Genomic DNA, 56,107 nt, shown 5'->3' with positions numbered 1-56,107 from the left:
TCATCCAATGGGTTCGGGGTGATCCAACAGCTGTTAGACAAGTTACCAAATCCACTCCAGACAAGCTCTTTACGTAGTTCATCTCTTAACCCACGTTTATTTTCTGGAATGTTATAGACAAGCATTCTCCAATAACCATCCCACTTAGGAGACTCAGATTTATAAATACGCTTTGATGCCTCTTCCATACGGGCTTGACCTTGTTCCGTAAGAGAATAATAGCTTCGGTTCCCGCGTTTCTCAGACTGAACCCAGCCTTGTTTACTCATGCGCGAAATAGCCGCGCGAACAGCTTGTTCATTATGACCGAACTCTTTTAGTAATTTTATTAAACTACCGATCCAAATGACACTCCCGTAATGACGGACATAGTCACCATATAACGTAAAAATCATAGACCGTGTATTAAAATGTTTATCCATATTTGATGACCCTTTCTATCTCTCGTTAACTCTGAATGAGACTAGTTTACTATATTTTTTAAAAATGTTCACGCACTTATTTTAAAGAAATGCACGAATGACAAAGGTTATGACGTCATAAAATTAAGAAACAAGAAAATTAAATGTTTGAAAATTAAAAAATCTTGTTGAACATTGTATAACGTTTTGATACGATAACGTTAAATAAACGTATGATAAGAGGTGGCTATATGTATCATTACATTGAGTATGGTCCAACAGATAGTCCGCGTGATGATCATGAGAAGTACGAGCGCTTCATGGAACGAATTGAAGCTGGGGAGAAGATCGAGGCGGATGATTGGATGCCAGAAGAGTATCGTGTGGCATTGATCAAGCTGATTTCCATGCATGGCATTAGCGAAATTATGGGAGCGCTTCCAGAAAAGGAGTGGACGCCAAAAGCGCCTACGATGAAGCGGAAGTTAGGGATCATGGCCAAGGTTCAAGATGAAATGGGGCATGGGCAGTTACTGCTTCGTGTCGCAGAGGACTTGATGAAGCCTTATGGCAAGACACGTAAAGACCTTATGGAAGATTTATTATCAGGAGATTTAAAGTTTCATAATGTTTTCCACATGCCGACGAAAACCTGGGCAGATGCGGGGATGGTCGGTTGGCTCGTAGATGGAGCAGCGATTATTTCACAAACGAATATGCTAGATGCTTCTTACGGCCCTTATCAACGCGCGTTACAACGAATCTGTCAGGAAGAGGTGTTTCACGCTCAACATGGTGAGGCGATCATCATGGCACTAGCAGAAGGGACCGATCATCAACGTGCTATTTTACAAGAATCATTGAATCGTTGGTGGCCATCATTACTTATGTTCTTTGGGCCGGCGTCTGCAGAAACGACAGGGTCATCGAAGCAAGATGTGATGATTAAATACAAGATTCGTAAAAGTAACAATGAAGAATTGCGTCAAGCTTTTCTAGATAAATACTTACCTCGTGTGTTCTCGCTTGGGCTGACGGTTCCAGACGATACCGTTCATTACGATGAGGAACAAGGTCGCTGGATTTACCAACAACCTGATTGGAATGAGTTTAAGCAGATTATTAAAAATAAAGGCCCTCGATCTAAGGAGCGTCTGCGTTTGAGAGAAATAGCTTATGAAAATAATCGCTGGGTACGCCAAGCGTTATCGAAAGAAGTAATCGGTTCTTAAGGAGGAGAGAGTGCGGTGGAAGAGACGAACGAAACAAGTTTTTACCAAGAATATGAAGTATTTAGTAAGAAGAGTGTCAAAGCACCGATCCAACATCAATTTAGCCTACTTGCGCCAAATGAAGAAATGGCTCTTTCTATGGCGCTGGAAAACTTTATGCGTCGTGAAGATGTCCTAGATGTTTGGGTTGTAAAACGTGAAAATATTCGCGGTATGACCAGTGAAGAGCGCATGAACTGGACGAAGCGTTTGGATAATAAAGATTATCGTCGAACAAAAGGATACGGTTATTTAAGGCAAAAGTGGAAGGAAAAAGAACAAGGCATGTTAGATGAGAAGGAAATTATGTCTTGGAAAGAGGTGAAGAAGAAATGATGGAATCAGCAGAAGCAGCCAAACAAGACCAAACCTATTTAAATGCTTTAAAAGATTTACTTTTCCAACTAGCTGATGACGACTTTTTAATCTCTTTTCGCGGCTCAGAATGGTTAGGGTTAGCTCCTCATATTGAAGAAGACGTCGCCTATTCTTCAATTACACAAAACACGATGGGGCATGCACTAATGTTTTACAACTTATTAGAAGAGCTAGGCGAGCCTGAGGCGGATGTGCTAGCACACGAACGTAAGCCTGTCGAGCGGAAGAACGCGATCTACTTTGAAAAGAAAAATGGAGAAGGACACTACACCGAAGAGCCTTATTATGATTGGGCTTTAACTGTTGTTCGTAACTTTCTCTATGAATCTTTTAAAAAGGTTAAGTTGGAAGCGATTACAAAAGGTTCTTATAAGCCACTCGCCAATGTGGCTGGAAAAGTTTTAATGGAACAACCATACCACTTAGCGCATTGGAGAATTTGGTTTAATCAACTCTATAATTCTACTGATGATGCTAGAAATAGATTACAAGCAAGGCTTGAGGAAGCTTGGGAGCAGTGCGGTGATGTCTTTGAATTAGGACCGCACGCAACAGAAATGGAACACTTAGGTTTAATCGTGAGTGAAGACAGCTTAAGAGAGCGCTGGACACAAGAGTTGTTAAAGACAATTCCAGAATTACCTGAAGCGAGTATTGGGAAGAAATTCGGTAGCGGAAGGGATGGTGATCACACACCTGACCTAGACCAAGCTCTGGATATTCTAGCTGAAGTGTATGAGAGTGATAAGGATGCCGTTTGGTAGGAGGTGAGATGGAGTGGAGGAACAACGATTGAAGGATATTCAACAAGTGTTAAAAACTGTGGATGATCCAGAATTACCGTCTGTCAGTGTGTATGACCTTGGGATGGTACATGAGGTGAAAGTAATTGGAAGTCGCGTGTTTATTACGATGGTCCCAACATTCGCGGGCTGTCCAGCGTTAGATTTTATTAAACGAGATGTTCAGAAGGCAGTCGGCGACTTGGCGTGGGTGTCAGAGTGTGACGTTCACTTTTCATTTGAAGAAAAATGGTCAACAGACGCCATTACGGATGAAGGAAAAACCCAGTTAAAAAAACATGGAGTCGCTCCACCACCAGAGGACTACCACCCCGGTGAAGAATGGACGGTCGATTGCCCGTATTGCGGTTCGGACTACACGTCGATGGAGAACGTCTTCGGCCCAACCGCGTGCCGCAGTATCCTGTACTGCACCAACTGCCGCAACCCATTCGAAGCCATGAAACCAGTCGTTGATTATGTGTATTGATTGTAAGTGACATCGCTGTCGGTGAACGCTTGCCGCGGGCACGGCCTCAACTTCCCAAAACTCACTTGCGTTCGTTTTGCGTGATTTTCGGCTCGTGCTGTTCCCGCAGGCGTCGTCACCTTTCGCTCGTCACAATTACAATTAATCACAGCTTTTAATGGCTAGTAAAGTTAAAAAACACGAGACTCTAGTGGGAACAGCGTCAGCTGAAGACCCCGCAGAGCGAAGGTTGAGCTCGAGGAGGCTGAAGCGACGCCCACGGAAAGCGAGTGTTTTTTAACAAATAATGAAAACATAAAAAGGAGTTTTGCAAATGGTTAAATTAATCGCGATTTACAAACAACCGGAAGATCCGGAACAATTCGATGAGCACTACTTCAACACGCACACACCACTCACTCAAAAAATCCCAGGCCTACGCGACATGAAAGTCACTAAAATCGTCGGCTCACCAATGGGAAAAACCGATTACTACTTACTATGTGAAATGTTCTACGACGACCACGAATCCCTACAAGCAGCGATGAAAACAGACGAAGGAAAAGCATCAGGTAAAGACGTTATGCAATTTGCCGGCGATCTTGTCACTCTAGTCATAGGTGAAGAAGTCCATGTCGAAAAAGTACATTAATGCGTACATTGAAGATTCAATAGGGGTGGTTCAGCTCAACCGCCCCGACGTGTTAAACGCATTAAACCGGCAAATGGTGGATGAAATCGTTGAAACGCTTGAGATGTACGACCGTGATGATAAGATTAACGTCATCGTGGTGAAAGGGAACGAAAAAGTTTTTGCTGCAGGAGCGGACATTGAAGAGATGATGGATGAGTCACCTCTGTCATTAGAACTAGCCGATCCATTTGCAGTATGGGACAGGATTCAACTTATTAACAAACCAATTTTGGCATCGGTGAACGGCTTCGCGTTAGGTGGCGGATTTGAGCTCGCACTACATTGCGACTTAATCATCGCCGCTGAAAATGCACAGTTCGGTTTCCCTGAAGTAAAGTTAGGAGTCATGCCTGGTGCTGGCGGCACACAGCTTTTATCCAAAGCAATTGGGTCGAGAAAAGCGCTAGAGCTAATTTGGTTAGGTGAATCGTTCAGTGCTAAACAGGCTCGAGACTTTGGCGTGGTTAATCGAGTGGTTGCGCCTGAGTTAGTAGAAGAAGAGACAATGCGCTTAGCGTATCAGCTCGCAAATCAAGCGCCGATTTCACTCAGGTTAATTAAAGAGTCTGTGAAGGCGTCAGAGGATTTATCGCTCATGGACGGTATGAAGCTTGAGCGAAAGAATTTTTACTTAACGTTTGATTCTCAAGATCAAACAGAGGGGATGAAAGCTTTTACTGAAAAACGACCTCCTCACTTTAAGGGGGTGTAGCGGTTGGGATTTGAAACGATTAAGTATAGCGAAAAAAAAGGTGTGGCCACGATTACGCTGAACCGACCGAAAGCGTACAACGCCATTACTGAGGTTATGAATAAAGAAATTACGAAAGCGCTGAAGGTCGCAAACAAGAATAACGATGTTAGGTGCATTGTATTGACGGGGGAAGGAAAGGCCTTTTGTTCGGGTCAAGACTTGCAAGATGTAGATGATAACACGAATCATGCAGAGTTTTTGCGTACGAGATATCATCCGATGATGCAGGCCATTAAATATACGCCAAAACCAATTGTGGCTGCGGTGAACGGAACAGCTGCAGGAGCAGGGATGAGTCTCGCGTTGGCAGCAGACTTTAGATTAGTTCAGCCAAACGTTAAATTTGTCAGTGCGTTTGTTGGCATTGGATTAGTGCCTGATTCAGGATTTCTGTACCAATTACCAAGGTTAATTGGCTATGCCAAGGCCATGGAAGTGACGGTCTTAGGTAAGCCTTTAACTGGAGATGAGGCTTACAACCTAGGCTTAGCCACAGAATTGATTGATTCAGAAGAATGGGATGAAAAGGTAGATGCTTTTTCGCAACATTTAGCAAGTCTACCAACCAAATCTATTGAACTAGTTAAGCGTTACATGATCGATAGTATGAATGAGTCGTTCGAGGAGTTTTTGGATAAAGAAGCGTATGCCCAACGAGTGGCAGGTCTATCTCAAGATCACCAAGAAGGGGTTAACGCATTTAAGGAAAAACGAAAACCTAGCTTTATTGGAAAGTAGAAAAGGAGTGAATCGCACATGGAAATGACAAAAGAAACGATTACACAAGTCGGAGAAATGAAGCGTAGCCATTACTCAATGATTATTAACGGTGAACGTGTAGATAGTAGTTCAGGTGAGACATTTGATACGTATAACCCTGCAAAAGGTGAAGCGATCGCAACAATTGCGAAGGCAAATGAAGAGGATGCGGAGAAGGCTGTTCAAGCAGCGCGCAACGCATTCGACAATGGTAAGTGGCGCAAATACCCAGTCGGCAAGCGTGCACGTGTATTAAATAAAATTGCGGAAATTATGCGCTCTCGTTTCAATGAGTTAGTTGAAATGGAAGTTTTAAATAGTGGTAAATCAGTTGGAGCAGCTCAGGTTCAGATCAACCAATCAATCGAGGACTTTGAGTTTTATGCAGGCGCAATTGTTGGTCACCGAGGTGAAGTCAACAACATGCCATATGGCTTTTTTAACTACACGCATAAGGAACCTGTTGGGGTATGCGCGCAAATCATCCCTTGGAACTATCCAATGATGATGGCGGCATGGAAAATTGCGCCAGCGATAGCAGCAGGTTGTTCAGTGGTCATCAAGCCAGCGTCACTTACACCAATTACGGCCATTATTTTAAATGAAATTTGCCATGAAGCAGGTGTGCCTGAGGGCGTTGTAAACACGGTTCCAGGTTCTGGTTCAGTTGTTGGGGATTACTTAGTAAAGCATGAAGACATCAATAAGGTAGCTTTCACTGGTTCCACACCAACTGGTAAAGACATTATGGAAAAAGCGTCTCAGACGTTGAAACGCATTACGCTTGAGCTTGGTGGTAAGTCGCCTAACATCGTGTTTGAAGATGCAGACATGGATGCTGCTGTTGCAGGTTCATTATTCGGTATTTTCTTCAACACAGGTCAATCGTGTGAAGCGCGTTCTCGCATGTTTGTCCATGAAGATATTTACGATGAGTTTATGGAGCAGTTTATTGAAAAGACGAAAAAGCTACAGACTGGCAATCCGTTCAATAAAGGTACACATCTTGGCTCGATCATTAGCCGCGAGCAACTAGAAGTGATTGATGGCTATGTTCAGTCAGCAATTGATGAGGGAGCTACTATTGCAACGGGTGGTAAACCGATGTACCCTGAAGGCTTCGAAAATGGACATTGGTATGAGCCAACTGTTATTACGGATGTTACGCCTGATATGAAAGCAGTTAAAGAAGAAATCTTCGGACCAGTGGTGGTCGTTGAGAAGTTTACGGATGAAAAAGACGTGATTAAGCGCGCGAACGACACGAAATATGGTTTAGGATCTGCAATCTGGACGACAAACCAAGGTCGAGCAACACGCGTCGCTCACCAAATTCAAGCGGGGATCGTGATGGTCAACAGCCCATTCTCAGCATTCCCAGGCACTCCATTTGGTGGCTATAAACAATCAGGTTTCGGTCGTGAGCTAACCGTCGAAACACTTGATTTATATATGGAAGATAAGAGCGTGTTATCTTACTATGGTCCAAAACCATTAAACCCATTTGGAGTTTAATGATTAAAAAAGGTCGAGGCATGTAACATGTCTCGGCCATTTATTGATGAAAAGTGTGGGCGAACGACTCGAGAATTAGGTTTAACGCTCATAGGATCGATATTAACACCCATAGAATCGAGGTTAACACCATAGGATTGGGATTAACGCCCATAGGACATCAAATAACACCCATAGAAATTCACATTCAATAATTCGAAAAGGTTGCGTGAATACGATGAAAGACGTTGTCATTGTCGATGCAGTTAGAACACCGATTGGCCGGTATAAAGGAGCACTTAAAAACATCCGTCCTGATGATTTAGGTGCGGTTGTCATTAAAGCGTTGCTAGAACGAAACGAACAAGTTCCAGCCCATGAGATCGAAGAAGTGATTTTAGGCAATGCGAACCAGGCTGGAGAAGATAATCGTAATGTGGCAAGGATGTCGACGCTTCTGGCAGGACTTCCAGTTGATGTAGCGGGCGTCACGGTGAACCGTTTATGTGGATCTGGGATGGAAGCGGTTATGCAAGCGGCGCGCGCCATTGCGGTTGGTGATGGTGATATTTACATAGCGGGTGGGACTGAGAGTATGACTCGGGCGCCATTAGTCATGGCCAAACCTGAGCAAGAGTTCGCTCGTGGCAATAGAGAACTTTTTGATACAACGATTGGTTGGCGATTTACGAATCGTAAGCTTGAGGAGATGTATGGTTCAGACTCAATGCCTCAAACGGCGGAAAACGTCGCCGAGCGGTACAATATAAGTAGGGAAGAACAAGATGCGTTTGCGTACGAAAGTCAAATGCGTGCTAAACAAGCGATGGAGTTTGGAAGGTTAAAAGATGAGATTGTTCCTGTGATTGATCGCGACAGAAAAGGGAATGAAATCGTGATTGATACAGATGAGCACCCTAGACCAAACTCGTCATTAGAAAAGCTATCAAGTTTACGGCCAATATTTGAAGGTGGAACGATCACAGCCGGAAATGCCTCTGGTGTGAACGACGGGGCATCAGCCTTACTCGTCATGAGTGCCGAGAAAGCTCAAGAATTAAACCTTAAACCGATGGCAAGATACATTTCCGGAGCAACAGTTGGTCTAGAGCCAGCCGTGATGGGATTAGGTCCGATTAACGCGACGGCCAAAGCACTAAAACGCGCAAAATTAAACGTGAACGACTTAGGCTTAGTCGAGTTAAATGAAGCCTTTGCTTCCCAATCACTTGAATGCATAAATCAAATTGGATTGAACCCAGAGATTGTGAATGTGAATGGTGGCTCCATCGCATATGGCCATCCACTTGGCGCAAGCGGAGCACGAATTTTAACCACGCTCGTTCATGAAATGCAAAAGCGTAACACCCAGTACGGCCTAGCCACGATGTGTGTTGGGGTCGGGCAGGGAATAGCAACGATCATCGAGAATGTGAACGATTAAGTGACTAGCGATGAAACAAGAGGAGGACAAAAGATGAACCCAGTATGCGACTTACTTAATATAAAATATCCAATTGTCCAAGGAGGCATGGGAAATATCAGCAATGCCCCTTTGACGGCGGCTGTCTCCAACGCTGGGGGCCTCGGTACGCTTGGGTGTGGCACGATGACACCTGAAGAGGTAGAACAGAAGATTTTAGAAACGAAAAAATTAACCGACCAACCATTTGCAATCAACATAGCACTAAGTGTCTCGCCATATGTAAAAGATTTAATAAACTTAATCTTAGACCATGACATTCCAGTTGTATCGTTGTCTGCAGGAAACCCAGCTCCGTACATTCCAATTTTTCATGAACACGGAGTCAAAGTCATGACGCTAGTGGCGTCGGTGAAACATGCTAAAAAGGCTGAGGAAGCTGGAGCAGACATATTAGTAGCTGAAGGATACGAAGCGGCTGGGATCAATTCGAATCTAGAGCTAACGACTTTCACGCTCGTGCCACAGATCGCAGGGAATGTAAATGTACCAGTTATAGCAGCTGGTGGGATTGGTGACGGGAAAGGACTAGCGGCGAGTTTAATGTTGGGTGCAAGTGGTGTACAAATGGGAACGCGACTAATCGCGACTCAAGAAGCGCCATTTCACATTCATTATAAACAAAAGCTACTCGATGATAACGGCACAGGAACAGTGATTGTTGGCCGTTCATATGGGCAAGTGAGAAGAATCTTGAAAACACCTTATGCGGAGAGGTTGACGACTTTAGAAAAAGCAGGCATGACACAAGATGAATATAGGGAGATGACATCCGAGGATCATCATTGCAAAGGTGCTATGGAAGGGGATTTAGACCAGGGATTTCTAAATAGCGGCCAAGTTTGCGGATTAATTCAAGATGTCCCGACTGTTCGACAGCTATTAGATGGCATGATGAGTGAAGCGACGATTCGCATGTCGCAAGCACAATCGTTACTAAGTTTTAATTCCGAAAATAGTATCTGAAAATTCTAAAATCAAATTGACCACATTATAACGCGATGATAAAATAACGTTATAAGAACGTTATATAAAAAATTTTGTCGAATGATGTAAGCGCTTTAATTTTCTATAAACGGGCTTTGTTAAAGCTTAGTTCTGATAATGGTGCAATAGTCGTTGTTCTAAGAGAGGAGCGGAGGTGGCGACTCCGGCGGGAACAGCACGAGCTGAAAATCACTCTGAACGAATGTATATGAGTTCAGAGAAGTTGAAGCCGTGCCCGCGGAAAGCGTCCACCGAAAGCGAACCTTAATAATCTTTAACTTAGCTAATAAATAAGCCTAAAACTTTTCAAAAAGAGGCGATCGTATGAAACAAGGAATGGATATTGGGAGACAAGAAACCATTGAAATTAAGGTTACCGATGATATGTTTGCGAGCTTTGAAGGTAAAGTGGTTCATCCCGTTTACTCGACGGTGGCCATGGTTTATCACATGGAATGGGTCTCGCGAAAAATCATCTTACCATTTTTAGAAGAACATGAAGAAGGAATGGGAGCAGCGGTTGAAGTCAAACATGTCGACGCAGCTCCAGCAAATTCAAAAGTAACTTTAACAGCAACACTCACCAAGTATGAACACCCACAAGTCATCACATCAGTTGAAGCCTACAATAACCAACAATTAATCGGTAAAGGCGTGGTTAAACAAGTCATTTTATCGAAAGAAGTCATTCATAAAAAAATCTTACCACAAACAAGTTAAGTCATCCTGAAAAATTATCTGGAAAATGAAATCCGATTGAGGAGGGTGGTTATGAGTTTTTTAACAACATCGTCAAAGAACGATCGAAATGAAAGTTACGATTTGTTAAGTAAGATGGCTGAGCATGAACAAGTGATTTTCTGTAATGATCCGGCAACAGGACTCCAAGCCATTATTGCGATACATAGTACTAAGCTTGGTCCAGCCATTGGTGGTTGTCGAATGCATCCTTATGCATCATTTGATGATGCATTAGAAGATGTTCTTAGATTATCTAAAGGTATGAGCTACAAATGTGCAGCGGCAGACCTTGATTTTGGCGGAGGAAAATCCGTCATTATTGGTGATCCTAAGACAGATAAATCGCCAGAGCTTTTCCGTGCATTTGGCCAGTTTGTTGACTCGCTGAACGGCCGTTTTTACACAGGAACGGATATGGGCACGACGTTAGAAGATTTTGTTCATGCGTATAAAGAAACGAAAAACATCGCAGGCATTCCTGAAGCTTATGGTGGTGGCGGTGATTCGTCGATTCCAACCGCTCAAGGTGTCATCTACGGGTTAAAAGCGACGTGTCATATGTTGTTTGACCACGAAGACTTGAGTGCTGTTTCGTATGCGATTCAAGGGCTTGGAAAAGTTGGTTTTAAAGTCGGAAAAAGACTACTCGAAGAAGGCGCGACGGTTTATGTATCAGATATTAATGTTGATAATATCGACGCACTTCAGTTAGAGGCGAGTAGCTTGCCAGGTGAACTGCATGTTGTAGAGGCCAATGACATCTATTCAGTTGATGCGGATATTTTTATTCCGTGCGCATTTGGTGGAATCATTAACGAAACAACGATTGAACAATTTAAATTCAAAGCGATTGCAGGTGCTGCTAACAATCAGCTATTAGAAGAAAAGCATGGACATGAATTGGCAGATCGCGGCATTTTATACGCACCGGACTACATTATTAATGCAGGTGGCCTCATTCAAGTCGCAGATGAACTTTATGGACCTAACAAAGAACGCGTATTAATGAAGACGAAAGAAATTTATAACACGATGATGGAAGTTTATAAAACAGCTAAAACACACAATATCTCAACGGTTGAAGCGGCGAACCATTATTGTGAAAACGTGATGGCAAAGCGCGAGAAACGTAATAGCTTCTTTACGCGATCAGATAAACCGAAGTGGAACATACGCTAAGGGGGGAACATGATGGAAGAGCAATTTCCAATTATAAAGGTAATGGATGACCAGGGGAATTTAGTAGATGAAAGTGTGGAAAACATTGATGAAAAACTGGTGAAGCAAGCCTATCGACACATGTTACGCATTCGTTTGTTTGACCGAAAAGCGATCAGTCTTCAGCGACAAGGTCGAATTGGAACGTACCCACCGTTTGAAGGTCAAGAAGCCTCACAGGTTGGAAGTGTGATGGCACTGGGCGATCACGACTGGGTATTCCCAACCTACCGCGACCACGGTGCAACGTTAACGTTTGGTGCTGATATGGTGCGCACATTTTTATATTGGAACGGCCGTGCAGAAGGTTGTGTACCGCCTGAAGGGAAAAATATTTTCCCAGCTGCTGTACCAATCGCGACACAAGTGCCACATGCAGTTGGAGCGGCTTGGGCAGAAAAACGCAAAGGGACAGACCATGTAGCACTTTGTTTCTTTGGCGATGGCGCAACGTCAGAAGGTGATTTCCATGAGGGACTCAACTTCGCGAGTGTGTTCCAAACGCCAACGATCTTTTTTAACCAAAATAATCGATATGCGATTTCCGTACCGGTTGAAAAACAAATGAATTCGAAAACCATTGCACAAAAAGGGTTAGCTTATGATATTCCAAGTGTTCGTGTCGATGGTAATGATGTATTTGCGGTTTATTTTGAAACGAAAAAAGCTGTTGAGCGAGCTCGGAATGGTGGCGGCCCAACGCTAATTGAAGCGGTCACTTGGCGAACGGGTGCTCATACGACAGCGGATGACCCAACGAAGTATCGCCCAGACGGTCAAGGCGAAGATGTGGTCAATCCAGTTGAGCGATTAGAGCATTTTATGAAAAATAATGATTTCTGGGATGAGGCGTGGGTTGAACAGTTAAAGAGCGAGCTAACAGAAGAAGTGGAATCAGCAGTCGAGGCAATGGAGCAGTATTCGAAGCCAAATCCTGAAGACTTGTTTGATCATGTGTACGCGAACACACCTGAACAATTATCAGAACAGAAACAATCCTATCTAGCACTTCTAGGGAGGGATTCATAATGGATGTCAAAATGGAGCAAAAAGTAACCCAAACGAGTCAAACGCAATCTTTAACGATGGTTCAGGCCGTTAATGATGCTCTCAAAACGATGCTTGAAGAAGACGAGCGCACGATTTTGCTCGGTGAAGATATCGGAAAAAACGGAGGGGTATTCCGCGCGACAGAAGGCCTTCAAGAGAAGTTCGGTGAAGACCGCGTTGTCGATACGCCATTATCGGAGTCTGGAATTGTTGGGACGTCAGTTGGCCTTGCCGTTAACGGGTTTAAGCCAGTTGCTGAAATGCAGTTCATGGGCTTTATTTATCCGGCTTACGATCAAATCATGACGCATGTGTCGAGAATTCGCATGAAAACGATGGGTCATTTCTCCGTGCCAATGGTAATTCGTGCCCCATATGGAGCTGGAATTCGCGCACCAGAAGTTCACTCAGATAGTGTTGAGGCGCTGTTTACCCACATGCCAGGGGTGAAAGTGGTCTGTCCAGCAACGCCTTATGATGCTAAAGGGCTTTTAATTTCAGCAATTGAGGACCCTGACCCGGTTATTTTTATGGAACCGATGAGAAGCTATCGCGCTCATCGTGAGGATGTTCCTGAAGGCAAGTATACCGTTGAAATTGGCAAAGGCGAAAAGTTGCAAGAGGGCGATGACATTACGATCATAGCTTGGGGTGCGATGGTGCCAGTTGCTAAGCAGGCAGCGAAACAAGCTGAGCAACAAGGTATCACGTGTGAGGTGTTAGACCTAAAGACATTGTATCCACTTGATCGTGACGTCATTGCGGAATCTGTACAGAAAACAGGTCGTTGTGTCATTGTGCATGAAGCTCACTCAACAGGTGGCTTGGGCAATGACATCGTATCTGTCATTAACGATACATCGTTCTTATATATGCGAGCACCGATTGAGCGCGTAACAGGTTTTGATGTGCCAGTTCCGTTCTTTGCATTAGAAGACCATTACATGCCAACGCCTAAGCGCGTTTTACAAAGTATTGAGAAAGCAGTCCAGTTCTAAAGGGGGGATGCTAGAATGCTAGAAGTAAAATTACACGATATCGGAGAAGGCATGACGGAAGGCGAAATCGTCCATTATCTCGTCAAAGAAGGCGATACGGTTAAGACCGACCAGCCTTTAGTTGAAGTCCAAACCGATAAAATGGTGGCCGAACTCCCATCACCTGGGGAAGGAACGATTAAAGAAATCGTCGTGTCTGAAGGTAAAACGGTTCAAGTCGGGACCACTCTATTATTAATAGAAGGTGAAGGCGGTTCGAGTCAGGAGGAAGAAAGTGTGCAAGAGGAGACACCATCACCTACTGCCACAAAGGAACTTACGAGGAAACGAATGACGACGACCATTAATAGAGTCCTAGCTACACCTTATACAAGAAAAATTGCACGTGAGAACGGCATCGATATCGAACAGGTTCCGGCATCCGATCCGTCAGGGCGCGTCACAGAAGAAGACGTGTACCAATTTATGAATCAAGACCAAGAACCTGTGGTAGAGGAGACGACGAAGGTACCCGTAAAAGAGACGCAGCCTGATGAAATTCCATTTAGAGGCGTCCGTAAACAAATCGCCACTAAAATGACGAAATCACTCTATACGATTCCACATGTCACACACTTTGATGAAGTTGATCTTACACGCTTAATGGAACTTCGTGAAGAGTTAAAAGCTGACGGCATCTCAGTATCGGTCCCGCCCTTTTTCGTCAAAGCGTTAGTTTTCGCATTAAAAGACTTCCCAGTATTTAACGCCGAACTAGATGAAGAAAACGAAACCATTAAATTGAAAAAAGACTATCATATCGGGCTTGCAACTGATGTGGAAGATGGGCTCATTGTACCAGTCGTGCACGATGCGGATCAAAAATCGATTCATGAACTACATGATCACATAAAAGAGCTGAACCAAAAGGCGAAAGAAGGCAAGCTAGCGCCGAAACAATTAAAAGGTAGTACGTTCACGATGAGTAACGTCGGCCCACTTGGAAGCACAGGAGCAACACCAATTATAAATTACCCAGAGACTGCACTAATCGCGTTTCATAAAACGAAAAAGCGTCCAGTTGTAAATGACCAAGATGAGATCGTCATTCGCCAAATGATGAACGTATCAATGTCGTTTGACCACCGAGTGGCAGATGGCGCAACAGCCGTTGCCTTTACAAATCGCTTTATGAGTTTAATAGAAAACCCGAGTAAACTTATGCTGGAGATGATATAAATGGTAGTCGGAGAAATGATTGAAGAACGCGACCTCGTCATTATCGGGGGCGGACCAGGTGGTTACACAGCCGCGATCCGCGCTGCACAATTAGGACTGAACGTAACCTTAATCGAAGAACACCAGCTTGGGGGCATCTGCCTAAATCGAGGCTGCATCCCATCAAAGATTTGGGCTTACTCTGCTCGTAAAAAATCGGAGCTCCCTCACATGGAGGAGTTAGGTTTTAAGATTGATGAACCCCAATTGAACTTAAGTCAGCTATTAAACTATAAAGATAAGATTACGAGCCAACTTCGAAAGGGGGTTGAAGCCTTGTGTAGCGGCAATCAAGTCGAAGTCATACAAGGCAAAGCAACCTTTACAAGCGAAAATAAAATCGGCGTCGAAAACGGCCACCAATTTGATATCTATCAATTTAGGAAAGCGATTATCGCTACGGGCAGTACCGCAATATTACCGGGGGAATTATCTCAATTAAAAGAGCGAGTCATTTTATCAGATGAACTCTATCGTTTAGGAGATTTACCTGAACGGTTAGTCGTTTACGGAAGTGACGAGCTAGCGTTTGAAGTCGCTTCAAGCTACTCAACATTTGGGAGCAAAGTTACGTTGGTTTTACCAGAATCGACTGGTCTGGATCCTTCTATCGAAAAAGAATTACTCCGCGTTTTTAAGAAGAAAAAGGTGAAAGTCATTAAAGGCGCATCGGATTTAACAGTTAGCGAAGGTGAACTCGATGTACAAGTGAAGTTAGTGGATGAAAAAGGTAAAGAGCACTCGATTGAAGCCGACTACTTATATACCAGTGGCGTTCGTCAGCCGAATGTGAAAGATTTAGGGATAGCGCGTTTTGGCGTGGAGCAGTCAGAAAGTGGTCATGTGATCGTTAATAAGTTGGCCGAGACAACGAACCCTAATATTTACGCAGTCGGGGATGTGACTGCAGATGGACCCTCACTTGCGATTAAAGCGATTAAACAAGCAAAAGTTGCTGCCGAAGCCATTGCAGGCGGACACCCAGAGGTCGACCTAACGTTTCTACCAAAAATCATCCATACAACACCACCCGTTGCGTCAGTTGGCTTGACCGAAACGGAAGCTAAGGAAGAAGCGGTCGATTACCAAGTCGGGGAATTTTCATTAAGCGGAAACGGCTACGCCATGCTTTCTGGACAAAAAGAAGGTCTGGTCAAAGTTCTGAGCGACCCAAATACAGATATTATGTTGGGCATTCATATGATCGGGGCTGGCGCCATAGAATTATCTAGTACCTTTGTTCAATTACTAGAAATGGCCGCCAAAGTTGAGGACCTAACCTTCCCGAACTATGCACACCCAAGTATGAACGAAGGACTGTTAGAAGCCGTCGAAGCCATATCAAATCAAGCGATTCACCAAGCCCCACCACGACAGAAGGTGAAGGCTTAGGGAGTCGTTATCATTAATCGATAGGAGGCCTCGAATTATTGATAAGGAATCTCTGACTGTCGATAGGGAGACCTGAATTGTCGATAGAAAAGCTATGACTGTCGATAGGGAGCTCTGAATTGTCGATAGGGAAGCTCCGACTGTCGATAGAGAGCACTCAATTGTCGATAAGGAGGCTCTGACTGTCGATAGGGAGCCCCGAATTATCGATAAGGAAGCTCCGACTGTCGATAGAGAGCACTCAATTGTCGATAAGGAGCCCCGAATTGTCGATAAGGAAGCTCCGACTGTCGATAGAGAGCACTCAATTGTCGATAAGGAAGCCCAGACTGTCGATAGAGCGGTCAGAATTTTCGATAGGAAAGCCCCGACTGTTGATAGAGAGCGCAGAATTGTCGATAGTGCGCCCGAAAGCACCAACTATACAAAATTTTTTAAGTTAAATTTTTTGAATAATAAGAATTTATAAAAGGAGTTTTCACTAGGAATATAGAATCATCTTATATTAAACATCTTGAGTGACGAGCCAGAGGATTCATTTTAATTTTTAAAAAATGAGGGGGAGCATTTATGAGAAAAATGTTCAAGTTTTTAGGAGTGGCTGCCATTGGCATGGGGCTACTTGCCGCATGTGGTGAGGAAGGCGGTTCTGGTTCAGGTGATGGGGAGACGTTCTTAGTTGGAGCGACTCAAATTGTTGAGCACCCGTCATTGGACCGCGCGTATGAAGGGTTCCAGGAAGCTTTAGAAGATGCTGGATTAGATGTAGAGTATGATTTCAGCAGTGCTCAAGGGGACCAAAATAATGTTAAAACAATCTCAGATGGTTTTGTTGCGGATGATGTAGATTTAATTTTTGCAAACTCAACGCCTAGTGCACTTGGGGCGTTGAATGCGACGAGTGAGATTCCAATTGTATATACGTCGGTAACGGACCCGGTTGATGCTGGCTTAGTACCGTCTATGGATGAAGCGGGAGAAAACATTACTGGAGTATCTGACTTACACCCTGATGCGATTGGAAGTACTGTCGAGTTTATTGACCAGCACTTCGAAGGCGCGACAGTTGGCTTAATCTATAACGCAGGTGAGCCTAACTCAGTATCGCAAATTGATGATGTGAAGGAGGCTGCTGAAGGCACTAGCTTAACTCTTGTTGAACGTAACGTTGCGAATGCTGCAGAAGTTCAACAAGCAGCTCAATCATTAGTCAGTGAAATTGAAGTATTTTACATCGTGACAGATAACACAGTTGTTGAAGCTTTAGACAGTGTAGTCGGTGTTGCGAATGACCAAAGCATTCCATTAATTGTCGGTGAACCTGATTCACTTGCCAAAGGTGGTTTTGCGACATTCGGAATTGATTACCATACAATTGGTTACCGCACAGGTGAAATGGCTGCAGAAATCTTAAAAGGTGAAAAATCACCTAGCGACATTAAACCTGAGTATCCACCTGAAATTCAATTATTTATTAACAAAGAAGCAGCTGAAGCACAAGGTGTTGAATGGAACGACGCTTGGGATGATGAAGCAGAATTCGTTGAGACGGCAGAATAAAAGGTAAAGCAGGCCCTGGCCTGCTTTACTAATATACATAGGCCGAAAAGGAGGATGTCATGCTAATCGCATTATTTGGTGCAATTGAATCAGGAGTCATTTATGCCATTATGGCACTAGGCGTTTACTTATCTTTCCGAGTGCTAGATTTCCCGGATTTAACCGTAGATGGAAGCTTTGTGACTGGTGCTGGCATATCAGCAATGTTAATAGTAAACGGTACATCGCCAATTCTAGCAACATTAATCGGAGCATTAGCTGGATTTATCGCAGGCTGTATAACAGGACTTCTCCATACAAAAGGTAAAATTAATGCCCTGTTAGCGGGAATCCTCATGATGATTGCACTGTACTCTATCAATCTACGCTTTATGGGACAACCAACCGTCTCATTATTAAACGAATCAACCTTAGTCAGCCAAATCCAGTCATTATGGGCAGGAACAGGCATCGACTCTGCCTTAAACAGCATGCTTCAATTCTTTGGTGCAGACCGTGTCCCAACGACTTGGTCGATTTTAATCGTGATGACCATCCTAACTATCGCAATAAAATTTGCACTTGATTATTTCTTGAAAACAGAAGTCGGCTTAGCGATTCGCGCAACTGGTGATAACCAGAAGATGATTCGTAGTTTATCAGCAAACACCAACTTCTTAATTATTGTTGGAATCGGATTATCCAATGCTTTAGTTGCATTATCCGGAGCCTTGGTTGGTCAATTAGGCGGCTTCGCAAACCTGAACATGGGGATCGGGATGATTGTGATCGGACTTGCGTCTGTGATTATCGGTGAAGCCCTTTTCGGCAAAAAGACCATCGCCAGAGTAACGCTTGCGGTGATCTTAGGTGCAGTGATTTATCGGATTGTGGTCACACTCGCATTAAGAGTTGATTTCTTGGAATCTAGTGACCTTAAACTCATTACCGCAGTTCTAGTCATCGCGGCACTTGTCACACCAAAAATTTTACAAGCACAACGAGAAAAGAAACGTCGACTAGCCAAGCGCAACGCCTTAGTCCAACAGAAGGAGCGTGAAGCCAGTGCTTAAAATAGAAGATGTGTCCATGACGTTTAACGAAGACACGCCAGATGAAAAGAAAGCCTTGCAACGGATTAACTTAGAATTAAATAAAGGCGAATTCGTCACGGTAATCGGCAGTAACGGAGCGGGGAAATCGACACTAATGAACGTGGTGTCAGGAAGCCTTCTACCTGATGTCGGCGAGGTTTATATTAACGACCAAAACGTGACGCATATGCCTGAGTATAAGCGATCTAAAATGGTTGGACGTGTGTTCCAAGACCCCATGGCTGGAACTGCACCATCCATGACAATTGAAGAAAATTTAGGCATGGCTTACGCAAGGGATAAAAAACGTCGCCTCGTCCCAGGCGTTAGCAAAAAACGAAAAGACCACTTCAGGGAGTACCTAGAAACTCTTAACTTAGGCCTTGAAGACCGACTGAACGCCAAAGTTGGATTCTTATCAGGCGGGGAGCGTCAGGCATTATCGCTCCTTATGGCAACGTTCACGGAACCATATATTCTTTTGCTTGATGAACATACAGCAGCCTTAGACCCATCACGTGCTGAGCTTATCACAGAAATTACGAAAGATGTGGTGGCGAAGTTCGGCCTTACGACGATGATGGTCACTCATAACATGCAACAAGCGCTTGACCTTGGCGACCGTTTGTTCATGATGGATAAGGGCCAAATCATTTTTGATGTCAAAGGGGAAGAAAAACAGAACCTGACGATTAAAAACTTACTTGATGAATTCCAACGCATCCGAGGCAAACAAATAGAAAGCGATCGCGCTGTGTTGGGGTAAAAAGAACGCTTGGGAGGTGTAATCCTTCCAAGCGTTTTTTATAGGTTAAATTCGTCCTTAATCATCTGAGCTACTTCTACAGCACTTAAATTCGTATTGTCGATTCTAAGGTAATTTGAAAAAGGAATCTCACCCTCATGAGAGTTCAATCTATGCTGTTCCAACGTTTTGAGTAAATTATTCTCTGACCATTCAATATTTCTCTTGGATGGCTTATGTTCCAGCCTGTTTGAACCCTTATTTCGCTCTAATCTACTTTCTAAGTCAGCCTCAAGTTCCACATAATAAACAGTGCGCCTTTTGACTCAAACAACTCTGAGACTTCTTTAACATAATCCCATTCGCTTTCAAGATCAAATGCCCAAACATAAGTGAAAATTAATCCATCTAATTTGCTGTTCGCCACTTCTTTAAAAATCTCCTCACGAAACAATTTAACGAGTCTTCTACCTTCTGAGGTTCCATAATCAAAGAAATTATTCACTAGTTCTATGTCATATGGTTATGAAAAGGCTTTAAACCAGTCAACTTTGACAGCTCTTGACCAATCGTCATTTTCCCAACGGCTTGTGGTCCAAACACCAAAACAAACTTCATATCTACTCATACCCTTATAAATTATTAAAATCCATCTCTCGAATCAATTCTTTCGCGCGATCATAACTCTCATCTTTCACCTTAATATACAATTCAACCTTATTTTTAGTCATCCTAGGTGTCTTTGACCCATCCACACGACAAGAGATGCCTTCTTCTCGTAATCTAGCTTTGACGAAGGAAATCTCTTTGGTACTATCAGTGGTAAACACGATTCTATTATGTTTCACATGATCCACAAGGTTTTTCACTAGTTTAATCATATTGGCGCTCCTTTGGTGTTAGTTATAAACAAGTTATTAAGACTATCAACAGGTTATACGATGTTATCAACAAGTTTCACCGTTTTATCAACATATTTTTATAAAATACCAACAAGTTTTCTATATTTATCAACAACTTTATCCACTTGATCAACATATTGGTACTCAACCAACACTATCAATATTCTGCTCATATAGTTTAGCATACACGCCGCGAACATTCATCAACTCGACGTGCGACCCATACTCAACGATTTTACCGTTATCCAGTACATAAATCACATCAGCATTTTCGATTGTGGATAACCTGTGGGCAACGACCATCATGATACCGTTTTTCATCCGCTCATCTAAGGCGTTCTGAACTTTTCGCTCAGTTTCTAGGTCTAAAGCAGACGTTGCCTCATCTAATAATAGTACGTCTGGTTGATGAACAATCGCCCGTGCTAGAGCGATTCTCTGCTGTTGTCCACCAGATAACGTAATCCCACGCTCCCCAATAACGGTTTGATAGCCATCTGGTAACGTCATAATAAAATCGTGTATGTGTGCCGCTTGGCAAGCAGCCACAATTTCATCCACAGAAATGTCCTCATCTTTGTCTTCTCCCACCATGCTCCAACTTTCTAGAAACGAATTTATGTGTTACATATTATCATAAAATTCACAAAATTTGTCATGAGATAAACAAAAAGACTACCGTTAAATGGTAGTCTTTTTAACTATAAGGTTTAGTGTTGTTTTTTAGCCATTCTGTCATATCAGAAATGGTTAATTCACCTGCTGCCATTTGTACTGTGATTTCCTCGTTAACAGTATCATTTCTAATGATTCTGTACCCATTCTTCTTTAGAAAAACATCAAGTGACGCTAAAGCGGTTCTCTTGTTGCCGTTATGAAAGCAGTGATTACGCGCTAATGATTCGAATAAAACGGATGCTTTTTCAAATAACGTTAGATATGCATCTTCTTCAAACAGTGTTTGTTGTGGCCGATATATAGCTGATTCGAGTAATCCATCGTCTTTTATACCTGCTTGCTCTCCTTCTCCGTATCTTTTCATCACCATAAAGTGAATTAATGCAACGTCTTTGGCTCTTAAATAATAAATGCCCATTTATCGATCCTTTAATCGGCGAAAAACTTCTTCGTGCTCTTCAAAGGTTTCAGCAAGCATTTCAACTATTTCACTGTCAAACTCTTCTTCCCACTTACGCTTTTTATTTAAAATGATTTGATCATCTTTTACATCAATTTCAAATTCATCTCCACGTTTAATGTTTAATTGTTCGACAATGGATTTGGGTAAGCCAACACTTAAACTGTTGCCTGTTTGAACAACCTTACGACTTTCCTTTGCCAAGTTAATCACACTCATTTCATTGTTCTGCCTTCAAACTAGCATCGACAGTTTTGCTTAATTTATACATACGTTATTACGTAATTACATATTAACATAGATATTAAACTCACTCAATAGGTAATAAACTGAATAGTTTAAAATATTTAATCATAATTTAAAAGCTCAATCATTTTCAAAATGCGTAATAATTTAATATACTAGTAATCACATCGGAATTAAAAGAAATCGAGGAGGCGCACCATGAGTGAAAAAATATATGTGATTCATGAAAATGATGATTGGACGAAGCCACTGCTTGAAGCATTAGATGAACTGAACGTCCCGTACGAGGATTGGTTTATCAATGAAGGGAATGTGGATTTAACGAAAGAACCGCCAGAAGGTGTATTCTATAATCGAATGAGTGCATCATCTCATACAAGAGGTCACCGGTTTGCGCCAGAGCTTACGATGGCTGTATTATCTTGGCTAGAGGGCCATGGTCGTACTGTATTAAATGGTACTCATGCACTTGACCTTGAAATAAACAAAGCTCGTCAGTATACAGCTTTAGAACAACATGGCATCAAAACACCTAAAACCATCGTTACAGTAGGAAAAGAAAGCTTAATTCAAGCCTCAGAACAAATGGAAAAACCGTTTATAACAAAACATAATCGTGCAGGGAAAGGACTTGGCGTTCAGCTATTCCATAGTGTTGAGGCGTTAAAAGAGTACGTCAACGGGCCGGACTTCGAAGAGCCAATCGATGGCGTGACCTTGCTTCAACAGTACATTCAATCACCTGATTCGACCATCACGAGGTGCGAATTTATTGACGGTAAGTTCTTATACGCCGTGCGAGTGGATACATCAGAAGGTTTTGAATTGTGCCCAGCTGATGCGTGCACGATTGATGACCAGTTCTGCACCACAACGGAAAATACGAGAGAAAAATTTAAGATTATGAATGATTTCGATGACCCAATCATCGAAAAATATGAAACGTTTTTAAAAGCTCAAGGTATTAACTTTGCAGGGATTGAGTTTATACGCGACGAACAAGGTGAGTTGTATACGTACGACATCAATACCAATACGAACTATAATGCTGATGCCGAAAGTAAAGTCCAAATGCATGGTATGAAAGAGTTGGCCAAAGCGCTGGCTTCAAGGTTAGACAAAGTCAACACTAAATAAAGTCTGCACGTGAATTCTTGGAGAGTTCACGTGTTTTTTATGGTAAAATGAAGTTGGAAAATTATTGAATGATTAAGGGGACATAAATGATAAAAGCAGTTCTATTCGACTTAGATGGCACGTTATTAAATCGAGACCAGTCGGTTAAGAGTTTTATTCAAGACCAATATGATCTATATCACCAATGGCTAGGCCACATTTCAAAAGATACATATATAAATAGATTCATAGAGCTAGATGAACGAGGATATGTCTGGAAGGACCGAGTCTATCAAGTTTTAGTGAATGAATTTAACATTACGAACTTAACCTGGGAAGATCTCCTTGAAGATTATATCACTCAATTTCAGCGCCACTGCATTCCTTTTGAAGACTTAACCACCATGTTAGATGAGTTAGTGAACACCAACCACCTACTAGGAATCATCACCAACGGAAAAGAACAGTTTCAACTGAATAACATTAAAGCACTCGGAATTGAACGATACTTTAACACCATCCTAATCTCGGAGCGAGAAGGGATTAAGAAGCCGAATCCAGAAATATTCTATAAAGCACTCAACGAATTAAATGTGAAACCACATGACAGTATGTATGTCGGTGATCATCCTGAAAAAGATATTCAAGCCGCACGCCATATAGGGATGTTGAGCTGTTGGAAGCAAAGTGATGAGTGGATTGGTGTTGATGCAGATTACGTGATCAATCAGCTTAATGAGCTCCCACCAATACTTAAAGAGATAAATGAGGAGTGAACAACATGCAGTTTAATGAATTTGGTTTAATCCTATTTGTTGAAAACTACAATGAATGCATTTCATTTTATAGAGACGTACTACAGTTAAACGTTTCAATGGAAAAAGAAACACTTGTAAAATTTGAACTTCCGACAGGTTACTTAATGGTTGAAAAAGGGGGCGTAGGTTCTAATCAAGAGAAACTAAGAAATGAAAACCCAACGGTAATTCGATTTGATGTTGAATTATTAGAATCTACTGTTGAGGAGTTAGAAAAACGTGGTGTTCAATTTAATGATAAAAAGTTAACGTTCGATTGGGGCTCGATTGCTGTTTTAAATGACCCAGATGGAAACCGGATTGAAATAGGGGAGCTAATATAATGGAAATCCGAGAATATAACTCTAGCAACGAGGTGGGCTGGTTAAGGTGTAGAGTGTTGTCATTCTTAAATACAGCTTATTTTGATAATGTTTTAAATCAAAAAGAAATCTATAATAACCCATCAATTGAGTTGGTTGCTATTAATAATGGTGAGGTTGTGGGTTTACTAGATATTGAATACGAAAAGAAAGAAAATGATGTTTGTACCGGGGTAGGTGGTATTGGCGGAATGATCTGGCACATCGCCACACACCCAGACCATCAACGAAAAGGAATTGCTACTAAGCTATTAGAAGCAGGAGAATCAATCTGTCGAAACAGAGGAATTGATTACCTTGAAGCTTGGACTAGAGACGATGAGTGGGTGAATAACTGGTACAAGAGCAGAGGTTTTAATCAGGTTAGTTCTTACTACCATGTTTTTATAGGTGGTAGTCAAGAAGCGGAAGCTGCAACTACTGCTAAAATTCCAAACTTTAAATTATTACAAGGTTTTGCGCATTACTCAGGTGATCAGGTTGATGATATTAAATCGAAGTTTAAGAGGGTGCATGAATGCCGTTGTTATGAGAAAGAGCTAAATTAAGCTTAGAAACTTATTATTGAGGTAGTCGATCAGAATCAAACACTAGAAATTAAAAGTGATTTGCACAAATTATTGTTCAGAAATAGGTTGCAACAACGTTAGGAAGATTCGATGTCGAGTTGGTTATTACTCTTACCAATCGTTGGTGGAGTGGCTTTAGTTATTGTTCTAATGATGTTTATTTATAAGGTTGCGATAGGGAAGAAGCATTACTACACATGGGTTATAGTGAGTATGCTTATATTAATTCTGTTATTAACGCTTACCGCTTTTATTGAATACTTAAATATATGGTGAGCCACGATTGTAGGGGTGATGAAATGAATCAATCATTATTAGACCAAATTGCTGATAAAAGAAATATGTTCTTAGTTATTAATTATGCCCTGCTGATTTTGTATGGGGGCTTAACATTTCCGGTTACTAGTTTAAACGACTTTTTGTATATTGCATTAATCATATTCATTTATGTATTATCTTCTGTAATCTTTTATGGTTTATATAGTGAAACTTCATTAGTCACTATATTTTTTACAATCTTTTTGTTAAACGTATTGGGGCTGTCATGGCGAGTATTATTAGAGTGGGGTGAACATTCCTTGATGGCGAATCTCACCATCTTAAATATAAGCATTCATCTAATATCGATTCCACTTTTTGTTGCATTGGGATTTTACATTATTCAACAAAAGAATCGAGGGGACACTCGATAAGGGAACTTTATTATGGTTACTCCATCTATTTTAAATGTCCTGCATAACTGAAGATAGCTTGGGAAGAGGTAGAATAATGATGAATAGGTTTAAATTGCCTTATCAAATTGCATTACTCGCTTTACTGTTGATGATCGGATTTCTAAATTATCCATCGAGTTTAGCGAATATCATGTTTTTTATGGCTTCGGTAGGATTTTTCTTTATTCTTAACACAATTTTTGCGAGAACAAAGAGGAAGTGATTAAAATGGCATACCATGATACATATCGTTTCGGGGCTCATGCCGTGATCTTAAACTCAGAAAGTCACATGCTCCTAATGAAACGTACTTATGGAAATAAAGGTTGGAGCACTCCTGGAGGTAGTGTTGAGCCAGGAGAAACTATTCATGAGGCATTATATCGTGAATGTCGTGAAGAACTTGGTTTAGAAGTGCAATCTATGACTTTAACTGGTTTTTATTATCATAGTATTAACAACTCACAAGTTGCTATGTTCCGTTGTTCACTTCCTGAAGACGAGGAAATCAAGCTTAGTCACGAACACTCTGATTATGATTGGTTTCCAATTGATGAATTGGGTGAAATACAGCGAATTAGAGCGAGGGATGCAATAGAGTTTCAAGGAGACTTCATTAGTCGTAGCTTTTAGGGGGGATAAAAAATGAAAAGTTTTTTTGTATTTGCTATTAGTTTTCTATTGTTATTTTTAATCATTCAAGTTATATCAGGAATGTTTCTTACTTTAACTTATGCTCCTGATATATCAGAGGCCTGGGAGGCAAGTGCAGCATTGTCTAATGAAACAGTTATTAATAGAGGGTATGACCATAGTCTATTAACCCTGCTTATTGCGTTCATTTCTGCCTCATTAGCATATTTGATCTCATATAAAGTACCTTGGGCCAAAAAAACCACTAAGTAAGGTTAAGTGGAAATAAAATATAGAGAGAAGGGGGATTACTTATTGCTACACCACATAGAAATTTACGTTTCTAATTTAAAGCAGACAACTGACTTTTGGGGTTGGTTTCTAGAGGAATTAGGATATAGCTCTTACCAAAAATGGGAGCAAGGTCACAGTTGGAAACTAGGAGAAACATATATCGTTTTCGTTAAGGTGGAAGATCGATTTAAAGCCCCCTCGTACCATAGATGTCGAGTAGGTCTTAATCATCTAACCTTTCATGCAAAGTCACGACAACAAGTGGATGAAATGACCAATAAATTATTAGAAAAGGAGATAAGGATTCTCTATCCAGATAAACATCCATTTGCTGGTGGAGAGCACTATTACGCTGTTTATTTCGAAGATCCTGATAGAATTAAGGTTGAGCTCGTTGCCCCTGAATAGTTTTTTGAGCATATCATTTGGAGTAATTGGAGGCTATATATGGACAGTATTATTTTTGATTTAGATGGCACGTTATGGAATTCCATCGATACGGTTTTAATTGCATGGAATAAAATAATTAACCAAGATGAACAATTGAAAGGTGATTTAACGAGAAATGATTTTAAAGGGACAATGGGCCTTCAAATCGAAGAAATAGGTAAAATTCTATTCCCGTATAAAAGTGAAAACGAGAGAAAAAAGAGATTAAAAGAGTGTTGTGATCTAGAAACATTGTATTTGGAACAACATGGTGGTCAGTTATATGAAAATGTGGAAAGCGTACTCGACACACTATCGCAGCAATATAAGTTATATATTGTGAGTAACTGTCAAGAAGGGTATATTGAGGCTTTCTATAAGTACCATAAACTAGATAGATATTTTTTAGATTATGAGAATCCGGGTCGGACTGGACTTTCAAAAGGAGAAAACATCAAGTTGGTTATTGAGAGAAATAGTTTAAAGAATCCTGTTTATGTTGGGGACACAGAAGGAGATCTGAGAGCATCCAAATACGCAGGTATTCCATTTATTTATGTAGCATATGGGTTTGGAGAAGTCGATGAATATGATTATGTCATTAAAGAATTTGATGAGCTCTTGAATTTTTTTTTAAAAATCTTAAGTAGGTGATTTAATGTTCGAAATTAGTGAAAGTATCTCCCCATTCAAGGTTACACGTATAATACTAACGATTTCAACTATTGCTTTTGCAACACTATCCCTTATATTCTTAATACTTTTCAAGATGGCTATAACTCCAATTCAAGTGGCCATGCATTGGTCGCTAGGTCTGTTAATGGGTGTTCAAGCAATTGAGATGGTTAAAATGAAAAAGGAGAAGTATGTACCGTTGTTTGCGCTTGCTTCCCTATTAAATGTGTTTGGAGCAACTTATATACTATGGCTTTATCTGTGAGGGAATACGATTACGATATTTTTAAATTTAAACACTATTATTTATTATTCGAATTAAGTGATTGATCCGCTAGCTGAAGATTCCTCCTTAGATAATATGGTGCCTTACGATGAGAAAGGATCTCTGATGTTGTCATTTGCTTTATACTCTCAACTTCGTCAGGGCTTTTTACATATGGTTCACCGGACTTATGTCTGCATAAGAAAACGACATCTACAACGTTAAGACCAGTATCAGTAGTGAAAGATGAGTTAGTTACATAGTTGAGTATGTCGACATCAATTCCTATTTCTTCGTTAATTTCTCTATGTAAGGTTCGTTCTAGTATGTCGTAGGACTCTCCTTCTAAATCACACTTACCGCCAACCAGAGATAGTAATCCCCCGGCGTGCTCTTCTTTTTGGCTTCTTTGTATTATAAGCCATTTTTCATTGTAAATAATAGCTCCTTCCACATTAACTATAAACATATAAATCTCTCCTTTAAGTATTTAACTAAGGCATCGAAGTTGTAATCATTTCTATAAATAATGCCATTGTAGCTAGGAAAATCGTCATAAGCGTAGTTAATAAAATAAACCTCTTACTTTTACCACGCCCAATGTAATACAACATCGCACCTAATAGAATAGAGCCACCCCAGACGGATAGCCCTACATTCGTAACGAGTTTCGTCCAATCGAAAATCCAAAAATAAAAGATGACTAAATGAATAAGAATGGTAATGAATGTGAATGTTCTAAGTAAAAAGCGTTTCATTTAAACACTCCTAAACTCTAGTTAAGTGTGAATCCTTGAATCCATTAGGGGATTTAAGCCCGTACCCAACTGCACGATCCATCCCAATGTGTGCGACCCAAATTATTGAAAGAGCTAGAATGACAGATGAAGAAAATATGAGGGAAATCACGATCAATAAGATTGGAGCAAGGTAAGTGTGAAATAAGTTATAAGTGATTGATCCTATTTTCTGGTTAACTAAATAACCAAGCATCCCAATATCAGGTGCTAACAGTAACACAATAAACATTACCCAACTAAAATCAAGTTGATAGTAGATGTACAAACTAGCAACGAATACCATTAACCCTTCTAGGTGTAATAGGGTTTTGTTCAATGAATTCACCTCGATTATAACTCTATTAGACTTATTGTATTTCCGGCATGATCCCAAAAATCAAAACGTTTGGGTTGGCCTTGACGCCACTCGGAGACTTTAACTCCTTTATCGATTAATTGTTGTCTTACATCGTCGGCGTCCTTAACTGCGAAGTTAATAGGTGTATAACGATCATCAGGATCCCAACCTGATACTTGAACTAAGTGGAAACCGACGTTGTTTCCAATATATAGTCCAACCATTTTTTCATTACGCCAAACTTGTTCAAATCCAAAAACCTCTTGATACCATGCTAATGTTTCTTCTAGATTTGAAACCGGTAAGAAGACGGCATCAATACGTTCAATCATTTTCTCACTCATTCATATCATCCTTTCTGAATATGCTAAAACTCCCCACCATCTTGATCAAAGAACTTAATCCTCTCAACATCCTCTGGTGTCACATTCACGTTATACCAAACACGTAAGCTATGCCCAGGTACCGACTGCATATTCGAACTTTGATTGCCAACTTCAACACTCGAAACAAATGATGTCACAATGCCATGCATGATGCCGTTACTAAACGAATAACCATTGTTCGCTAGTGCTTCGGTAATTGGTAAACCTTCAACGAAATTCACTACTTTCCAACCAAACATCTTCTTCTCAGACAATGCAAAACCATACGAATCCTCTGTGTAATACAATGTATACGCATAATCATCCTCAAGATGTGTAATAGCTGTTTCATGTAGTTGGATTCCTTCTTGATCAGCAGCCTTCTGTACAGCTTCATGGGGTTGAGCGCTGGCGTTATGCTGAGCATAAATGATCCATGCGGAGATTAAGATGGATAATGTGGTCAAAACTGTTTTCTTAACCTTGTTCATCACGCTCTTCCTTTCGTTTCTTATAATCTATAATTAATAAAGAAAAAAGACCTAAAAACCCAATGAATGCGAACACTAGGTAGGAAATGTCTTCTTTACCTTCTTGGAAATAAGACACAATCGAGAAAGCTAAGTTAGTTCCAATCACAACAAACAAAATCCATACCCAATATCGGTCTATGTATGATTTCAAAACCCTTTCGCTCCTCGAAATAATATTTGCTAACTATTCCAAATATTAGTATAACTGTATTAGGGAGAAAAGACTATATGTTTGAGAAGACTTTTTGATAATTGTTAAAGTGTTGGTAAAATAAGAAATATCTACTACAAAAGTTACCAGGTAATAATTTAAATAGAAAATGTGAGTGATACTATGAGCCACAAATTAAAAGTTGGAGAATTGAATGAATCATACCTAACAGATGAGGAGATTTGGAGGATTTTCACCATTGTACTTTCACCAAAGTCTGCTAAATCATCTACTTATAAGTATGCTCTCATCAAATCAATTATCGAAAACTTGTATCAAATTAATGATGACTATGAACTAACTTATGATCAGTTGGCTTATGGATTTACGAAAGTTTACTGGAATTTAGTCGTTCAACATGATTTAGTGAAGCAAAACAGAGGAACTAGGAATGCTAAAGCCGTAACCGACATATTGGAATTTCAGAAGAAACATTTAATACCTAATGAGTTTAGTTTTGATAAGCTAAATGCAGATCTTCAATTGAGTTTAGTTTCCAAGATAAAGTCTACGATGAAAACCAATGTCTTTGGAGCTTTGTATGGTGACACAAATGGTCAGTTCTATGCCTTTGATCACAAGAGAGAATATTTCAAATTGAAACAAGCAGTACATCAATTTATGATGAGATATCAACTTTTATTGGTTAACCTAACAAACTACCATATGGCTAAGATGATTGAAGAACTAAATGAAGTACCTAATATTAATTATTTATTGGGTAAGGTCGAAACGGTTGCGAAGAGGAGTTCTCTTAAACCGTTTGAGGAAATCTTATTACATTACTTCGAATCAAGTTGTTTTTATTGTGGAAAAGATTTATCCAAAGAGAATAGTCAAACTGAAGTGGACCACTTCATACCGTGGTCCTTTGTACAATCAGATCAAATTTGGAATTTAGTCCTTTCTTGCAGAAGTTGTAATAACACAAAACGTGATAAGCTCCCTGAGCGTGGTTATTTAAGCTTAATCATAGATCGTAACGAAGAACTAAAGAACAAAGTTCAAGAGTCACAACAAGAAGTGCTTCAAAACTACAAAGATAAAAAAATTATTTTGCTATATGATTATTCAATTAAAAATGGGTTTGATGAGATTTGGGTGCCTAATAGAGGGTGAACCTATTCATAAATAATACGGGGGTCTAGTTATGAAGGTAGATATTGGAGAGTCTATAATGCTCTCATGGTTAAGACATGAAAAGAACTGTCAGCTAGTGCAATTAAATTGGAAGCCATCAATTAACTCATGGGAGTTAGGTAATGAGAAAGCATTAGAATACATAATGAAAGAAACAGACCGTATTTTTACAGAAAAATATAACTTGGACTTGTTTAAGAAAAACAGCTCTTATTTACAGTTAATTCAACAAGGTGAACTTGATGCTATAGGAACTGAAATAAAAGATGGCATTGAAAATATATATGGAATAGATGTTGCTTTTCATGAGAATGGATTACAATATGGATCTAAGGAGAAGACTGTTGCTCGAGTATTAAAGAAGTTAGTAAGAAGCGCTATGATTATCTATGGTTTCTTTAATGTAAGTAAAGCTAATATCATCTTTGCATCACCAAAGGTTCATAAAGCAACTTATCAGCTATTGATTCCTTGTATAGAAGAATTAAATGATTTTTTTGCTACACTAAATCTTTCCTATGAATTCTCATTAATAATAAACAATGACTTTGAGGAAGAAATTTTTAATAAGGTATTAGATCACCAAAGTTCAATTTCTGATACATCAGAGTTATTTATGAGAAGTATGCAATTGTACAATTTATTTGGACAAAATGATGAAATAAGCTTAGAGCAAAATATGAATGATGGTAATGAGGAAAAAGTAGGGAACTTTGTGAGGCGTAAGCTAGATGAATTAATAATGCAAGGTCTATTAAAGGATGAAGAGATTGATAATCTCAAAGATCTAAAGTATTCTAAAGACGTTTTCGGTATAAACTACGAATTTTTCCGTGAAATTGAAAATGGTGAATCAGTCAATGATCGCAGAATAATCAAAGGATATTCTAGGTACTACTCTAAACCTTATTATATAAAAGAAAGAAAACTAATATTATGTAATCAATGGTTTGATAGGAACCGTGATAGGTTTTCCGCATGGATTAAACGAATTGAACTATTGAATAATAAATAATATGACTCCAAAAGCTTTTTTGGAGTCATTGTTTTAAGGTTATGAATCTTTAACTTCGATTAAGTATATTTTATCTTTAAATCCACCACGCTCTTTAGCCTTTTGTTTTCTGATTTCTTCAACTTTATCAATCGATCCGCCGTGTATTTGAGAGAGCGAGTGAATAATTTCTAACACATCTGCTAGTTCTTCTAGTGAAGAGTTGTTATCCTCGCTTTCAAGGTATTCGTTCATTTCTTCAGTTAGCTTATTCTTAAGTTCTTTCTCGTACTCTTGGTCATTTAGAATTCGAGTGTCATAATTTAACCCTTGTTTTGCAATAATTTCAGGGATTTTATCTCTAACTAGTTTGTTATAGATTGGCATTTAATCTCTCCTCACACACTATCCCTTTTTTCCTTCTTCATCTCATCTTTTATCTCATCCAAATACTCCGTAAACTTTGATTCGCCAGAATAACTCAACGACAGGTATTTATGGGCTCTGGTCATTGCGATGTACAACAGTGAAGCTTCTCTGTTCTCATCTTCTTCCAAAAAGAATGGCATGTTATCAACATTGACGATGAACACAGCTTGGAAATCGAGTCCTTTACTGGATTCAATAGTACTGATTTTGACTTGTTGGTCGTTTTTGACATAGTTACGTTTAGATTCTGGATTTTCGCTGATCCAGTAGTGTGGAATGTCTTGTTGTTTTAAGGTGTGTTGGATGGTTCCAATATAATCCTTAGATGATAGCCTCTTTACGCGATATAAGATGACCATCTCGTCGTAAGGGACTTTTTCTTTTTCGTGTAACTTCTTAATGATTTGTGATATTTTCTGCATTTCGTCTTGAAAGTTATTAGCTTGATAGATGAATGGCTCTGGCCCTTTTCTTGGTGTGGTTTTTGGTGCTATGATCTCGCCTTCAAACCCTTGCTCGACAACCTTGTCTTTAAGAGTTGAATTTCTTTTATAGAACTCCCATGCAAATCGAACAATTTGTTGAGTGTTACGATAGTTAATCGACAAGATTTTAGATCGTCCTTGAAAGTTAAGTCCGGTGTCTTGAACATAAGTGCGTTTTCGTTTATAGATCTCCTGGGCTCGGTCTTCTACTAACAGTAAGGACTGAGTACTAGGGTTCAAGAGATAACTCACAAGCTGAAGCCATTCTTGTTTAAAGTCCTGCCCTTCATCAATTAACACAGCATCGTATTTTTCTATGAGCTGGTTATTCGACTTTAACGTTTCGATTAAATTCGGTAGTTGTTGTTCACTAACCCTAAGCTTGTTTTTAAGTAAAGAGTGAAAGTTATAAACGTCAATTTTACCTTCAGATGTCTGTTCTTCGTCTGATTCAAATAGAGATGCTTGCTTGCCTTCTTGTTGCACTTCCTGGACTTTTATATCGATCAGCTGTTGAAGGTATCTTGAGAGTGAAATGTTGTAACACAGAACTAAGATATTCCAATCAGGGTTTTCCCTAGCTAATAAGGCTGCCCTAGTTGCGAGGATAAGTGTTTTACCACTACCAGCGACACCACGGATAAGTCTATTTTTATCCCCAATATTCTTCGCGTAATTCTCTTGGTGAATATCCATCGTTTTAAGATTGTGCATTGAAAGTAAAATTTGGTCTTGGTGTGGTACAGGCTCCCGATAGTCAGCACTAATCCTAACCTCAGGGAGTAGGTTGCCTCTAATGGCATTAATATCATCGTTACTCAAAGGTTCACGCAACCTGAATGGAATTTTAAACATATTAATAATCTTCTCAATTAACACTTCTTCCGAAAAATCTTCATTGTCAGGGTCAATTTCATTACGTGCCAGGCAGAATTGTGGACTGATCACGTTGTATAAAGAATGCTTTGTCATATCAGTCGTATTTAGACGTGTAAAGACAGCCCCATACCCACAAGGAAATTTTAGCTTATGCATATTGCGGCCTTCAGTTTGGATAAGATTCGTATCTTGTTTTAAGAAATTCATAATATGGAAAGTGAATTCTTCTGCTTTTTTATATGGGTTTTTCTCAAAAGCTTGTTGCTGATTTTTACCAAATATAGTCCATTCGTCTTTCGTCGCCTGGACAATCGTTCCTATCGTCCAGTCCTTAACTTCAAGCACAATTAACCCAAGATCAGGGCCTATAATGACAAAGTCAGGTCGTCTGCCGTGAATCTCAGGTTCGTAGTAAACCAGATAGTCGTCTGGTAAGTAATTTTTTAATGTATGAAATAATAGACGCTCACCAGCTGTAGCTGTTCGTTTAATTACCTCTGGTACGGTCTGTGCCATAAACGTCACCTTCTAACATAAGTTGACATTATTTTAACATAATTTGGGTTGAAATCGGTAAAACAGTGGAAAAATGGTTGTTTTATCTTAATATTCACATTTTGTTATAATAATAAAAGGTATTAACTGCTAATTAAGTTCGGAGGAATAAAAATGAAAAAAGACATATTTGTGGTTGGGGCAGTAATTATAAAAGATGGGAAAATTTTATGCGCACAAAGGGGGATTGACTCGACCCTAGCATTAAAGTGGGAATTCCCAGGTGGTAAAATTGAAAAAAATGAGTCTCCTCAAGATGCTTTGATTCGTGAAATTAATGAAGAATTCAAATGTGAAGTAGAAATAGGAGAAAAGGTTGAACATACGGTATATGAATATGATTTTGGAATTGTCCATTTAACCACGTACTACTGCAAACTTGTTAGTGGTGAACCAATTTTAACAGAACATGAAAGTATTAAATGGTTAAAACCTGAGGAACTCTCTAAATTGGACTGGGCACCTGCAGATATACCAGCAATAAAGAAAATTGAACGGGATCAACTTATAATTGAAAAGTACTAGGTTTGTGAGGGTGATATTGCAATGGAGGAATTGATTAAAGATATTGAAAGCTCTTTAAGAAAAGGGTTTATTGATCGGAATGTAAAGAGTACGAATAGATATGAACCGCAATTATTAATAAATAATCAAAAGAGTAAAGAAAGCGTTCTTTCTACGTTTCATGAGGAGTTAGAGAACTGTAATACGTTTATATTTTCTGTTGCCTTCATAACAGAAAGTGGTCTAGCAACACTGAAATCATTGCTGCTGGACCTTAAAAGAAAAGGTATAAATGGAAAAATCCTCACATCTACGTTTTTACACTTTAATCAACCAAAAGTATTTAAAGAATTATTAAAAGTTACTAATGTTGAGGTGCGACTAACAGATGTGGAAGGTTTCCATGCGAAAGGGTACATATTCGAGCATGACTCGTATCACTCACTGATCATAGGAAGCTCAAACTTAACAGCTCAAGCGTTGAAGGTTAACCATGAGTGGAATGTGAAACTAACTTCTTATGATAATGGTGATTTGATTAATCACTTCAAAAACCAATTTGAGGAGATATGGAATTCTGCTCAACCATTAACAAATAAGTGGATTGAAAGTTATGAGAAGCAGTATCAACCTATGTCCAAAGAAGAGTATGTTGATAAAGTCATAGAGTTGCCTGAAGCTTATCAAGTTAATTCAATTGAGAAATCCATGGAAATAAAACCAAATAAAATGCAGGTTGCTGCATTAAGTGAGATTCAAGCAGTAAGAGATGCTGGGCATGATAAAGGATTAGTCGTATCAGCAACAGGAACTGGGAAAACGTTTTTATCTGCTTTTGATGTAAGAAAATATGCGCCAAAGCGAATGCTATTTATTGTTCATAGAGAGCAGATTTTAAAGAAGGCCAAAGAGGACTTTAGAACAATATTGGGTGGTAAAGACGAGGATTACGGATTCTTAAGTGGTTCAAGCAAGGACCTTAATGCTAGATATTTATTTGCAACGATTCAATCGATTTCTAAAGATGAAACTTTAACATCTCTTGACCCGAGTTCGTTTGACTATATATTGGTTGATGAAGTACACAAAGCAGGTGCGAAGTCTTACCAAAAAGTCATAGATTATTTTGAACCAGAGTTTTTGATGGGGATGACAGCGACTCCAGAGAGAACAGATGATTTTAATATTTATGAGTTATTTGATTACAACATTGCATATGAAATACGGTTACAAGAAGCTTTGGAAGAGGATATGCTTTGTCCATTTCATTATTTTGGTGTGACGGATTTTGAAATTAATGGTGAAACAATTGATGAAACAACACGGCTTGCTAAACTTGTAACTAATGAGCGGGTTGACCACATACTAGATAAAGTTAACTATTATGGGTATTCCGGTAAGAAAGTTAGAGGTTTAATGTTCTGTAGTAGAAAAGATGAAGCTAAGAAGCTTTCTGAATTATTGAATGACAGAGGTTTAAGAACGGTAGCACTAACGGGAGATGATTCACAAGAATATCGACTTGATTGTGTTGAAAAACTGGAAAATGAAGAGTTAGATTACATTTTAACGGTTGATATTTTTAATGAAGGTATAGATATCCCAAGTATTAACCAAGTGGTCATGTTAAGACAGACTCAATCGAGTATAATCTTTGTTCAGCAATTAGGTCGCGGCTTGAGAAAGCATGATACTAAAGAGTTTGTCACAATTATTGATTTTATTGGTAATTACAAAAAGAATTACTTAATTCCGGTTGCCCTCTCTGGGGATCGTTCGCAAAACAAGGATAATATAAGGCGTAAAACAGTTGATACAAGTTACATTACTGGTGTGTCAACGATTAACTTTGAAGAGGTTGCTAAGAAAAGAATCTATGACTCTATTAATAATGAAAATTTATCACAACTAAAAATATTAAAAGATGAGTTTAAACAACTGAAGAACAAATTGGGTAAGACTCCTTATTTAATCGACTTTTGGAAGAACAACTCTATTGATCCAGAAGTAATAGTTGATAAATACGATAATTACTATGATTTTTTATTAAAGGTAAAAGAAAAGGAGCTGCCACCTATAGACATACACGAATATAAAGTGTTAACCATGTTGTCTAAAGAATTGATTAATGGTAAACGGCTTCATGAAATAGCTCTTCTTGAATTAGTAATAAGAAATGGTGAGATAAATAAAAGTGCCTATATTAATAGACTTTATGAGCTGGGTTGTCAGACAGATGACGACTTAATTGAATCTGTTAAAAGTATATATAGCTTATCCTTTTTCAAGAGTAACGATATTAAAAAGTACGGTGGAGATTCAATCATAGAATATAACGGAAAAACCTTTACTCTTAACCCCGGAATATTAAGGGCTATTAACAACAATGAGTACTTCAAAAAATTAGTACTGGACATTTTAGAAACGTCAAAAGAGAAGACAAAAGGGTACCGCTGCGATGAACCTTTTACTTTATATGAAAAATACTCAAGAAAAGATGCTTGTAAGCTTTTAAATTGGGAACAAGATGAAAGCTCCACAGTATATGGCTATAAAGTAAAACACGGAACATGTCCAATATTTGTGACCTATCATAAGGAAGACGTTGAATCTAGTATCGATTATGGCGATGAATTAATTAGTCCTGAAGTTTTCAAATGGTACACGCGTAGTAATAGAACATTAAAATCCAAAGAAGTCCAGAAGATCATACAAGCTGAAGAGAATGGACTCGATATCCATATATTCATCAAAAAAGATGACGATGAAGGTAAGGATTTTTATTATTTAGGTAGAGCAAAACCAGATCAATCTACTGTAGTAGAAGATCGTATGTTGGATAAACACGGGAAGGAAATTCCGGTTGTTCATATGAATTTGTTGCTAGAAGAACCGGTTGAGTATAAGTTGTTTAAGTATATTAGAGATGAGTGAGTCAACTTATTTAGTTCCTAAAGCGAATAAGAATATATTGTAATAAAAATATATAAAACCTATAGGATGATTCCATGAAAAATAATAATAAACGCGTTACCATTAAAAACACTCGTGCTTGGTCGTTAGTGTTTATGAATCTACTATTCGGGACATTTTCTAGTATGTTCCCATCTGAGAACCTAACATTATGGAAGGTTAATATGCTGATAGGCTTAGCTGTTGTAATCGTGATGATGTTGTTGATTAATGTCTACCGATATCGGGTCAAGATGTACAACGACCTAGTGGCCTATGCGATGTTCATGATGTTAGGTTTTTATGGAATCATACCGTTATTTAGGATTTACATAGAAACCGGGTTAATCTGGTCTATTCTTGTGGTGACGCTTGTTTGTTTGATTTTATTTCATGTTCGACGTGAGAAAGCTTATAAGGTGCTTCAGGTTGTAACGGCTTTTAAATGGAAGAAGCCTCTTTTTATCATGTTTGTGATGATGGCTGTGTTTTTGGTGTATTTGTTAAATGGAAACCCTGGTCACGATCGTTCGGTTGTAGTATTTAGCTATATTTCGTTTGTTGTCTCGATGGTTTGGTGGTGGCTTGCAGCTCCGTTAAGTATTCGATTAGAGCGCAAAGAAGAGTTAAAGGTTTATATGGAGCAGTTCCTCCCTGAAGAGATTCAACGACAACTAGAGGAAGATCGGAAGTATTTTAATGATAAGGTGGAGTAGATCCTTACTTCTGACAATTGCATTTTGCATCACATTATGGTTTCCTTAACTTAGAATAGTTGTAGTTAGGGGTTATATGATGAGAGTGAAGGTTAAGTTTATTGCGCCTTACCCTGCGATGGTGCCGTTAGTAGAAGAGTGTCAGGCTGATCTAACAGATTTAGATATTAGTCTTGAAGTGGGTAACCTTCAAGATGGTGTTGAAATTGCGAAACGCGCTGAAGCGGACGGTTATCAGATCATCATCAGTCGTGGTGGAACGGCTCAGATGATACGCAAATCGGTGTCCTTGCCGGTTGTAGATGTACATATATCTGGATATGATATTCTTCGTATTTTAACGTTGGCTAAAGACTTTAGTGACAAGAAGGCTTTAGTTGGGTTTCCTAATATTACAATAGGTGCTCAGTCAATTGCTGACTTGTTAGAGTATCCGATTGATGTGTTTTCAATTGAAGAGGCTGATGATGTTAAAACGCTTCTACCTCGTTTAAAGGAAGAGGGTTACGGGGTTATTCTTGGGGATGTTATAACGATAGAAGAGGCTAATCGTCATGGCATGGAAGGGGTTCTCATTCAGTCAGGGCGTGAGGCGATTTATAGTGCCTTTAACAAAGCGAAGAATCAATATAAATATTATAAGTTCAATATGTCTCGAATTGAATTATTAACAGAACGGTTGAAAAAGCATGATGAAAATCTCATTTTAATGAATTCTAAGTATCGTATCATTCATGAAGTGTGGAATTCGTTTGATAAGAATCCGCTTAAAGAGGAAACATTAAATGACTTGGCTCAACAAGCATTAACACATGGTGAAATCAGTACGTTTGTAGAAGGTAAGGGTGGACAAGAAATTGAAGTGCTGGCCACGACTTCTGTGATTAATAATGAGTCATTCATTGTGTTGTCGCTTTCTTTGAATGTCACAACGTTTAATCGGTTGGATGGTGTTCGAGTGAAGACCGTGAGTCAGAAGCCGAAACTAGTCCATCAAAGTGATGCAATGAATGAAGCGATTAAAGTGATTGACCAAAGCGTGTCGCAGCATCAGTTATTTGTATTATCGGGTGAACCGGGCACGGGTAAGAGCTTGTTTGCGGAGTATATTCATTATAAAACGAATCCGTCTAATTTGATTGCGGTTGTTGATTTTAAACAGTGTACCTTTGAGGATTTGAGTCGGGTATTAAGTTCGAATGTAAAGACGGTTTATTTTAAGAATATGACTTATGAACAAAAGGCAAGGAAATTAGAGTTAATGAAAACATTTGTTTATAAGTCACTAAACGATGATATCCGAATCGTATTTTCTTCTAAACCTAATTGGTTAGGTGAATTAGTTTTGGAAGAGGATCAACTAGTGGAAGTTTATATTCCTTCTTTAAAACAACGTCAGGAGGATTTTAAGGGATTGGTAACGTTGTTTGTAACTGAGTTTCATCAGTCTTTAGGAGTCCAGCCTGTCAAGATTCGTGATGCGGCTATACAGGTTTTACAAAACGGTGACTGGCTAGAGAACGTACGTGAGTTAAAGGCTTTTATAAAGAACCTAGTTTTATTAGAAAAGGGATATGTGATTGATGAAAAGGTTGTCAAAACAAAATTGAAGGAGAAGACTCAAGCCCCTAGAAAGCTTCCAATTCTTGAAGGAACATTAGAAGAGATTGAAGCTAGAATTATTCAGTCGGTATTAGAAGAAGAGAATTTTAACCAATCTAAAACTGCCAAACGATTAGGAATTAACCGTTCAACATTATGGCGTAAGCTAAACAAATAATAGCTTGCGTCATATTTTTGGTTTTGAAGTGTTTAATAATGCAACAATTTTGTTGTTTGTTAAAATTTTTTGACGATAATGTGTTGCTAATTCGAACATCATGTCCTATTATAATTTTTGAAAGCGTTTTAATATAACTTTTTATGATAATTGGAGGTCGTATATATGCGTATTAAAGCAACATTGGAACGTATTCCAGGTGGAATGATGGTTGTGCCATTACTATTGGCTGCAACAATTAACACATTCTTTCCGGATTTATTAAGAATCGGAAACTTTACTGAGGAACTTTTCGTTAATGGTGCATTAACATTGATTGCGTTATTCCTATTATGTACAGGGGCGCAAATTAATTTAAGATCCTTTGGGGTTTCGTTAGCTAAAGGTGGAGTCCTATTAGGAACCAAATGGGCAGTCGGTGCTGTGTTTGGTTTACTAGCTTATATGTTTGCTGGAAGTGATGGTCTATGGTTAGGCCTTGCGCCAGTAGCGGTTATTGCAGCTATGACAAACAGTAATGGTGGACTATATGTAGCATTAGTAGGTCAGTATGGTAATAAAGATGACCGTGCAGCTTATTCTTTATTAGCTTTAAACGATGGTCCATTCTTAACGATGGTTGCATTATCGATCTTCGGTGCGATGGGTTTCGTTGATGGCATGTTCTCGATCGTGTCATTTATCGCGGTTTTATTACCAATCTTAATAGGTATGGTGTTAGGTAACTTAGATGAAGAAATGCGTGAATTCTTAGATAAGGGTAGTTCAATGTTAATACCATTCTTCGCGTTTGCGCTTGGTATGGGAATTGACTATGCAGCGATTCTGGAAGGTGGATTAGCTGGAGTAATCTTAGGCTTACTAACGGTATTCGTAACAGGTACAGCTGGTTACTTTGTATTCAAAGCTCTAAAATGGAATCCAATCGTTGGGGCTTCAGAAGGTTCTACAGCGGGTAATGCGGTTGCAACTCCTGCAGCGATTGCAGCAGCTAGTGCTTCGTTTGCTCCACTTGCAGATATTGCAACGGTTCAAGTAGCGGCATCAACGGTGACAACAGCGATTCTACTACCATTATATATCGCCTTCTTAGTGAAGCGCCTAGAGAAAAAGGGATTTGAATTTAACAACGGAGAAACAGAAAGTACAACTTAAAGGTGCGTGACGATTATGGAACAAAAGCTAGGAATAATTGCGGATGATTTTACGGGTGCGAATGACACCGGCATTCAGTTAAGTAAAAAAGGTTATTCTACACAAGTTTTAGTAGATCTTCCGCAAGAACGAATAGAAACTCAAGCTCAAGTCACCATCATAGACACAGACACCAGAGCAATTTCTTCGAAAGATGCTTATGGTGTGGTTAAGCAAACGGTATCCTTTTTAAGTGACAATCAAATTAATCAACTATATAAGAAAGTGGATTCAACTTTGCGAGGTCAGATCGGTGCTGAAATCTCAGCATTAGAAGATGCTTGGAAGCCGGACATTATTGTTATTGCTCCGGCTTACCCTAGTCTTAAAAGGGTTACGTCTGGTGGGATTCATTATGTTGATGGTGAGCCTGTTGCTGAGACTGAATTTGGTCGTGATCCCAAAACCCCGGTGAAAGATAGTCGTATTGTTGAATTATTGAAACCTTATGGGAATGAACGTTTGACATCGTTCACTAAAAGCGATGGTGTTGAGAGTGTTCAAAGTAAATTAAATCAAGGTCACTCTTGGTTCGTTTGTGATGTAGAGACCGATGAAGACCTGCAAACGATTAGTGGCGTTTTTTCTGCATTTGATTCAAAGGTTCTTTGGGTTGGCTCAGCTGGTTTAATTGAGTATATTGACTTTGAACTAGATGGTGAAGGAGAAGTCGCGGAGTATAAAAACTTTGACTCTGCAGCTAATGTTTTAACTGTTTCGGGAAGCCTTTCACAAAAGACCAAAACACAGCTTCACGAATTACTGAAATTAGATAGCGTACAAAATATAGAGATTAACCCAGTAGATTTACTGGATGGAAGCGTCTTAAGTAACTTTGATTATGATCAATTAAGTGCGGGAAATGATTTTATTTTATATGTAGATTCAAATGAGAAAAACCTAGAAATGACAAATCAATATAGAGAAAAACATGGTCTTACAAAAGAACAGGTTGGAAATTCGATTTCTCATGGATTAGCCGTGATTGCAAATGAGATTATAGAGAAGTTTTCACTCAATCACATGATTCTAACAGGCGGTGATACAGCGAAAGCTGTGTGTGGTGAGTTAGGGGTGTCCGTTTTAGAACTTATTAAAGAGATTGAAACGGGTATACCATTAGGGAGAGCTCAAGTAGATGGAACTGATACATGGATTGTGACAAAAGCAGGTGGATTCGGAGATGAACAATCACTCGTTCATGTCACGAATTTCTTGAAGGGAATGAAACAGCGTGATGAGTAATCAGAAACCGATTGTTGGAATTACGATGGGCGATGCAGCAGGTGTTGGCCCAGAGATAATAATTAAAAGTTTACTGAATGAAGATGTATATGACTGGTGCAAACCACTTGTCATAGGCGATGCAAAAATTTTAGAAAATGCGAAACAAGTGGTAGGTGCTGAAGATTTAACGATTCAAACGGTTGAGGATGTTCGTGATAGTCATTTTGCTAAAGGGACAGTGCCTTGTATTGATTTAGACTTACTTCCATCAGACTTACCAGTAGGACAAGTTTCTGCTGAGAGTGGTAATGCGGCATATCAATATTTAGCAAAAGCTATTGAATTGGCTAAACAAGGAGATATTCAGGCGATATGCACAGCTCCTCTTAATAAAGAAGCGTTGCATTTAGGTGGTCATAAGTATCCAGGCCATACTGAAATTTTGGCCCAGTTAACGGATACAGAAGACTATGCCATGATGTTATCAGCTCCTTCTTTAAAAGTGATTCATGTGACAACACACGTCGGTATTATTGATGCGGTTAAGCAAATTAATCCAGATCGTGTATATAGTGTTGTCAAAATGGCAGATGACACTTTAAAGAAAGCTGGCATCGAGCAACCTAAGATTGCTGTTTGTGGTATTAATCCACATGCTGGTGAAAATGGTTTGTTTGGCTATGGCGAAGAGGAAGAAAAAGTAGTACCTGGAGTTGAACGTGCTCTAACTGAAGGTATTGATGTACAAGGACCACTTCCGGCAGATACACTATTCTTCCGTGCCGTTCGAGGTGATTTTGATATTGTGGTTGCCATGTATCATGATCAAGGTCACGGTCCGATTAAGGTATTAGGCCTAGATGCAGGTGTGAATATCACTGTTGGCTTACCGATTATTCGAACAAGTGTTGATCACGGGACAGCTTTCGATATCGCAGGAAAAGGTATCGCGGATGAAAAAAGCCTAATTGAAGCGATTAGACAAGGTGTGGAATTAGCACCAAAGAATTAATGACAAACTTGGAGTCTTTATAAAGGCTCCAAGTTTTTTTATAAAAAAGAGGATTTCTTGTTCTGATATGGAATTGGAAAGTAATAGGAGGTGCTGGGATGTTCATTTCCAAAGGTCAAGATTCTAAAGATTTAGCGTTAACGGTTTATAACCAAAACTTCGCAGTGGTGAAGGACAAGCGTTCGTTTGAGGGTTATAACAAGGAGAAACAGATTCGGTTTGAAGATGTGTCGGAGAAGATTGAGACGGATTCGATTATTGTTAATGGGCTTCAAATTAAGGAGCTGAACTATGACCATGATTTGGTTGATAAGGTGAAGTTGCTTAAGAAATATATTGGGGAACTTGTTCAAGTGGTTAATCCAAGTACGAAGCATAGGGAATTTTACCGTTTACTTAGTGCGGACCAAGGGCTTGTGCTTGAACATCTTGAGACGGGTGAAATCGTGTTAAATCCGCCAGAGGAGAATTTGATTTTACCGAAATTACCGAATGGGCTGATCATTAAGCCGTCGTTGATATGGGAAGTCGAACCAACAGATGTGGATGAGGTTCATGTAACTTATACGACTGGTGGTCTAAGGTGGAAAGCAAATTACGTTGTTCACTTAAATGGGGATTCGTTTGATTTAACGGTATGGGTTTTACTACATAATCAGTCAGGGACGAGTTTTGAAAATGTCCAGTTGAAGCTCATTGCAGGCGATGTGAATCGGGTTGAAGAAGAGGACTTGATTCGATTACCTGATGAGCCAGGGGTGTTGTATGATGCATCTCCTCAAATTATGGAGAAGAGCTTTTCAGATTTTCATTTATATACCTTACAACACAAGACAACGGTTAAGAACCAACAAGAGAAGCAAATCACGATGTTTGAAGCGGCTGATGTACCTTTTACGCGTTACTATCGTTTAGAGTTTTATGACGATCGCCCCGATATTAAGCTTAAATTTCACAATAGTGAGAGTCAAAACCTTGGGATGCCGTTTCCTGCTGGGAAGGTGAAGGTTTATGATGAGGACGATGCAGATGGTAGTTTAGAGTTGGTTGGTGAGGATGAGATTGATCATCAGCCTAAGAATGCCGATATTGAGCTTAATTTAGGGAAGGCGTTTGACATCGTCTGTGATAGCTTTGAAATGAACCGTTATAAGCAAGGACTTTATGAATATTATGAGTATCAATACGAGGTTCAAAATAACAAAGATGAAGTTGCGCCGATGAATATTGTTCATCGAATTCGTCACCGACACTGGGAGATGGTTGAGTCAAGCCATGAGTATGAAAAGGTGAAAAGCGATGAGATTGAATTTAATGTAAATGTGCCAGCTGGCGTGGAAGAAGTCGTGACGTTTAAATATCGTGTGGATACAAGTGAGGTTGTGAAAGTTCAAAAGTAAAGCGAGGTGCTGACCATTCCTATTAAACGAGTTTATTTAATAACCAATTTAGCAAGCCTGCCAGCTCATTTCTTTTTCATATTAATGTTGTTGCTTGGTGCGAGCTTGACGGACCCACACTCAAATCTATTTCTTGATGTGATTTTCTACGCATTATTGATGAATGCATTAAACTTTGTTTTGTTGATAATATTTTATATGAGTAAAAAAGACTCGGAATCTAGAAAAGAGAACTACTTTGCGTTTGCGGTTGGTTCGGCTGTTGTTTTGTTTATTTATCTTAATATTGGTTTATCATCAATTTAGCCACCTAGTCTAGTTAATGCTATAAAGTACATCACAACCCAAAGACCAATAATAAATACAAATAAACTAAATAACACAATTCCTAGAGTTCTATTTAGATTCTTAATATAAAAACTAAAAAATAAGATGCTAAGAATTAGCCCAATATTAATCAGTAAGTTTATGTAAGTTGGAAAGTCCACAAAACTTTCTATAATCGGAAGCCCCGCAAACCAGTACAAACTCATTAAGGTGTATATCAAGCTTCCAGACATTAAGGAAATAAGGATTACAAGACTTGTGACAAGAACCAAAATGACAAAAACAGTATTGATCGTTTGTAGAAGGGATTTCTTCAAAGGTTGATCCTCATTATTAATTACTGATTTCGGTATGATGGAGAATTTCATTATTTCAACTCCCTATATTAATAATTAGTTCGTTATTTTATGTGGTAATCCTTTGTTGTAAAAAGGAAAAATTTAGGTTGAGGAGCTTTATGCTTGTGCTGATTTTACCAATTGCCATTATCAGAAGGTAAATTCAGTCAGCAGGAAGGTCTGTTGGATTGAGATGTGGATGAAACAAGCCATAAAGTCGAAGAAATAGGCCGTAAGTTTTCGAAAACGGGCCGTATCCTTTTAAATGCACATATGAAAATACCGACCGATAAATCAGCAAAACCGACCGATAAAATTCCAAGAGAGGGGATACTGTATGTCCGAGGTTTGTAAGAAATGTGGGAATGATGAGTTTTACCAAGGGAGATTGGGGAATGGGACGACTGCGGTGACGCCCTTGAATAAAGTTATGGGGAGTTCCTTCATGACGTTAACGTTCTGTAGTCAGTGTGGCGAGGTGTCATCGATGAAAGTCGATAAGCCAGAGAAGTTCCGTTAAAAAACGACATTCACAGAGATCAATCCAACCACGCCAGTTAGGTAAAACGTCCAAGCCATTAGGTTGTTGGCTTTGGGCGTTTCTTTTATTTGGATAGCATTGATGAATTTGTAGGTTAGGGTGATGAAGATGGCTATTGGTACAATCAATAAACTGCCCATATTCCTTCCTTTAATAGTTGTTAATGGCATTTAAACATAATTTGCGAAAGTAATGATTAATTTCTGTTACAATAAGTTTAAACGAAATGGTGTTCTGCATAATCACGGCACTTACAGCAAGACTATGCTTTAAGTAGTTCTTACATAATATACTTTTTTGAATTTTTTTCATGTGTATGTATTGAATTATATACCGTCTGGATAGTATAGTATCACGTAGCAGTAGAATTATTTTGGGCTGAGGATGATGACATTGGCTAAGGAATCAAGAAGGGTCGCAATCTTAGAGGCGGCTTCGTCAATCGTAAGTGAGAAAGGTATATTTAATTTAACGTTAGAGGCAGTTGCTAAAGAGGCTGGGATTAGTAAAGGTGGGCTTTTGTACCACTTTCCTTCTAAAGAAGCGCTTGTTCAGGGGATGGTTGAGCATCTAGCTCATAACTATCGTAGTAAGATTGCGAAGAATGTGGATGATGACCCGCTAGATCGTGGGAAATGGACAAGAGCTTTTTTGAATGTAACATTTAATCAGGGCTATCCGAATAAGGATATGCATGCGGGGTTGCTTGCGGCGAAGGCTGTTAATCCTAAGTTGATGTTACCACTATACCAGGCGTATGAAGAGTGGCAAACGAATATTGAGAATGACGGTTTAGATCCTATAGATGCGACGATTATTCGACTTGCCACAGATGGGATTTGGTTAGCTGAATTGTTGGAGCTTTATAATATCGATGATCAGAAGAAGAAGGCGGTTTATAAACGTCTTCATGAATGGATTCAAGACCTTTATTTAGATGCTGAGAAAAAGAAAAAAGAACAAAACTAGACTACGAATACAGTTTTTTAATTTAATAATAAGATTCTTAAAAGTCCGCTAATGGCGGGCTTTTTTAATGCTTTTATTTTTGTTTAGTCTAATTAATTTTCGATTTGCGGTTGAACATAAACCGTCTAGATGGTATAGTAACAAACGGATTAAAAAACCGTCCGTACGGTGCAGTTAAATTAATTGCTTCACACTTAATTATTAGGAGGTTTCAACATGAGTCAGAAAGTGATGCTTACAGCAGCGGTAACTGGTGCTGGTGATACAGTTTCGAAAAATCCAAATGTTCCAGTGACACCAAAGGAAATTGCAGAGTCGGCCATTGCGTCTGCAAAAGCTGGTGCGACAGTTGCTCACGTTCATGCTCGTGACCCTGAGACAGGTGGGATTAGCCATAACATTGATCATTATCGTGAGATTGTCGATCGTATTCGTGAGTCGGAAACAGACGTGATTATTAATATTACATCTGGTGGTGGCGGGGATTTTATTCCAAGTCTTGATACACCTGCTGCTGGTGGCGATGGCACGGATATTCAAACGCCTGCTGAACGTCATGAACCTGTTGGGGAGTTACTGCCTGAGATGTGCACACTTGATTGTGGTAGTACGAACTTCGGCAACATGATTTACATGAGCCCTACTGATTGGTTAAGAGAGCAGGCTAAGTTAGTTCAAGATAGTGGTGTTAAACCAGAATTAGAATGCTTCGATACAGGTCATGTTCGTTTTGCGAATCAGTTAGTAAAAGAAGGTCTAGTTGATGGCGATCCAATGTATCAGTTCTGTTTAGGAATACCTTGGGGAGCTGAGGCGGATGTAGAGACGATTTCTTATATGAAGAGTCGTATTCCTGAAAACGCACATTGGTCAGCATTTGGAATTGGTCGTATGCAGCTTCCGATGGTGACTCAGGCAGCGATTTTAGGCGGAAATGTTCGAGTGGGCTTAGAAGATAATATTTATCTTAAAAAAGGTGTCCTAGCATCGAATGAATCGTTAGTTGAGCAAGCAGTTAAACAGCTGCACAGTAACAATATTGAAGTGATGACTCCTGCTGAGGCAAGAGAGGCTTACAACTTAAGAAAATAGGAGGTCAGACGAATGGCAAGTGAATCGAAGAAAGTTGCGGTCATTGGAACTGGCGTCATTGGAAACGGCTGGATTACACGATTTCTAGCTAATGGTTTTGATGTAGTCGCTTTTGACCCAGCTGAAGGAGCAGAGGAAAGAACTCGCGATACAGTGGAGCGTGCTTGGGACTCTGTTGAAGCTCTAGGGCTTAAAGAAGGTGCCTCAAAGAATCGTCTTACATTCGTTTCGACGTTAGAAGAAGCGGTTCAAGATGCAGACCTTATTCAAGAGAATGTTCCTGAGCGTGTTGAGTTAAAGCAATCTGTTTTAAGAGATATAGATATAAATTCAAAATCAGATGCTGTGATTGGATCTAGTACTTCTGGTATTAAGCCAACAGTACTTCAAGAGACATTAGATAACCCAGAAAAGTTAGTTGTCGCACACCCTTTTAACCCAGTATATATTTTACCGTTAGTTGAGATAGTTGGTGGTGTAAAAACTACACAAGAGACGATTGATCAAGCTTACGGTATTTACGAATCAGCGCAAATGAAGCCGATGGTAATAGATAAAGAGATTGAAGGCTTTATTGCGGACCGTTTAATGGAAGCTTTATGGCGTGAAGCGTTGCACCTCGTTAATGATGGCATTGCTACAACGGAAGAAGTTGATAAAGCCATCACGTATGGTGCGGGTCTTAGATGGGCACAAATGGGACCGTTTATGACGTTCCACTTAGCTGGTGGTGAGCAAGGTATGCGCCACATGCTTGAGCAGTTTGGCCCAGCGTTAAAATTACCTTGGACGAAGCTTGAAGCGCCTGAATTAACTGATGAACTGAAAGAACGTGTCATTACAGGTTGTGAAAGCTTTGCAGAAGATCGCTCTGTCGCTGAACTTGAACGTAAGCGTAATGAATTTTTAGTCAAACTTATTGATTTAGTTGAAGATTATTGGCCTTAAGAGGTGAAACACATGATGCCCCCTTTTAAATATAATGCGAGCGTCAAAGAACAGTGGGTCGATTATAACGGCCACATGAATGACGCCGCGTACGCAGAAGTATTCAGTCATGCTGTTGATACCTTAATGGGGTATCTCGGCATCACTGAAGAAGTGATTCAGCAAAAAGAATATACCATTTTTACGTTAGAAACACATTTATGTTATTTACAGGAGGTTCATCAAGGTGAACCGTTAACCGTGGAATGGCAATTGCTTGACCATGATGCGAAACGACTTCATGCCTTTTTCACTATGAAAAATTCAAAACATGAATTAGTCGCAACAAGTGAACAGATGCTCATGGGCATGGATCAAGGTGAAGGCAAGCCAGCCCCATTTCTACCTTTTATTCAAGAAAAGGTAGAGAACGTTTGGGACGAGCATGAACATTTAGAAAAACCGAAACAAGCAGGGAGAGTTATCGGAATTCGCAGGAAGTAATTCTCCTTCTTGCTTGTACATAAAAGGAGAATGTTGATGAGTAAAATTGCAGTTAATAATTTAACGAAGGTCTTCGGGTCGCATCCTAAACAGGGCTTGAAGATGTTAGCAGAAGGTTACTCAAAAGACGACATACTTAATCAGACAGGTAATACAGTAGGTGTTAACAAAGCTTCTTTTGAAGTTAAGAGTGGTGAATTTTTCGTCATTATGGGTTTATCCGGTAGTGGTAAATCTACACTTATTCGTTTAGTAAACCGCTTGATCGAACCGACTGACGGTGAAGTGTTAATAGATGGTGATGATATTACGAAGATGAAAAAGGAACAACTGATTGAAACGCGTCGCCAAAAACTTGGCATGGTGTTTCAAAATTTCGGGTTATTCCCGCACCGTACGGTTATTGGAAATGTGGCATACGGTCTAGAAATTCAAGGCGTGGGAAAAGCTGAGCGTGAAGAGAGAGCGCAAAAGTCCATTGAAGATGTTGGCTTAAAAGGTTATGAAAACAGCTACCCTAACGAGCTAAGTGGTGGTATGCAGCAACGTGTTGGTTTAGCAAGAGCACTTGCGAATGATACAGATATTTTACTAATGGATGAAGCTTTCAGTGCCTTGGACCCCCTTATCCGTAAAGAGATGCAAGATGAGTTATTGAAGCTTCAACATAAGTTAGATAAAACGATCTTATTCATTACCCACGATTTAGATGAGGCGTTAAAATTAGGTGATCGAATTGCGATTATGAAAGATGGTCAGATCGTGCAAGTAGGTACTTCGGAGGATATATTAGAAAATCCGGCAAACGATTATGTTAGCAACTTTGTTAAAGATGTTGACCGTTCGAAGGTATTAGACGCGGCAACTGTTATGAGAAAGCCTGAAGTGTTAACAACATATAAAGATGGGCCACGCATGGCGGTACGTAAAATGGAAGAAGTCGGTGCATCCAGTATCTTTGTGGTGGATCGTGATGACAGTTTCAAAGGTCTATTAACGATTGATGATGCGATTCGTGCTTATAAAGAAAATATCTCAATGGAAGACGTTCTAAACACGGACGTTCATCAGACAACACCTGAAACACCGTTAAATGACTTAATTGGTGTAGCGGCAGATGCGAAATACCCAATTGCAGTTGTAGATGATGGAAAGCTAGTTGGGATCGTATCTCGCGTATCTATATTATCGGGGTTAGTTCTCGGTAAAGAGAAAGTTGAGGTGACGAACTAATGGATTACTTTTACTTACCTCTAGAAAAATGGACGAATATGTTTGTGGATGGTTGGTTTTTACCAACTTTTAGCAACACGTTTGATGCAGTAAGTAAAGGGTTGAACGCCTTTATTGGTGGGGTAACCGATTTACTTTTATTCATTCCAGCTGAATTATTTACATTACTTTTAGCATTAATTGCATGGAAGTTTGCAGGGAAAGGCATGGCACTATTTACCATTATTGGTTTTCTATTTATCGGTTCAGTTGGTATATGGGATGAATCGATGCAAACATTAGCGATTGTAATAGTAGCGACGTTTGTGTCGTTAGTCATTGGAGTTCCTATTGGTATTTTAAGTGCGATGAACAATAGAATACAAAATGTTGTACGACCAATCTTGGACTTCATGCAGACACTTCCGAGTTTCGTGTACTTAATACCGGCAGTTCTATTATTCGGTCTAGGTGGAGTGCCGGCTGTTATTGCGACGTTTATTTTCGCAGCACCTCCAGCTGTCCGTATGACGAACTTAGGAATTCGGAGTGTATCAAAAGAAGTGGTTGAAGCTTCTCGTGCTTTTGGTTCAACGAAAAGCCAGCTACTATTTAAAGTTCAGTTACCTTTAGCTGTGCCAAGTATCATGGCTGGGGTTAACCAAACGATAATGTTATCTCTATCGATGGCGGTGATCGCCTCTATGATCGGAGCACCAGGTTTAGGTGCATCGGTTTTAACAGCGATTTCTCGTGTCAACATCGGTTTAGGCTTAGTCAGTGGTTTGGGAATTGTAGTATTAGCGATTGTACTTGACCGTATAACACAAGGACTTGGTCAAGGTAGAGCATAAATCAAAACAAACAATAGAAAGGGAGATTTCATGAGAAAGTTTATTTTAGCACTAATGGCATTAAGTTTAGTAGTTTTAGCAGCATGTGGATCAAGTGATGAAGAAGGTAGTAGTGACGGAAGCGAAAATGCTGAAGAGAAGGGCACAATTACGTTTGCAGTGACACCATGGACGAGTACAGTTCCTCCAACTAAGGTAGCTCGTATTATTATTGAGGACATGGGTTATGAGGTTGAGGAAACTCAAGCTGACGTTAGCTCGACATTCGTTGGACTTTCACGTGGCGACTTAGATGTATTTATGGATTCATGGATGCCAGCACACGAAAACCAATTTGCTGAGTATGAAGATTCAATTGAAAATGTTGCAACTAGTTATGCAGATGCAGATTCTGGATTAGTTATTCCAACTTATGTTGAAGGTATTGAGACAGTTAGTGACTTAAAAGGTCGCGAAGATGAATTTGGTAACAAGATCTATGGTATTGAAGAAGGCGCAAGTGCGACTGAAATGATGCGTGAGCTAATTGAAGAAGCAGATTTAGATTTAGAACTTGTTACATCATCTGAAGGTGGTATGATTGCACAAGCTCAAAGAGAAATCAATCAGGATAACCCAGTGATTTTCTATGGCTGGAGACCACATACGATGTTCAATAAGTTAGATATTGAAGTCATTGAAGATGATTATGGTTACTTTACACCTTCTGATGTTCATGTTTTAGCTAATAATGAGTTAGAAGATAAGGCTCCAGAAGTATATGAGTTTTTACAAAACTGGAGTATTCCTCTAGAAGATGTTGAGGAAATGATTGTGAAGATTGAAGATGGACAAGATGAGCTTGAAGTTGCTCAAGAGTGGATTGATGAAAATCAAGATAAAGTAGATGAAATGCTAGGTAATTAATTAGAAAAGGTCTGTATCTTAACTGATACAGGCCTTTTACCACATGGAGGGTTCTAAATGAGTGAACAAGTGATTATTGAGCGAGATGTTCCGTGTCAATTGCGCGATGGGGTGACACTATATGCGAATGTGTATAGGCCTGAAGGTGACGTGGAATACCCGGTTCTATTATCTCGTCTTCCTTACAATAAAAATCTACCAAACTTCTCGCACCGTTATATAGACCCGATTCGCATGGCGTTGAATGGTTATGTGGTGATTATACAAGATGTTCGTGGTCGTTTTAGTTCTGAGGGAGAGTTTACCCCTTTTACACAAGAGTTTGAAGATGGCTACGACTCTGTAGAATGGGCAGCTTCTCTACCTTATAGCAATGGGAACGTAGGAATGTTTGGCTTATCTTATTATGGCTTTACCCAGATGTTAGCCGCTATGACACAACCACCATCACTAAAAGCGATCTTCCCAGCTTTTACAGGACACAACATTGGACGTGACTTTTCCAAGCGAGGTGGCGCTAATGAACTCGCAAAGCTTGAGACATGGATTCTAGATTCAGTCGCACCAGACTACTTAAAAAGAAAGCAAGATTCAGAGACGTATGGTAAAACCTCTCAAAGACTGGTGGAGGATTTAAATAGTATATTAGATTGGCATAGCCATTTTCCGTTTAAAGAATGGCCACCTGCGATGAAGCACCCTGAACTACAGGAGTTGTATAAAACTTATATTAATGGTGAGTTGTCAGATTTAGATGGTGTGTCTATTGATGATGTGAAGGTGCCGGCCTTCCATATGGCAGGTTGGTATGACTGCTTTTTACAAGCGACGATTAATAATTTTGTAGAATTAGAGAAGCATCATCGTGGTGATCAGCAGTTAATCATTGGACCTTGGGGGCATGGCGTGTTCACCCCGTACTTTGGTGAGCGGTACTTTGGTCTCGAAGCCTCTGGTGACTTAATTGATGGTGTGGATGATGTCACATCACTTCATTTGAAATGGTTTGATCAATGGCTAAAAGGTGACGAGAGTGGAGTGTTCGATGAGAGTGCACCTATTATATTATTTGTGATGGGGGCAAACGAGTGGCGTAACGAGTACGAATGGCCATTAGCTCGCACGACATATCGTCCGTTGTTTTTAGGTGCTGGTGAAACGTTGACATTTGAGAAACCTGATAAGTTAATGTGTGATTCTTATATCTATGACCCTGAAAACCCGGTTCCGACAAAGGGTGGACCATCATTATTCATTCATGGGATCAACACAGGGCCTTTAGCACAAAACGACGTGGAGAAGCGTGATGAAGTATTAGTGTACACAACAGCGCCGTTAGATGAGGACCTTGAGGTGACAGGACCAGTTACGTTTAATCTTTATGCGGCAACTGATGCAGTGAGTACTGATTTTGTTGTGAAGTTGACCGATGTACTTCCTGATGGAACGTCGATTAACGTAACAGAAGGAATCATCAGAACAGATTCCGTTCATGGACCATTAGAAGAGGATGAGATCTACAAGTATGAAATCGACCTCTGGGCAACGAGTCAGCTATTTAAGAAGGGTCACTCCATTCGGTTACAGGTGACATCTAGTAACTTCCCGATGTATGATCCGAACCCGAATACTGGGGACACGCTTTTTGATACAACAAAAACAGTCAAAGCGAAACAAAAGATTTACAAGGGTGCAGACTACCCGTCGCACATCGTGTTACCTGTCATACAAGATTAGTAGGAGGCAAAACCCCGGCCGAGGCCGGGGTTTACTTTTTAGTAGATAGATTTGTCGGTGAAATGAATGCAAGTTCGTTCAAATGCAGAGTACTGTCACTGAAATGGGGGACAAGTGTCACTCAAATACAGTCAAGTGTACGTGAATAGAGCTTCAGTGTCGCTCATTGATAAAATCATGTGTTGTGTGAAATTTTTAACGTAAGAAAACTGAAAATTCTTACATATAATGGTATAATTAAACTAGAGGTGATTATATGAAGTTGCCAACGTGTTGGAATTGTAATTACCAGTTTTGGTGGCACGAATTAATGTTTATTTTCGGTTGGAAGAAAAAGTGTCCTGATTGTGGAGAAATGCAGTATGTCACGATTGATTCGATAAGAAAGACATACTTTCTATTTTTGCCACTTATGTTTTTTATCTTCATAGCACTCAATCTACCAGACAACTTTTTGGGTCAATTATTACTTTTAGTTGTGGGTATTCCAGCAGTTCTATCACCACAACCTTTTTTATTGAAATTCACCGACCATCAACAACCATTATTTTAAGGAGATGAAACTTTGACGCATTCACATGGAAAGCATACGATCCATTCGCATCACCATCACACGGTTTGGGATAAAAGTATAGTGCCGGTGTCATCGGTTCAGCCAGGTGTGAGTGTGAATTTTGAAGTGTTTGATGCATCTGGGGGTCAGTTGTTTAGAAAATCATCGGCTGAGGATGTGGCGAATTTAGATTTTGATAATGTGAATCCTGTGACGGGTCCGGTCTATGTTGAAGGGGCCAAGCCAGGTGACACACTTGAAGTGGAGATTGAGCATTTTGGAACGATGAGTTGGGGATGGACCGCGATTATTCCTGGGTTTGGGCTTTTAGCCGATAAATTTCCAGATCCATATTTGAAGGTGTGGGATTTGGATAATCAGAATAAGGCTCAGTTTGCGGATGGGATTGAGATTCCGACAAAGCCATTTCCTGGCACGATTGGAGTTGCGCTATCTGATGAAGGTGCACATAGTGTGGTGCCGCCGCGCCAGAATGGTGGCAACATGGATATTCGTCATCTAACCAAGGGGACACGTTTGTTGCTTCCTGTTTGGGTTGAGGGGGCGTTGTTTTCTGTCGGTGATACGCATGCTGCTCAAGGTGATGGTGAGGTTTGTGGAACTGCAATTGAAGCACCAATGGAAATTCAGTTAAAGTTTAAACTGCATAAAGGGAAATCGATTCAAGAGCCTCGTTTTATCACGCCGGGTCCGTTGACAACAGGTTTGGATGAACAAGGCTATTATGTTACGACAGGCCATAGTGATGACCTAATGGTGGCTTCGAAAAAGGCAGTTGAATATATGATCGAACACTTAACAGAAACATACGGGCTGAGTGACCAAGAAGCATATGCCTTATCAAGTGTTGCGGTGGACCTGAAAATTAGTGAAATTGTGGACGTACCGAATTATTTAGTATCCGCATACTTACCACAGAAGATTTTTAAAAAGTGATCTTGGCCCCG

66 protein-coding genes and 1 pseudogene (1 of these 67 only partly in view) are annotated in these 56,107 nt (G+C 39.8%); 51 read left to right on the top strand and 16 right to left on the bottom strand.

Annotated features, from left to right (window positions below; genetic code table 11):
• On the bottom strand, nt 1-422 hold the 5' portion of the coding sequence (gene paaX, locus ACTWQB_RS00930; protein WP_443137306.1) for a phenylacetic acid degradation operon negative regulatory protein PaaX. 400 nt of this gene lie to the left of the window's left edge; the window shows 422 of its 822 coding nt (coding positions 1-422); the start codon lies at nt 420-422; its stop codon lies off the left edge, out of view.
• A 230-nt stretch (nt 423-652) separates the two neighbouring features.
• On the opposite strand from paaX, the gene paaA reads away from it, so the two are divergent.
• The 19 genes from paaA to ACTWQB_RS00835 all read left to right on the top strand — a co-directional run bounded on the left by paaA (nt 653) and on the right by ACTWQB_RS00835 (nt 19,527).
• Nucleotides 653-1,633, top strand: a complete 981-nt coding sequence (paaA, locus tag ACTWQB_RS00925; RefSeq protein WP_443137305.1) for a 1,2-phenylacetyl-CoA epoxidase subunit PaaA — start codon at nt 653-655, stop codon at nt 1,631-1,633.
• A 15-nt stretch (nt 1,634-1,648) separates the two neighbouring features.
• Nucleotides 1,649-2,008 (top strand): 1,2-phenylacetyl-CoA epoxidase subunit PaaB, encoded by a 360-nt coding sequence (gene paaB, locus ACTWQB_RS00920; protein ID WP_443137304.1) that lies wholly within the window; start codon nt 1,649-1,651, stop codon nt 2,006-2,008.
• Nucleotides 1,984-2,814: a 1,2-phenylacetyl-CoA epoxidase subunit PaaC gene (gene paaC / locus ACTWQB_RS00915; protein WP_443137303.1), complete on the top strand. Its 831-nt coding sequence runs from the start codon at nt 1,984-1,986 to the stop codon at nt 2,812-2,814. The genes paaB and paaC overlap by 25 nt, the downstream gene beginning before the upstream one ends.
• A gap of 13 nt (nt 2,815-2,827) precedes the next feature.
• Nucleotides 2,828-3,322, top strand: a complete 495-nt coding sequence (gene paaD / locus ACTWQB_RS00910; RefSeq protein ID WP_443137302.1) for a 1,2-phenylacetyl-CoA epoxidase subunit PaaD — start codon at nt 2,828-2,830, stop codon at nt 3,320-3,322.
• 313 nt (nt 3,323-3,635) lie between these two features.
• On the top strand, nt 3,636-3,953 hold the full coding sequence (locus ACTWQB_RS00905) for an EthD family reductase (RefSeq protein ID WP_443137301.1): 318 nt from the start codon (nt 3,636-3,638) through the stop codon (nt 3,951-3,953).
• The gene (locus ACTWQB_RS00900; protein ID WP_443137300.1) at nt 3,934-4,707 is read left to right on the top strand and encodes an enoyl-CoA hydratase/isomerase family protein; all 774 of its coding nucleotides are present in this window, start codon (nt 3,934-3,936) and stop codon (nt 4,705-4,707) included. The genes ACTWQB_RS00905 and ACTWQB_RS00900 overlap by 20 nt, the downstream gene beginning before the upstream one ends.
• Before the next feature lie 3 nt (nt 4,708-4,710).
• Nucleotides 4,711-5,487: an enoyl-CoA hydratase/isomerase family protein gene (locus ACTWQB_RS00895; protein WP_443137299.1), complete on the top strand. Its 777-nt coding sequence runs from the start codon at nt 4,711-4,713 to the stop codon at nt 5,485-5,487.
• Between the two features lie 18 nt (nt 5,488-5,505).
• On the top strand, nt 5,506-7,023 hold the full coding sequence (locus ACTWQB_RS00890) for an aldehyde dehydrogenase family protein (RefSeq protein WP_443137298.1): 1,518 nt from the start codon (nt 5,506-5,508) through the stop codon (nt 7,021-7,023).
• Nucleotides 7,024-7,240: 217 nt separating this feature from the next.
• Nucleotides 7,241-8,446, top strand: a complete 1,206-nt coding sequence (locus tag ACTWQB_RS00885) for a thiolase family protein (RefSeq protein ID WP_443137297.1) — start codon at nt 7,241-7,243, stop codon at nt 8,444-8,446.
• A 33-nt stretch (nt 8,447-8,479) separates the two neighbouring features.
• The gene (locus ACTWQB_RS00880; RefSeq protein WP_443137296.1) at nt 8,480-9,451 is read left to right on the top strand and encodes an NAD(P)H-dependent flavin oxidoreductase; all 972 of its coding nucleotides are present in this window, start codon (nt 8,480-8,482) and stop codon (nt 9,449-9,451) included.
• A gap of 345 nt (nt 9,452-9,796) precedes the next feature.
• Nucleotides 9,797-10,192 (top strand): thioesterase family protein, encoded by a 396-nt coding sequence (locus ACTWQB_RS00875; protein ID WP_443137295.1) that lies wholly within the window; start codon nt 9,797-9,799, stop codon nt 10,190-10,192.
• Between the two features lie 51 nt (nt 10,193-10,243).
• Nucleotides 10,244-11,392, top strand: coding sequence for a Glu/Leu/Phe/Val family dehydrogenase (locus ACTWQB_RS00870; RefSeq protein ID WP_443137294.1), 1,149 nt, complete (start codon nt 10,244-10,246; stop codon nt 11,390-11,392).
• A 12-nt stretch (nt 11,393-11,404) separates the two neighbouring features.
• Nucleotides 11,405-12,460 (top strand): pyruvate dehydrogenase (acetyl-transferring) E1 component subunit alpha, encoded by a 1,056-nt coding sequence (gene pdhA, locus ACTWQB_RS00865; protein ID WP_443137293.1) that lies wholly within the window; start codon nt 11,405-11,407, stop codon nt 12,458-12,460.
• Nucleotides 12,460-13,479, top strand: a complete 1,020-nt coding sequence (locus ACTWQB_RS00860) for an alpha-ketoacid dehydrogenase subunit beta (RefSeq protein ID WP_443137292.1) — start codon at nt 12,460-12,462, stop codon at nt 13,477-13,479. Before pdhA ends, ACTWQB_RS00860 begins: the two co-directional genes overlap by 1 nt.
• 15 nt (nt 13,480-13,494) lie before the next feature.
• Nucleotides 13,495-14,697 carry a dihydrolipoamide acetyltransferase family protein gene (locus tag ACTWQB_RS00855; protein ID WP_443137291.1) on the top strand — a complete coding sequence of 401 codons (1,203 nt, stop codon included), beginning with the start codon at nt 13,495-13,497 and terminating at the stop codon, nt 14,695-14,697.
• On the top strand, nt 14,698-16,128 hold the full coding sequence (locus ACTWQB_RS00850; protein WP_443137290.1) for a dihydrolipoyl dehydrogenase family protein: 1,431 nt from the start codon (nt 14,698-14,700) through the stop codon (nt 16,126-16,128).
• A 570-nt stretch (nt 16,129-16,698) separates the two neighbouring features.
• Nucleotides 16,699-17,688: an ABC transporter substrate-binding protein gene (locus ACTWQB_RS00845; RefSeq protein WP_443137289.1), complete on the top strand. Its 990-nt coding sequence runs from the start codon at nt 16,699-16,701 to the stop codon at nt 17,686-17,688.
• Nucleotides 17,689-17,747: 59 nt separating this feature from the next.
• A complete protein-coding gene (locus ACTWQB_RS00840) occupies nt 17,748-18,740 on the top strand; it encodes an ABC transporter permease (protein ID WP_443137288.1) in 993 nt (330 codons plus the stop codon).
• A 16-nt stretch (nt 18,741-18,756) separates the two neighbouring features.
• Nucleotides 18,757-19,527 carry an ABC transporter ATP-binding protein gene (locus tag ACTWQB_RS00835; RefSeq protein WP_443137437.1) on the top strand — a complete coding sequence of 257 codons (771 nt, stop codon included), beginning with the start codon at nt 18,757-18,759 and terminating at the stop codon, nt 19,525-19,527.
• Nucleotides 19,528-19,565: 38 nt separating this feature from the next.
• Here the strand turns inward: ACTWQB_RS00835 and ACTWQB_RS00830 are convergent.
• The 5 genes and pseudogenes from ACTWQB_RS00830 to ACTWQB_RS00810 form a co-directional block, all read right to left on the bottom strand.
• A pseudogene (locus tag ACTWQB_RS00830) lies at nt 19,566-20,124 on the bottom strand (AAA family ATPase).
• A 14-nt stretch (nt 20,125-20,138) separates the two neighbouring features.
• Nucleotides 20,139-20,387: a putative signal transducing protein gene (locus ACTWQB_RS00825; protein ID WP_443137287.1), complete on the bottom strand. Its 249-nt coding sequence runs from the start codon at nt 20,385-20,387 to the stop codon at nt 20,139-20,141.
• Between the two features lie 165 nt (nt 20,388-20,552).
• Nucleotides 20,553-20,999 (bottom strand): ATP-binding cassette domain-containing protein, encoded by a 447-nt coding sequence (locus ACTWQB_RS00820; RefSeq protein WP_443137286.1) that lies wholly within the window; start codon nt 20,997-20,999, stop codon nt 20,553-20,555.
• Nucleotides 21,000-21,105: 106 nt separating this feature from the next.
• The gene (locus ACTWQB_RS00815) at nt 21,106-21,456 is read right to left on the bottom strand and encodes a type II toxin-antitoxin system death-on-curing family toxin (RefSeq protein WP_443137436.1); all 351 of its coding nucleotides are present in this window, start codon (nt 21,454-21,456) and stop codon (nt 21,106-21,108) included.
• Nucleotides 21,457-21,504: 48 nt separating this feature from the next.
• Nucleotides 21,505-21,750, bottom strand: a complete 246-nt coding sequence (locus tag ACTWQB_RS00810; RefSeq protein ID WP_443137285.1) for an AbrB/MazE/SpoVT family DNA-binding domain-containing protein — start codon at nt 21,748-21,750, stop codon at nt 21,505-21,507.
• A gap of 240 nt (nt 21,751-21,990) precedes the next feature.
• On the opposite strand from ACTWQB_RS00810, the gene ACTWQB_RS00805 reads away from it, so the two are divergent.
• The 11 genes from ACTWQB_RS00805 to ACTWQB_RS00755 all read left to right on the top strand — a co-directional run bounded on the left by ACTWQB_RS00805 (nt 21,991) and on the right by ACTWQB_RS00755 (nt 27,666).
• Nucleotides 21,991-22,929: an ATP-grasp domain-containing protein gene (locus tag ACTWQB_RS00805; protein WP_443137284.1), complete on the top strand. Its 939-nt coding sequence runs from the start codon at nt 21,991-21,993 to the stop codon at nt 22,927-22,929.
• A gap of 86 nt (nt 22,930-23,015) precedes the next feature.
• Entirely contained in the window at nt 23,016-23,684 is a 669-nt protein-coding gene (locus ACTWQB_RS00800) for an HAD family hydrolase (protein ID WP_443137283.1), read from the top strand.
• Nucleotides 23,685-23,689: 5 nt separating this feature from the next.
• Nucleotides 23,690-24,049: a VOC family protein gene (locus ACTWQB_RS00795; RefSeq protein ID WP_443137282.1), complete on the top strand. Its 360-nt coding sequence runs from the start codon at nt 23,690-23,692 to the stop codon at nt 24,047-24,049.
• A complete protein-coding gene (locus ACTWQB_RS00790) occupies nt 24,049-24,636 on the top strand; it encodes a GNAT family N-acetyltransferase (protein ID WP_443137281.1) in 588 nt (195 codons plus the stop codon). Before ACTWQB_RS00795 ends, ACTWQB_RS00790 begins: the two co-directional genes overlap by 1 nt.
• Nucleotides 24,637-24,747: 111 nt before the next feature.
• Complete coding sequence (locus tag ACTWQB_RS00785) at nt 24,748-24,933, top strand: hypothetical protein (protein ID WP_443137280.1); 186 nt, start codon at nt 24,748-24,750, stop codon at nt 24,931-24,933.
• Between the two features lie 23 nt (nt 24,934-24,956).
• Nucleotides 24,957-25,349 carry a hypothetical protein gene (locus ACTWQB_RS00780; RefSeq protein WP_443137279.1) on the top strand — a complete coding sequence of 131 codons (393 nt, stop codon included), beginning with the start codon at nt 24,957-24,959 and terminating at the stop codon, nt 25,347-25,349.
• Between the two features lie 249 nt (nt 25,350-25,598).
• Nucleotides 25,599-26,003: an NUDIX hydrolase gene (locus ACTWQB_RS00775; protein ID WP_443137278.1), complete on the top strand. Its 405-nt coding sequence runs from the start codon at nt 25,599-25,601 to the stop codon at nt 26,001-26,003.
• Between the two features lie 12 nt (nt 26,004-26,015).
• Nucleotides 26,016-26,276, top strand: a complete 261-nt coding sequence (locus tag ACTWQB_RS00770) for a hypothetical protein (protein ID WP_443137277.1) — start codon at nt 26,016-26,018, stop codon at nt 26,274-26,276.
• 42 nt (nt 26,277-26,318) lie between these two features.
• Entirely contained in the window at nt 26,319-26,705 is a 387-nt protein-coding gene (locus ACTWQB_RS00765; RefSeq protein WP_443137276.1) for a VOC family protein, read from the top strand.
• A gap of 39 nt (nt 26,706-26,744) precedes the next feature.
• Nucleotides 26,745-27,380 carry an HAD family hydrolase gene (locus tag ACTWQB_RS00760; RefSeq protein ID WP_443137275.1) on the top strand — a complete coding sequence of 212 codons (636 nt, stop codon included), beginning with the start codon at nt 26,745-26,747 and terminating at the stop codon, nt 27,378-27,380.
• A gap of 4 nt (nt 27,381-27,384) precedes the next feature.
• Nucleotides 27,385-27,666 carry a hypothetical protein gene (locus ACTWQB_RS00755; protein ID WP_443137274.1) on the top strand — a complete coding sequence of 94 codons (282 nt, stop codon included), beginning with the start codon at nt 27,385-27,387 and terminating at the stop codon, nt 27,664-27,666.
• 37 nt (nt 27,667-27,703) lie between these two features.
• Here ACTWQB_RS00755 and ACTWQB_RS00750 read toward each other — a convergent pair whose 3' ends face one another.
• From ACTWQB_RS00750 to ACTWQB_RS00725, 6 genes are read right to left on the bottom strand one after another with little or no spacing between them, the layout of a single operon-like run.
• Nucleotides 27,704-28,135: an NUDIX domain-containing protein gene (locus ACTWQB_RS00750; RefSeq protein WP_443137273.1), complete on the bottom strand. Its 432-nt coding sequence runs from the start codon at nt 28,133-28,135 to the stop codon at nt 27,704-27,706.
• A gap of 25 nt (nt 28,136-28,160) precedes the next feature.
• Complete coding sequence (locus ACTWQB_RS00745; protein ID WP_443137272.1) at nt 28,161-28,424, bottom strand: hypothetical protein; 264 nt, start codon at nt 28,422-28,424, stop codon at nt 28,161-28,163.
• Between the two features lie 10 nt (nt 28,425-28,434).
• The gene (locus ACTWQB_RS00740) at nt 28,435-28,782 is read right to left on the bottom strand and encodes a DUF4260 domain-containing protein (protein WP_443137271.1); all 348 of its coding nucleotides are present in this window, start codon (nt 28,780-28,782) and stop codon (nt 28,435-28,437) included.
• Nucleotides 28,783-28,796: 14 nt separating this feature from the next.
• Nucleotides 28,797-29,147, bottom strand: a complete 351-nt coding sequence (locus tag ACTWQB_RS00735) for a VOC family protein (protein WP_443137270.1) — start codon at nt 29,145-29,147, stop codon at nt 28,797-28,799.
• A 23-nt stretch (nt 29,148-29,170) separates the two neighbouring features.
• The gene (locus tag ACTWQB_RS00730; RefSeq protein ID WP_443137269.1) at nt 29,171-29,659 is read right to left on the bottom strand and encodes a hypothetical protein; all 489 of its coding nucleotides are present in this window, start codon (nt 29,657-29,659) and stop codon (nt 29,171-29,173) included.
• A complete protein-coding gene (locus ACTWQB_RS00725) occupies nt 29,646-29,852 on the bottom strand; it encodes a hypothetical protein (RefSeq protein WP_443137268.1) in 207 nt (68 codons plus the stop codon). The genes ACTWQB_RS00730 and ACTWQB_RS00725 overlap by 14 nt, the downstream gene beginning before the upstream one ends.
• A gap of 183 nt (nt 29,853-30,035) precedes the next feature.
• Between ACTWQB_RS00725 and ACTWQB_RS00720 the strand changes: the two genes are divergently transcribed.
• Together ACTWQB_RS00720 and ACTWQB_RS00715 are read left to right on the top strand one after the other, a co-directional pair.
• The gene (locus ACTWQB_RS00720; RefSeq protein ID WP_443137267.1) at nt 30,036-31,031 is read left to right on the top strand and encodes an HNH endonuclease signature motif containing protein; all 996 of its coding nucleotides are present in this window, start codon (nt 30,036-30,038) and stop codon (nt 31,029-31,031) included.
• Between the two features lie 31 nt (nt 31,032-31,062).
• Nucleotides 31,063-32,067 carry a hypothetical protein gene (locus ACTWQB_RS00715; protein WP_443137266.1) on the top strand — a complete coding sequence of 335 codons (1,005 nt, stop codon included), beginning with the start codon at nt 31,063-31,065 and terminating at the stop codon, nt 32,065-32,067.
• A 39-nt stretch (nt 32,068-32,106) separates the two neighbouring features.
• Here ACTWQB_RS00715 and ACTWQB_RS00710 read toward each other — a convergent pair whose 3' ends face one another.
• Nucleotides 32,107-32,433, bottom strand: coding sequence for a nucleoside triphosphate pyrophosphohydrolase (locus ACTWQB_RS00710; protein WP_443137265.1), 327 nt, complete (start codon nt 32,431-32,433; stop codon nt 32,107-32,109).
• An 11-nt stretch (nt 32,434-32,444) separates the two neighbouring features.
• Nucleotides 32,445-34,355, bottom strand: coding sequence for a 3'-5' exonuclease (locus ACTWQB_RS00705; protein WP_443137264.1), 1,911 nt, complete (start codon nt 34,353-34,355; stop codon nt 32,445-32,447).
• Nucleotides 34,356-34,508: 153 nt separating this feature from the next.
• Between ACTWQB_RS00705 and ACTWQB_RS00700 the strand changes: the two genes are divergently transcribed.
• From ACTWQB_RS00700 to ACTWQB_RS00660, 9 genes are all read left to right on the top strand, one after another.
• Complete coding sequence (locus tag ACTWQB_RS00700) at nt 34,509-34,919, top strand: (deoxy)nucleoside triphosphate pyrophosphohydrolase (protein WP_443137263.1); 411 nt, start codon at nt 34,509-34,511, stop codon at nt 34,917-34,919.
• 21 nt (nt 34,920-34,940) lie between these two features.
• Nucleotides 34,941-37,832, top strand: a complete 2,892-nt coding sequence (locus ACTWQB_RS00695; protein ID WP_443137262.1) for a DUF3427 domain-containing protein — start codon at nt 34,941-34,943, stop codon at nt 37,830-37,832.
• Nucleotides 37,833-37,906: 74 nt separating this feature from the next.
• Entirely contained in the window at nt 37,907-38,566 is a 660-nt protein-coding gene (locus ACTWQB_RS00690; protein ID WP_443137261.1) for a hypothetical protein, read from the top strand.
• A 79-nt stretch (nt 38,567-38,645) separates the two neighbouring features.
• Nucleotides 38,646-40,346: a PrpR N-terminal domain-containing protein gene (locus ACTWQB_RS00685; RefSeq protein WP_443137260.1), complete on the top strand. Its 1,701-nt coding sequence runs from the start codon at nt 38,646-38,648 to the stop codon at nt 40,344-40,346.
• 165 nt (nt 40,347-40,511) lie between these two features.
• A complete protein-coding gene (locus ACTWQB_RS00680) occupies nt 40,512-41,501 on the top strand; it encodes a 2-keto-3-deoxygluconate permease (protein WP_443137259.1) in 990 nt (329 codons plus the stop codon).
• A 15-nt stretch (nt 41,502-41,516) separates the two neighbouring features.
• Entirely contained in the window at nt 41,517-42,785 is a 1,269-nt protein-coding gene (locus tag ACTWQB_RS00675; RefSeq protein ID WP_443137258.1) for a four-carbon acid sugar kinase family protein, read from the top strand.
• Complete coding sequence (gene pdxA / locus ACTWQB_RS00670) at nt 42,778-43,779, top strand: 4-hydroxythreonine-4-phosphate dehydrogenase PdxA (protein ID WP_443137257.1); 1,002 nt, start codon at nt 42,778-42,780, stop codon at nt 43,777-43,779. Before ACTWQB_RS00675 ends, pdxA begins: the two co-directional genes overlap by 8 nt.
• 98 nt (nt 43,780-43,877) lie before the next feature.
• The gene (locus tag ACTWQB_RS00665; RefSeq protein WP_443137256.1) at nt 43,878-45,179 is read left to right on the top strand and encodes a DUF4139 domain-containing protein; all 1,302 of its coding nucleotides are present in this window, start codon (nt 43,878-43,880) and stop codon (nt 45,177-45,179) included.
• 6 nt (nt 45,180-45,185) lie between these two features.
• Nucleotides 45,186-45,485, top strand: coding sequence for a hypothetical protein (locus ACTWQB_RS00660; RefSeq protein WP_443137255.1), 300 nt, complete (start codon nt 45,186-45,188; stop codon nt 45,483-45,485).
• Here ACTWQB_RS00660 and ACTWQB_RS00655 read toward each other — a convergent pair.
• Nucleotides 45,482-45,874: a hypothetical protein gene (locus ACTWQB_RS00655; RefSeq protein WP_443137254.1), complete on the bottom strand. Its 393-nt coding sequence runs from the start codon at nt 45,872-45,874 to the stop codon at nt 45,482-45,484. The genes ACTWQB_RS00660 and ACTWQB_RS00655 overlap by 4 nt on opposite strands.
• A gap of 661 nt (nt 45,875-46,535) precedes the next feature.
• Nucleotides 46,536-46,697 (bottom strand): hypothetical protein, encoded by a 162-nt coding sequence (locus ACTWQB_RS00650; RefSeq protein WP_443137253.1) that lies wholly within the window; start codon nt 46,695-46,697, stop codon nt 46,536-46,538.
• Nucleotides 46,698-46,778: 81 nt separating this feature from the next.
• On the opposite strand from ACTWQB_RS00650, the gene ACTWQB_RS00645 reads away from it, so the two are divergent.
• The 10 genes from ACTWQB_RS00645 to ACTWQB_RS00600 all read left to right on the top strand — a co-directional run bounded on the left by ACTWQB_RS00645 (nt 46,779) and on the right by ACTWQB_RS00600 (nt 56,096).
• On the top strand, nt 46,779-47,354 hold the full coding sequence (locus tag ACTWQB_RS00645; protein WP_443137252.1) for a TetR/AcrR family transcriptional regulator: 576 nt from the start codon (nt 46,779-46,781) through the stop codon (nt 47,352-47,354).
• A 216-nt stretch (nt 47,355-47,570) separates the two neighbouring features.
• Nucleotides 47,571-48,446, top strand: a complete 876-nt coding sequence (locus ACTWQB_RS00640; protein WP_443137251.1) for a 3-keto-5-aminohexanoate cleavage protein — start codon at nt 47,571-47,573, stop codon at nt 48,444-48,446.
• 12 nt (nt 48,447-48,458) lie between these two features.
• On the top strand, nt 48,459-49,394 hold the full coding sequence (locus tag ACTWQB_RS00635; protein WP_443137250.1) for an L-carnitine dehydrogenase: 936 nt from the start codon (nt 48,459-48,461) through the stop codon (nt 49,392-49,394).
• Nucleotides 49,395-49,406: 12 nt separating this feature from the next.
• Nucleotides 49,407-49,877, top strand: coding sequence for a thioesterase family protein (locus ACTWQB_RS00630; RefSeq protein WP_443137249.1), 471 nt, complete (start codon nt 49,407-49,409; stop codon nt 49,875-49,877).
• Nucleotides 49,878-49,913: 36 nt separating this feature from the next.
• Nucleotides 49,914-51,110: a quaternary amine ABC transporter ATP-binding protein gene (locus tag ACTWQB_RS00625; RefSeq protein ID WP_443137248.1), complete on the top strand. Its 1,197-nt coding sequence runs from the start codon at nt 49,914-49,916 to the stop codon at nt 51,108-51,110.
• Nucleotides 51,110-51,943 (top strand): ABC transporter permease, encoded by an 834-nt coding sequence (locus ACTWQB_RS00620; protein ID WP_443137247.1) that lies wholly within the window; start codon nt 51,110-51,112, stop codon nt 51,941-51,943. The genes ACTWQB_RS00625 and ACTWQB_RS00620 overlap by 1 nt, the downstream gene beginning before the upstream one ends.
• A 30-nt stretch (nt 51,944-51,973) precedes the next feature.
• Nucleotides 51,974-52,849, top strand: coding sequence for a glycine betaine ABC transporter substrate-binding protein (locus tag ACTWQB_RS00615; RefSeq protein WP_443137246.1), 876 nt, complete (start codon nt 51,974-51,976; stop codon nt 52,847-52,849).
• A 57-nt stretch (nt 52,850-52,906) separates the two neighbouring features.
• Nucleotides 52,907-54,586 (top strand): CocE/NonD family hydrolase, encoded by a 1,680-nt coding sequence (locus ACTWQB_RS00610; RefSeq protein ID WP_443137245.1) that lies wholly within the window; start codon nt 52,907-52,909, stop codon nt 54,584-54,586.
• A 256-nt stretch (nt 54,587-54,842) separates the two neighbouring features.
• Nucleotides 54,843-55,139 carry a TIGR04104 family putative zinc finger protein gene (locus ACTWQB_RS00605; protein ID WP_443137244.1) on the top strand — a complete coding sequence of 99 codons (297 nt, stop codon included), beginning with the start codon at nt 54,843-54,845 and terminating at the stop codon, nt 55,137-55,139.
• A 12-nt stretch (nt 55,140-55,151) separates the two neighbouring features.
• On the top strand, nt 55,152-56,096 hold the full coding sequence (locus ACTWQB_RS00600; protein WP_443137243.1) for an acetamidase/formamidase family protein: 945 nt from the start codon (nt 55,152-55,154) through the stop codon (nt 56,094-56,096).
• The last annotated feature ends 11 nt before the right edge of the window (nt 56,097-56,107 follow it).

Source organism: Piscibacillus sp. B03 (assembly GCF_052246295.1).
Lineage (GTDB): Bacteria > Bacillota > Bacilli > Bacillales > Alkalibacillaceae > Piscibacillus.
This window is presented reverse-complemented; position numbering and strand designations above follow the sequence as displayed.

What these genes read in the sequence shown, in the direction of transcription:
- paaA (WP_443137305.1), top strand. Translation starts at nt 653, where the DNA reads ATGTATCATTACATTGAGTATGGTCCAACAGATAGTCCGCGTGATGAT.
- ACTWQB_RS00905 (WP_443137301.1), top strand. Translation starts at nt 3,636, where the DNA reads ATGGTTAAATTAATCGCGATTTACAAACAACCGGAAGATCCGGAACAA.
- ACTWQB_RS00900 (WP_443137300.1), top strand. Translation starts at nt 3,934, where the DNA reads ATGTCGAAAAAGTACATTAATGCGTACATTGAAGATTCAATAGGGGTG.
- ACTWQB_RS00890 (WP_443137298.1), top strand. Translation starts at nt 5,506, where the DNA reads ATGGAAATGACAAAAGAAACGATTACACAAGTCGGAGAAATGAAGCGT.
- ACTWQB_RS00885 (WP_443137297.1), top strand. Translation starts at nt 7,241, where the DNA reads ATGAAAGACGTTGTCATTGTCGATGCAGTTAGAACACCGATTGGCCGG.
- ACTWQB_RS00880 (WP_443137296.1), top strand. Translation starts at nt 8,480, where the DNA reads ATGAACCCAGTATGCGACTTACTTAATATAAAATATCCAATTGTCCAA.
- ACTWQB_RS00875 (WP_443137295.1), top strand. Translation starts at nt 9,797, where the DNA reads ATGAAACAAGGAATGGATATTGGGAGACAAGAAACCATTGAAATTAAG.
- ACTWQB_RS00870 (WP_443137294.1), top strand. Translation starts at nt 10,244, where the DNA reads ATGAGTTTTTTAACAACATCGTCAAAGAACGATCGAAATGAAAGTTAC.
- pdhA (WP_443137293.1), top strand. Translation starts at nt 11,405, where the DNA reads ATGGAAGAGCAATTTCCAATTATAAAGGTAATGGATGACCAGGGGAAT.
- ACTWQB_RS00860 (WP_443137292.1), top strand. Translation starts at nt 12,460, where the DNA reads ATGGATGTCAAAATGGAGCAAAAAGTAACCCAAACGAGTCAAACGCAA.
- ACTWQB_RS00855 (WP_443137291.1), top strand. Translation starts at nt 13,495, where the DNA reads ATGCTAGAAGTAAAATTACACGATATCGGAGAAGGCATGACGGAAGGC.
- ACTWQB_RS00850 (WP_443137290.1), top strand. Translation starts at nt 14,698, where the DNA reads ATGGTAGTCGGAGAAATGATTGAAGAACGCGACCTCGTCATTATCGGG.
- ACTWQB_RS00845 (WP_443137289.1), top strand. Translation starts at nt 16,699, where the DNA reads ATGAGAAAAATGTTCAAGTTTTTAGGAGTGGCTGCCATTGGCATGGGG.
- ACTWQB_RS00840 (WP_443137288.1), top strand. Translation starts at nt 17,748, where the DNA reads ATGCTAATCGCATTATTTGGTGCAATTGAATCAGGAGTCATTTATGCC.
- ACTWQB_RS00835 (WP_443137437.1), top strand. Translation starts at nt 18,757, where the DNA reads ATGACGTTTAACGAAGACACGCCAGATGAAAAGAAAGCCTTGCAACGG.
- ACTWQB_RS00825 (WP_443137287.1), bottom strand. Translation starts at nt 20,387, where the DNA reads ATGATTAAACTAGTGAAAAACCTTGTGGATCATGTGAAACATAATAGA.
- ACTWQB_RS00815 (WP_443137436.1), bottom strand. Translation starts at nt 21,456, where the DNA reads ATGGTGATGAAAAGATACGGAGAAGGAGAGCAAGCAGGTATAAAAGAC.
- ACTWQB_RS00805 (WP_443137284.1), top strand. Translation starts at nt 21,991, where the DNA reads ATGAGTGAAAAAATATATGTGATTCATGAAAATGATGATTGGACGAAG.
- ACTWQB_RS00800 (WP_443137283.1), top strand. Translation starts at nt 23,016, where the DNA reads ATGATAAAAGCAGTTCTATTCGACTTAGATGGCACGTTATTAAATCGA.
- ACTWQB_RS00795 (WP_443137282.1), top strand. Translation starts at nt 23,690, where the DNA reads ATGCAGTTTAATGAATTTGGTTTAATCCTATTTGTTGAAAACTACAAT.
- ACTWQB_RS00790 (WP_443137281.1), top strand. Translation starts at nt 24,049, where the DNA reads ATGGAAATCCGAGAATATAACTCTAGCAACGAGGTGGGCTGGTTAAGG.
- ACTWQB_RS00785 (WP_443137280.1), top strand. Translation starts at nt 24,748, where the DNA reads ATGTCGAGTTGGTTATTACTCTTACCAATCGTTGGTGGAGTGGCTTTA.
- ACTWQB_RS00780 (WP_443137279.1), top strand. Translation starts at nt 24,957, where the DNA reads ATGAATCAATCATTATTAGACCAAATTGCTGATAAAAGAAATATGTTC.
- ACTWQB_RS00775 (WP_443137278.1), top strand. Translation starts at nt 25,599, where the DNA reads ATGGCATACCATGATACATATCGTTTCGGGGCTCATGCCGTGATCTTA.
- ACTWQB_RS00770 (WP_443137277.1), top strand. Translation starts at nt 26,016, where the DNA reads ATGAAAAGTTTTTTTGTATTTGCTATTAGTTTTCTATTGTTATTTTTA.
- ACTWQB_RS00760 (WP_443137275.1), top strand. Translation starts at nt 26,745, where the DNA reads ATGGACAGTATTATTTTTGATTTAGATGGCACGTTATGGAATTCCATC.
- ACTWQB_RS00755 (WP_443137274.1), top strand. Translation starts at nt 27,385, where the DNA reads ATGTTCGAAATTAGTGAAAGTATCTCCCCATTCAAGGTTACACGTATA.
- ACTWQB_RS00750 (WP_443137273.1), bottom strand. Translation starts at nt 28,135, where the DNA reads ATGTTTATAGTTAATGTGGAAGGAGCTATTATTTACAATGAAAAATGG.
- ACTWQB_RS00745 (WP_443137272.1), bottom strand. Translation starts at nt 28,424, where the DNA reads ATGAAACGCTTTTTACTTAGAACATTCACATTCATTACCATTCTTATT.
- ACTWQB_RS00735 (WP_443137270.1), bottom strand. Translation starts at nt 29,147, where the DNA reads ATGAGTGAGAAAATGATTGAACGTATTGATGCCGTCTTCTTACCGGTT.
- ACTWQB_RS00730 (WP_443137269.1), bottom strand. Translation starts at nt 29,659, where the DNA reads ATGAACAAGGTTAAGAAAACAGTTTTGACCACATTATCCATCTTAATC.
- ACTWQB_RS00720 (WP_443137267.1), top strand. Translation starts at nt 30,036, where the DNA reads ATGAGCCACAAATTAAAAGTTGGAGAATTGAATGAATCATACCTAACA.
- ACTWQB_RS00715 (WP_443137266.1), top strand. Translation starts at nt 31,063, where the DNA reads ATGAAGGTAGATATTGGAGAGTCTATAATGCTCTCATGGTTAAGACAT.
- ACTWQB_RS00710 (WP_443137265.1), bottom strand. Translation starts at nt 32,433, where the DNA reads ATGCCAATCTATAACAAACTAGTTAGAGATAAAATCCCTGAAATTATT.
- ACTWQB_RS00705 (WP_443137264.1), bottom strand. Translation starts at nt 34,355, where the DNA reads ATGGCACAGACCGTACCAGAGGTAATTAAACGAACAGCTACAGCTGGT.
- ACTWQB_RS00700 (WP_443137263.1), top strand. Translation starts at nt 34,509, where the DNA reads ATGAAAAAAGACATATTTGTGGTTGGGGCAGTAATTATAAAAGATGGG.
- ACTWQB_RS00695 (WP_443137262.1), top strand. Translation starts at nt 34,941, where the DNA reads ATGGAGGAATTGATTAAAGATATTGAAAGCTCTTTAAGAAAAGGGTTT.
- ACTWQB_RS00690 (WP_443137261.1), top strand. Translation starts at nt 37,907, where the DNA reads ATGAAAAATAATAATAAACGCGTTACCATTAAAAACACTCGTGCTTGG.
- ACTWQB_RS00685 (WP_443137260.1), top strand. Translation starts at nt 38,646, where the DNA reads ATGAGAGTGAAGGTTAAGTTTATTGCGCCTTACCCTGCGATGGTGCCG.
- ACTWQB_RS00680 (WP_443137259.1), top strand. Translation starts at nt 40,512, where the DNA reads ATGCGTATTAAAGCAACATTGGAACGTATTCCAGGTGGAATGATGGTT.
- ACTWQB_RS00675 (WP_443137258.1), top strand. Translation starts at nt 41,517, where the DNA reads ATGGAACAAAAGCTAGGAATAATTGCGGATGATTTTACGGGTGCGAAT.
- pdxA (WP_443137257.1), top strand. Translation starts at nt 42,778, where the DNA reads ATGAGTAATCAGAAACCGATTGTTGGAATTACGATGGGCGATGCAGCA.
- ACTWQB_RS00665 (WP_443137256.1), top strand. Translation starts at nt 43,878, where the DNA reads ATGTTCATTTCCAAAGGTCAAGATTCTAAAGATTTAGCGTTAACGGTT.
- ACTWQB_RS00655 (WP_443137254.1), bottom strand. Translation starts at nt 45,874, where the DNA reads ATGAAATTCTCCATCATACCGAAATCAGTAATTAATAATGAGGATCAA.
- ACTWQB_RS00650 (WP_443137253.1), bottom strand. Translation starts at nt 46,697, where the DNA reads ATGAAAAAAATTCAAAAAAGTATATTATGTAAGAACTACTTAAAGCAT.
- ACTWQB_RS00640 (WP_443137251.1), top strand. Translation starts at nt 47,571, where the DNA reads ATGAGTCAGAAAGTGATGCTTACAGCAGCGGTAACTGGTGCTGGTGAT.
- ACTWQB_RS00635 (WP_443137250.1), top strand. Translation starts at nt 48,459, where the DNA reads ATGGCAAGTGAATCGAAGAAAGTTGCGGTCATTGGAACTGGCGTCATT.
- ACTWQB_RS00630 (WP_443137249.1), top strand. Translation starts at nt 49,407, where the DNA reads ATGATGCCCCCTTTTAAATATAATGCGAGCGTCAAAGAACAGTGGGTC.
- ACTWQB_RS00625 (WP_443137248.1), top strand. Translation starts at nt 49,914, where the DNA reads ATGAGTAAAATTGCAGTTAATAATTTAACGAAGGTCTTCGGGTCGCAT.
- ACTWQB_RS00620 (WP_443137247.1), top strand. Translation starts at nt 51,110, where the DNA reads ATGGATTACTTTTACTTACCTCTAGAAAAATGGACGAATATGTTTGTG.
- ACTWQB_RS00615 (WP_443137246.1), top strand. Translation starts at nt 51,974, where the DNA reads ATGAGAAAGTTTATTTTAGCACTAATGGCATTAAGTTTAGTAGTTTTA.
- ACTWQB_RS00610 (WP_443137245.1), top strand. Translation starts at nt 52,907, where the DNA reads ATGAGTGAACAAGTGATTATTGAGCGAGATGTTCCGTGTCAATTGCGC.
- ACTWQB_RS00605 (WP_443137244.1), top strand. Translation starts at nt 54,843, where the DNA reads ATGAAGTTGCCAACGTGTTGGAATTGTAATTACCAGTTTTGGTGGCAC.